The following is a 55,633-nucleotide window of genomic DNA, read 5'->3' on the forward strand; positions in this document are numbered from 1 at the left end:
CGCTGATGCATCTGGTGTTGCTGCCCTTCATGGTCTGGGCGCTGGCGGGGGGGGTGGTGCTGTCCACCGGGGCGTGGCTGGCCTTGTTCGCAGGCTTCGGGTTGTGGATAGGGCAGGTGTCCAATTCCAATGCGCACGAGCTGATCCACCGTCAGGACCGCGGGTTGCGGGCCCTGGGCGTGGCGGTCTATGCCTCGGTCGGGTATGGCCACCATGCCTCGGCGCATCGGCTGGTGCATCACCGCCATGTGGCGACCGGGGACGATCCGAACACCGCGCTGCGCGGCGAGCATGTCTATGCCTTCATGCGGCGGGCCTGGCCTGCGGAATTTGTCGCCGGGTGGCAGATGGAGACCGTGTTGCGCACGCGCGCGCGGCGGCGGGGGCTGCATCCGTATGCGGTGTATCTGGGGGCAGTGGTGCTGGCGATGGGGCTGGCGGTGGGGCTGGGCGGCGCTGCGGGCCTGTTCATCTGGGCCGGGCTGGCGATCTGGGCGCAGATGCAGCTTTTGCTGTCGGATTATGTCCAGCATTACGGGCTGTTGCGCGCGCGCCTGCCGGGAGGCAAGCCCGAACCTGTCGGGCCGCAGCACAGTTGGGATGCACCGCATTGGGCCTCTTCGGCCCTGATGCTGAATGCGCCGCGCCATGCCGATCACCATGCCCATCCGGGCCGTGCCTATCCTGCGCTGGATCTGCCGGACGGCGGATTGCGGCTGCCGTACAGCCTGCCGGTGATGGCCGCGCTGGCACTGGTGCCGCCGGTATGGTTCCGGGTGATGGATCGCCGCCTGCCGCCCGAGCCGCCGCCGTCGTTCAGGTTGTGATTGGCACGGCGGCTGTGGCTGTGGCAGGGTGGCACCGGATGGGATGGAGCCTTGCCATGATGCGTTGTCTTGTCGCCTGCCTGATCTGCGCCGCCACGCCCCTGTGGGCAGAGGAACCGCTGGACGGCGCGGCCTTTGAGGCGCGTGTGACCGGAAAGACGCTGACGTTTCAGGTGCAGGGCCAGTCCTACGGGGCAGAGCAATATCTGCCGGGGCGCCGGGTGATCTGGGCATTTGACGGTGGCCCCTGCCATGCAGGGCACTGGTTCGAGCCGGATCCGGGGCGCATCTGTTTTCGCTACGACCATGATCCGGGCGATCTGCAATGCTGGGCGTTCTTTGATGACGGCGGGCAGTTGCGGGCACGGTTCGAAGGCGCGCTGCCGCAGGACGACCTGATCGAGGCGCGACGCAGCCCGGTGCCGCTGGCCTGTCCGGGGCCGGATGTGGGGGTCTGATCCGGGTCAGCCTGTCAGATTGGCATCCTTGAGCAACCGGCCATGGCGGCGCACCTCGGCCAGAACGGCGCCATAGGTGGTCAGCCCGCGCGCCTGAAGCATGGGCAGCAGCCGCAGAAAGGCTTCGGCCGTGGCCATGGTATCGCCAATGGCGGTATGGCGCGCTTCCTCGGGGATGGTGATGCCAAGCCGATGGGTCAGCGCATCCAGCGAATGCACCTCGGACTGGCCCCAGATCACTGCCGACAGCAGCACCGTATCGAGGATCGGATTGTCAAAGCGCAGGCCAAGCTCTGTCTCGCGCCGCCGCAGAAAGGTCATGTCGAAGGGCGCGTTATGGGCCACCAGCACCGATCCGGCGGCAAAGCGGTGAAAGCGCGGCAGAACCTCGGTCACGCCGTCGGCGCTGGCGACCATGGCATCGGTGATGCCGTGCACATCGGTCGATCCTGCCGGGATGGGCCGGCCGGGGTTCACCAGCGTATCGAACACCTCGCCTTCAAGCCGTCGGCCATTCACCAGCCGCACGGCGGCGATCTGGACAATCTCGTCCCCCTGTTGGGGCAGCAGGCCGGTGGTCTCGGTATCGAAGACCACATAGGTCAGTTGCTCCAGCGGCATGTCCGCCACCGGGGCAGAGCGTTCGCGCGACAGAAGGTCAAAGTCGTAGACGACGGCGCGCGCCACCGGGGCAGGGCGCCGCCCCGCGCGCCGGGCCTGACGGATCGGCAGGCACAGGCGCGGCTGGCCGGTCGTGCCTTCGGGCCAGCATTCGGTCGCATGGGTCTGCAACACCGCGCGGCCCGACAGATCGGCAAGGCCGGGTTCCAGCGGGCCTTCCAGCCACTGGTCCAGCGTGCCGACCGGCAGCGCAGGGCCGTCCCATCCCAGCAGGATCAGCGCGCCGGGGCCGTCTTCGGCGATGTCCAGCCGCAGGGTGGTGGTTCCGGCATGGGCCGCCACGCGCCGGGCCAGTTCGGCCACCAGAACGACCATTTCAAACCCGTTGCAGCGCAACAGCAATTCGGCAGCCTGTCCGATGACGCTCAGCCCTGCGCCTTCCAGCCGGGCGCGCAGGCTGTCCAGCAGGTCAGAGGCGCGGGTCATCGACAACAGCGCCCAGTCGCTGCGGCCCTCGTCATAGCGGGCGCCCAGTTCGGTGATGGCGCGGGTCAGTTGCGCCACCTCGGCCCGCATGGCCCGGTCCAGCCGTCCGCCGGGGTCGGCGCCGCTGTCTTCGGCCAGCACACCCATCACGGTTTGCAGGTTGGCGGCGGGTCGGCGCACGCGGTCGAACACTTCGGCCAGCAGGGCCTCGCGCTTGGCATGGGCTGCAAGGTCGGCGGTCACGTCGCGCAGCGTGATCACATAGCCGGGCGCCATCTGCTCGGGGCTGTGCAGCAGGCGCATCCGCGCGGCCAGCAAACGCGGCATGGGGCCGGTGGTGGCGCACAGCAGGTCGGACGCCGCCTCGGCATCGCCGGTATCGCGCAGCCGGTCATAGGCGTGGCGCACCGGCCCGTCGCGCAGATAGTCGAACAGGCTGCGGTCCAGGCCCGGCGCGCCGGTGGCGCCCCCCAGCAGATCCTGCGCAAGCCCGTTGTAGAACACGAGCTGATGCCCCGCGGAACACAACAGCACCCCGGCAGGCACATCGGACAGCAGCGTTTCCAGCCGGGCCTTTTCCCCGGCCAGCCGGGTGGTTTCCCGCGCCACCGATTCCGCCAGTGCATTGCGGGTTTCCGACAGTTTCGTCAGGGCCGCGCCCACCGCCGGGGCCAGATCGCCCAGATAGCGCGCGGTCTGCCGGTCCAGATCGCTCCCCGCATCGGCATGAGACCGGCTGCGGATGCTGCCCGCCAGCCGTTCGATGGCGCGCGCGACATGCAGATCGAACAACAGCCAGACCCAGACCACGATCCCGACGAGCACGAATCCGGCAACAACGCCGCCCTGAACAAAGGCGTCGAGCGTGTCCGGGCTGCCAAGGCGGCGATAGCCCAGCCACAACCCCGCAACCAGCGCCGCCACCCCCCCGAATGCCAGCACGGCAAAGAACAGGAAGATGCGCAGCCGCAGGCTGAGGCGGTCAAGCATCGTCGACCCCCCCGCCTTGCGCGGCCGTCGCCCCCACCCCCGTCAGCAGGCGCCGCACCTCCTCGCGCAGTTCCTTGAGTTCGAAGGGTTTCGAGATGAAGCCATCGGCGCCCAGTGCAAGACCCTTGCGCCGTTCGATGGCCGAGCCGCGCGCGGTCATCATCAGGATCTTGACATCGGCCAGCGCCGGGTCCAGCCGCACGCCCTGACAGATCTCGTATCCCGAGACTTCCGGCAGCATCACATCCAGCAGAACCAGATCGGGCCGGGTGCCACGGATCCGGGCCATCGCCTCGCCGCCATTGGCCACGCGATCATGTTCGTAGCCTTCGCGCGTCAGCAGATAATCCAGGGCGATGGCGATGTTGTCCTCGTCCTCGACCACCAGAATGCGTTTCTTCCCTCCCTCAGCGCCCATGGCTATCCTCCGTGGCAGGCCGCTGCCAGAACCGGATCGTCGGCGGCAAGCGGCACCCAGGTGCCCCCCGCCAACACGCCGGTGTCTGAAAATGTCACCCCTTCGGTCAGATCGACCCGGCGCGCGTTGGCGCAGTCGAACATGACCAGGATTTCCCTGTCCTTTTGCCAGCGGGCAAAGCGCCAGACCGGCGCCAGCACCAGATCGGGCGCGCCGGGGTTGCGCATCGCCTTGCGGGTATCGACCAGCCAGGCCTCTGTGACCAGGGGGGCCGCATAGGTCCAGGGACGCAGGGGCGAGGTGCCCTTGCCGGTCTGTGCCAGCACCACGCCGGGCGGGATCCCGGCTTGCAGGCGCGGAAACCAGCTATATTCCGACCAGATCGAAGCGGTCAGCATTCCGACGCCGGCCAAAGCCGGCACCAGCCATTTGGGCGCGCGCCGCGCTGTCAGCTTGCGCAGCATGAGCCCGATGCCCGCGCCCGCGATCCCCGCAATCAATATGGCCAGAAATTCAAACGTCATGATCGGGGCCCCCTAGCCCGGAGCGCCCCGGCTGGATGCCGAGGATTGCATGGTGCGCACGACGACAAAGGCATCGCGCAGATGGCTGCGTTCGAAATCGGACAGATCGGCCGGGGCAAGGAAGTTGTCGGGCTTGCGCCGCATCTGCACCAGCGTCGCCTGATTGCGCAGGCGGGTATCGGCGATAAGGTCATAGGCCTCGATCAGGTCGCGCGCGCCCGAGACCGAGATCACCCCCGCCTCTTCGGCGGCCAGCAGGCGGGCGCGGGTGTTGACAGCCGTCAACTTTCCGCGCAGCGCATAGACGCGGCCCAGATCGACCACCGGGATCACGCCGTTCAGCTTCATGTCGATATGGTTGCGATGTTCGCCCGAGCGGATGGTGGCAAAACCGCGCAACAGCCCCAGCGGTGGCTGGTGTTTCAGACTGTTGGAAATCATGTGGGCCACGAAGATGGAATTCTTCGCCGCCATGTCCAGCGTTTCGGCCTGAAGGTTGGAAAACAGCGATACCTGCCCCCCGATGGGCCGCAGGTCGAACATGACAGAGGCCAGCATCTGCGCCATCGGGTCGGGTTTGGCCACCCAGCCGGCAAAGTAGTCGCGCCACACGCTCACCGGCTGGCACCAGCGCGGATTGGTCGCCATCATGTCGCCGGGGCAGTAATAATACCCTGCGGCGTTCAGCCCGTCCGATACGATGCGGGCCAGACGCTGGAAATAGGCCATGTCGCCAGGCGCCATGCCATCGTCGATCAGCAGGCAGTTGTCCTGGTCGGACACGCCGGTCTGTTCCTGCCGCCCTTGCGATCCGCAGGCCAGCCACAGATAGGGCACCGGGGGCGGGCCAAGTTCGGCCTCGGCCATGGCCAGCAGGCGGCGGGTGACGGCATCGGCAATATCGGTGATCAGCCGGGTCACGACCTCGTGCGCGTTATGGGCCCCGACCAGTTGCATCAGCAGTTGCGGAATGCGGGCGGTGGTGGCGGCCATGTCGGCCACGCTGTCGGCGGTGGCCACATCGCGCACCAGAACGGCGGCACTGACGGCCTGAAAACGTGTCAGGTCGGTCTGTGTGACCATGCCGACCAGCGTGCCGTCGCGCACCACCGGAAGATGCCCGATGCGGCGTTCCAGCATAAGATGCAGCACATCCGACCCCAGCGCCTCGGGCGGCAGCGACAGCGGCGCAGGGGTCATCACGGCATGAACCGGGGTCGCGGGATCGCGCCCTTCGGCGACCACCTTGTTGGTCATGTCGCGCGTGGTCAGCAGCCCGACGAAGCGCCCCTGATCGACGACGCCCAGGCTGGAGACATGTTCGTCGCGCATGATCCGCGCCGCGGCAAAGACCGTGGTATCGGGCGCGCAGATCACCGGCTTGCGGGCCATCAGATCGGCCACCTTGCGGGTTGCCAGATCGGGCCCGCGCGTTTCCATCGCGCGGCCGCGGTTGAAGAACCGCTCAAAGGCCGGGCGGGTGGCGATCAGGCGGCGGAAGTCATCGGTCGGCAGCATCAGCACAACCGAGGCTTCGGCTGCCTGTGCCGTGGTCAGCGCCAGCCCGTCGCGCATCAATCCGCGTTCGCCGAACGTATTGCGCGGCCCCAGCAACGACACGAGCGTGCCCGAGTCGTCCACCACCTCGATGGCCCCGGATTTCACCAGATACAGCCCCTCCAGCGGGGTGCCGGCGGTATAGACACGCTGGCCTGCGGCCAGTTCCCTGCGGCCGAAGGAACCGGCGACACGCGCCAGTTCGTCCTGCGGCAGGGTATCATAGGGGTGCACCGTTTCCAGAAAGGCGGCGATGCGGGCTTTGGCGGTCTGGTCGGTCATCGCTGCTCCTCCCTTTGGATGCGCGCCGGGTTTGCCCCGGTCTGGCTGGGGATGCGGGGGCGGTGTGAGCCGTCCCCGCACAGGATGTCAGTGGGCCTGCGCCTTGCCTGCGCCTTTCGGCACGCGGATCGATTCCACCAGATCGATCACATGGGCCGGAGGAGCCTTGGTCATCATCGAGACCACATAGGCGACCCCGAAGTTCACCATCGCGCCCACGGTCCCGATCGACAGCGGCGAGATGCCGAAGATGTGGTTGTCGGGGGTGTTGGGCAGCATGTTGGTACCGGGGATAAAGAACCAGCCCAGATAGATGAAGATGTAGACGGCAGTGAAGATCAGGCCCGCCAGCATCCCCAGGATCGCGCCTTCCTTGTTGATGCGCTTCGAGAAGATGCCCATCATCAGCGCCGGGAAGATCGTCGCGGCGGCCAGACCGAAGGCCAGTGCCACCACCTGCGCGGCAAAGCCGGGCGGGTTCAGGCCAAGCCAGGTTGCCAGCACGATCGCACCCGCCATCGAGATCCGGGCGGCCAGAAGCTCGCCTTTTTCCGAGATGTTGGGGTTGATCGAACCTTTGATCAGGTCATGCGATACGGCAGACGAGATGGCCAGCAGAAGACCTGCCGCCGTGGACAGCGCCGCCGCCAGACCGCCAGCCGCCACCAGCGCGATCACCCAGCCGGGAAGCTGCGCGATTTCCGGGTTGGCCAGCACCATCATGTCGTTGTCGATCTTGGTCAGTTCGTTGCCGACCCAGCCCCGCTCTGCCGCGATTTCCTTCATGCGCGGGCTGGCTTCGTTGTAGTACTGGATCATGCCGTCGCCGTTCTTGTCCTCGAACGCCAGCAGCCCGGTGTTTTTCCAGGTGTTGATCCAGGACAGGTTCGGATCGGTGTTGATCGCCTCCAAGCTGATCGCATCGCCATCCAGCGCGGCACCGGCAACGGCGTTCGGCCAGAAGGTGGTGGTCAGGTTCAGACGGGCCATCGCGCCCACGGCCGGGGCCACGGTGTAGAGCAGCGCGATGAACACCAGCGCCCAGCCAGCCGACGACCGGGCATCGGCCACTTTCGGCACGGTGAAGAAGCGGATGATCACATGCGGCAGACCGGCGGTGCCGATCATCAGCGACATGGTGAACAGCAGCATGTTCACCATGCTGGTCGTGTCGGCGGTATACTGGGTGAAGCCCAGTTCCATCACCACGGCATCCAGCTTGGCCAGCATCGCCACATCACCGCCCTGGGGGGCGTATCCGCCGATCAGGCCAAGCTGGGGCAGGAAGCTGCCAGTCAGGCTCAGCGAGATGAAGATCGCCGGGATGGTGTAGGCGATGATCAGCACGACATATTGCGCCACCTGGGTATAGGTGATGCCCTTCATGCCGCCGAACACGGCATAGGCGAACACGATCGCCGCGCCGATATACAGGCCCATGTCGGTCGAGACTTCGAGAAAGCGGGCAAAGGTCACGCCCACGCCGCGCATCTGGCCGATCACATAGGTGACCGAGATCACGATCAGGCAGATCACCGCCACCAGGCGCGCGCCACCGGAATAGAAGCGGTCGCCGATGAATTCCGGCACGGTGAACTTGCCGAACTTGCGCAGATAGGGGGCCAGCAGCAGCGCCAGCAGCACATAGCCGCCGGTCCAGCCCATCAGAAAGGCCGACTGGGTATAGCCGCCAGCCGGAGCCAGCGCGATGATGCCCGCCATCGAGATGAACGAGGCCGCCGACATCCAGTCGGCGCCCGTCGCCATGCCGTTCAGCACCGGGTTCACACCCTGGCCAGCGGCATAGAATTCCGCCGTAGATCCGGCACGGGCCCAGATTGCGATGCCGATATAGATGGCAAAGGTGAAGCCGACGACGATGAGGTTGAGGGTAAACTGTTCCATGTTTCCCCCCCCCTTACTCGTCTACGCCGTATTCGCGGTCGAGCTTGTTCATCTTGGCCGCATAGACAAAGATCAGAACAAGAAAGACGTAGATCGACCCGTTCTGCGCGAACCAGAAGCCCAGATCGGCGCCGCCGATATGGATCCCCTTGAGAAGTGGGCGCAAGATGATGCCAAGGCCGAAAGAGCAGACGAACCATACCACCAGCGAAATGGTGATGATGCGGACGTTCGCTGCCCAATAGGCCGAGGCGGACTTGTTGTCTGCCATGAGCGTTTCTCCCTGAATGGCTCCGCCGGGCGCCGTGCGGACGCCCAGCCCCCCGTTATTGCGCCGATACGCGCGTCACGATGGCCGCCAGCCCGCTGGCGACGGTGTCGATGCCGGACATGGCGTCGATCCGTTCCAGCACGCCGCGTGCTTCGTAATAGGCGATCAGCGGTGCCGTCTGCGCGTGATACGCGGTCAGCCGCGCCCCCGCAGTTTCGGCATTGTCGTCGGCCCGGCGCTTGAACGCCGTGCCGCCGCACCTGTCGCAAACCCCCGCCGTGGCGGGCAGTTTGAATTCGTCGTGATAGCCCTCGCCGCACCCGGCACAGGTGTAGCGACCGGCCACGCGGGCGATCATCGCCGCGTCGTCAACCTCCATCGAGATCACCGAGGTGACCGACAGCCCGGCCTGCGCCAAGAGCCCGTCCAGCGCCTCTGCCTGACCGGCGGTGCGCGGAAAGCCGTCAAGGATGACACCCTTGCCGGTGTCCGGTTCGGCCATGCGGTCGCGCAGGATGGCCAGCACGATGTCATCGCTGACCAGACCCCCGGCCTCCATGACCGCCTTGGCCTGCTGGCCCGCCTCTGTCCCGGCCGCAACGGCGGCGCGCAGCAGATCGCCGGTGGACAGTTGCACCAGGCCAAAGCTCTCTTCCAGCATCCGGGCCTGTGTGCCCTTGCCAGCACCGGGCGGGCCCAGCAGGATCAGGACTGCGGGCCGGGTGATGGTTGCGTTTTCCATGGGCTCAGCCCCGGTTCATGCGGTTGGCGACCAGATCGTCCACCACCGACGGATCGGCGAGGGTCGAGGTATCGCCCAGGCTGCCATGGTCGTTCTCGGCGATCTTGCGCAGGATGCGGCGCATGATCTTGCCCGACCGGGTTTTCGGCAGGCCCGGCGCCCACTGAATCAGATCCGGCTTGGCGATCGGGCCGATTTCGGTACGGACCCAGGCCTCCAGCTCCTTGCGCAAGCTGTCGGTCGGTTCGATCCCGTTCATCAGGGTCACATAGGCATAGATGCCCTGGCCCTTGATTTCATGCGGGTATCCGACCACCGCGGCCTCGGCCACCTTTTCATGAGCGACCAGCGCGGATTCCACCTCGGCGGTGCCCATGCGGTGGCCCGAGACGTTGATCACGTCATCCACGCGGCCAGTGATCCAGTAATCCCCGTCGGCATCGCGGCGGCAGCCGTCGCCGGTGAAGTAATAGCCCTTGTACTGGCTGAAATACGCCTCTTGAAAGCGTTCGTGATCGCCCCACAGGGTGCGCATCTGGCCTGGCCAGCTATCGGCAATGCACAGCACGCCTTCGGCGGCGGTTTCGGCCTGGATGGCGGCAGTGCTGGCATCCAGCACCACGGGCTGCACGCCAAAGAACGGTTTGGTGGCCGATCCGGGCTTGGCGTCGGTGGCGCCGGGCAGGGGGGTCAGCATGTGGCCGCCCGTCTCGGTCTGCCAGAAGGTATCGACGATGGGGCGCGTGCCCTTGCCGACATGGGTGTTGTACCAGTTCCACGCCTCTGGGTTGATCGGTTCGCCAACGGTGCCCAGCAGCTTCAGCGAGGACAGGTCATAGCGTTCGACCCAGTCGGCCCCCAGCCCCATCAGGCTGCGGATCGCGGTGGGGGCGGTGTAGAACTGGCTGACCTTGTGCTTTTCGCACACGGCCCAGAACCGGCCCGCATCGGGATAGGTCGGCACGCCTTCGAACATCAGCGTCGTGGCGCCATTGGCCAGCGGGCCATAGATGATATAGCTGTGCCCCGTGACCCAGCCCACATCGGCGGTGCACCAGAAGACATCGCCATCGTGATAGTCAAAGGTGATCTGATGCGTCATCGACGCATAGACCAGATACCCGCCCGAGGTATGCACCACCCCCTTGGGCCGACCCGTCGAGCCAGAGGTATAGAGGATGAACAGCGGATCCTCGGCCCCCATTTCGACATAGGGGCAATAGGGTTTCGCCGCCGCCATTTCCGCCAGCAGGTCGATGTCGCGGTCCTGGACCCAGCTTGTCTGATCGCCGGTATGCTTGACGACAAGGCATTTGATCTTGTCGGAACAGTCGAACAGCGCCTTGTCGGTATTGGCCTTGAGGGCGGTCTTCTTGCCGCCGCGCGGGGCGAAATCGGCGGTGATCACCGCCTTGGCCTGGCAATCGTTGATCCGGCTGGCCAGGCTGTCGGGCGAAAAGCCGGCAAAGACCACCGAATGAATGGCGCCGATCCGGGCGCAGGCCAGCATGGCATAGGCCGCCTCGGGGATCATCGGCAGATACAGCACCACCCGGTCGCCCTTGCCCACGCCATGGGCCTTGAGCACATTGGCCATGCGGCTGGTCTGTTCCAGCAGTTCGGCATAGGTGATGTGGCGGGCCGGTTTGGCCGGATCGTCGGGTTCCCAGATGATCGCGGTCTGATTGGCGCGCTGCACCATGTGGCGGTCGATGCAATTGGCCGAGACGTTCAGCGTGCCGTCCTCGAACCATTTGATCGACACATTGCCATAGTCGAAGCTGGAGTTCTTGACCTTGGTATAGTCGCGGATCCAGTCGATCCGCTTGCCATGTTCTGCCCAGAAGGCGGCCGGATCGGCCACCGACGCTGCATACATCGTCGCATAAAGCTCTGCGTTCACATGCGCATTCGCGGCGAAATCGCTGGACGGCGGGTAGATTCCGGCTGCTGCCTGATCGGACATTGGCTCCTCCATAGTGCGCTTGCGCGACCCGTGCCGCGCCTGGCCGGGAGTTCCCGGCGCTCCATCCCTTGGCGCCATTGTAAACCATTGGTGAAGTTTTACGTAACCCCTTTTTTTGAAATGGTTTTTCTGTAAAGAAATTCACGCTGCAATGCAGAATAGTGTCAATTTCTGTAAATTTCGCGCGACTTGGGCAGGAAAATCAACAGATTGGCGGATCACGGCGGCGTGAGCTCGGATGGCGCGTTTCGGATCAGCCTGTGGTTGTCCTGCGTGGCAGGGTGACGCAGGGGCACATCAATGGCGGCGCGCAAGAATATTGCGTCATAGGGGCTGACATTCTTTCGAATCAGCCTGGCGGGCCGCCAAACTCTGCCAGGGCATCCGCGACCGTGGCCCGCCAACGGACATGCGGCTCGCGCAGGCCCTGGGCCAGCAGGGTGCGGCGCACCTCGGGGCTGGCGCCGGTCAGCACCAGATGGCCGCCGGTGCGTTCCATCTTTTTGGCCAGCAGCTCGAACGACCGCGCACCGGAGCTGTCGACGAAGGGCACATCGGAAAAATCAAGCACAAAGGCGCCTGGCCGGTCAGCGATGCTGTCCAGAACCGCGCCGACCGTTGCCGCAGCGCCAAAGAAATAGGCGCCATGCAGGCGATAGACCACGGCACTGCCCGATTGCTCGACCGGCATTTCCGCCGCGCCATGCGCCGGTTCCACCCGTGCGGCCTCGGACATGCGGCGGATGAAGACGGCGCCGCCGATGGCCGCACCTGCGATGATGCCTTCGGTCAGGTCGCGGAACACCACCAGCAGGAAGGTCACCAGCACGATGGCCGCATCGGCCCGGCTGGCGCGGATCAGCGCCCAGAATTCTGCCTTTTCGGCCATGTTCCAGGCGACTATGGCCAGCACCCCCGCCAGCGCCGCCAGAGGGATATAGCCGGCAAGCGGCGCGGCGATCAGCATGAACGCCAGCAGGAATATGGCATGCAACATGCCGGAGACCGGACCCCGGCTGCCCGCCCGCACATTGGTTGCGGTGCGCGCGATGGTGCCGGTGACGCAAAATCCGCCGAACAGCGCCGAGCCGATATTGGCCACCCCTTGCGCCACCAGTTCGGCGTTCGAGCGATGGCGCCGCCCGCTCATCCCGTCGGCCACTACGGCGGACAACAGCGATTCAATCGCCCCCAGCAGCGCAAAGCTGACCGCATAGGGCAGGGCTGCCATCAGCAGGGCGGTGTCCATCACCGGCAGTTGCGGGGCAGGTGGCGTGCGCGGCAACGCGCCAAACCGCGTGCCGATGGTTTCCACCGGCAGGCCCAGCCCCACCGCCGCGACCGAGGCGACGGCAATGGCGATCAACATGCCGGGCCAGTGCGGACGCCAGCGTTTCGTGCCCTGAATGATGGCGATGGTGGCCACCGCCAGTGCCAGTGCGGCCGGTGTCACGCTGCCGCGCGCGTTCCACAGCGCCTCGATCTTGTGCAGGATTTCGGCAGGTTCCGCTCCGGGCAGCGTCAGGCCGAACAGGTCGCGCATCTGGCTGGCAAAGATGATCACCGCAATTCCGGCGGTGAATCCCACCGTGACCGGATAGGGGATGAACTTGATATAGGTGCCGAACCGCAGCGCGCCCACCGCGATCAGGATGAAGCCCGACAGGAAGGTCGCCAGAATGAGGCCGGGCAGGCCGATCTGCATCACGCAGGCCGCAACCAGCACGATGAACGCCCCCGCCGGTCCGCCGATCTGGAACCGCGACCCGCCCAGGGCAGACACCAGAAACCCGCCGATGATCGCGGTATACAATCCCCGTTCCGGCCCCACGCCGCTGGCAATGGCGATGGCCATCGACAGCGGCAGCGCAACGATGGCCACGGTCAGCCCGGCCAGCGCATCGGCGCGCAGATCCGCCGCAGTGTAGCCCTCGCGCAGCACGGTGGCTATTTTCGGAGTGAATTCATCAACTATTGCCATGATCGGTCCCCGGCCCCCTTGACCCCTCCGGTCCCCGCGGGCAGTGAGACTCCTGCGCGCACGCCCTGTCAAGTGATGCAAAGGAGGCCGACATGCCCATCGCACCTCGTTCCGACCCGTTCCTGTCTGCCGATGACGAGGCCCGCGACATGGCGCGCAGGCTGGTGGCCGGTGCCACCTATGCCGCGATCGCGGTGCTGGAGCCCGACACCGGCCTGCCGTTTTGCAGCCGGATCGGGCTTGGCACCGACGCGCAGGGCCTGCCGCTGGCGCTGGTCTCCATGCTGGCGCATCACACGCGGGCATTGCAGGCCAATCCCGCCTGCTGCCTGTTGATCGGGGAGCCGGGGCCCAAGGGCGATCCGCTGACGCATCCGCGCCTGTCGCTGCGCGCACGGGCCGAATTCCTCGACCCGGCCGGCGCCGACCATGCCGCGCTCAAGGCCGCCTGGCTGGCGCGCAACCCCAAGGCGACGGTCTATGCCAGTCTGCCCGATTTCTCCTTTGCAAGGTTCCGCCCGGTCTCTGCCTCGCTCAATGGCGGTTTCGCCAAGGCGTTCGTGATGACAGAGGCAGACCTGGCCCCGACGGCCTAGCGGGACCAGCCGCCCCGCGCCCGGATGGCGGTGGACGAGGCGGGGTTGAGCGGCAGATCCGTCAGGCACAGGGCCGGGGCCTGGGCGCGGCCCAGCAGGCGCGAATCTTCCGCAGCGATGCGATGCCCGGCCATGTAGCGCGCCGCAGGGGAAAACCGCGCGCTCAGCTGGCTGCCAGGGCGTGACAGCACCCCGATGGGCACCGTATCGGCGATGCTGCGCCAGTCTTCCCATTTGTGGAAACTGGCCAGATTGTCCGACCCCATGAGCCAGACAAACCGGACCCCCGGATAGAGACGGCGCAGCGCGGCCAGCGTGTCGGCGGTATAGCGGGTGCCCAGCAGCGCCTCGACCCCGGTGATCGTCACCTTGGGGTGCCGCATGATCCGGGCCGCCTGGTCCAACCGCCGGGCAAGCGGGGCTGGACCTTGCGTCTTGAGCGGGTTGCCGGGCGAGACCAGCCACCAGATCCGGTCCAGCCCGAACCTGCGCAGCGCCGCGCGGGTGATGTCGACATGCCCTTGATGCGCCGGATCGAAAGACCCGCCCAACAGGCCGATGACCATGCCGCGCCGTGCCCTGGGCAGATCGGCGCGCAAAAGGGCGCGGTGCGAGCTCAAGGCGCGGAGATCCGGATCCGCCAGGCGAAATGGCGCAAGATCAAGGGGGTGCAAACGGTTCGGATCATCAGGGCGCCTTCCTGGGGCAGCAAGCAGGTGCATATGGACACAGCGCCGTGACTTGCGCAACGGTCGGCGGGGCTTGCCCCCTGCGCCCTGTGGCGGTATCGGCAGGCGCCTTGCCGCATGGAAGCGTCCCGATGCCCGCCCTGACCACAATTCCGCAGCTTGTCGCCGCCGGTCTGGCCGATGCGGCCGATGCTCCGGTGCTGGAGGAGGTGGCCGGGGCGTTCCGCGTGCTTGTGTCGCCCGCGATGCAGGCCGCCATCGCGGCGCCCGGTGACGGGGTGGCCCGCCAGTTCCTGCCCGATGCGGCAGAGTTGCATGTGCGCCCCGAAGAGCTGCACGACCCCATCGGGGACCGCAGCCATCAGCCGGTTCCCGGTCTGACCCACCGCTACCCTGACCGCGCCATCCTGCACCTGACCCAGACCTGTGCCGTCTATTGCCGCTTCTGTTTTCGCCGCGAGACGGTGGGTGACAGCGGCCATCTCTCCGATGACGCGCTGGACGGGGTGTTCGCCTATCTGGCCGCCACACCCGCCATCCGCGAGGTGATCCTGACAGGCGGCGACCCGATGGTCCTGTCGCCGCGCCGTCTGGGCGCGGTGATTGCGCGGCTGGCCGGGCTTGGCACGCTGGACGCCATCCGCATCCACACCCGCGTGCCGGTGGTGGCGCCCGACCGCCTTACCCCTGCGATGCTGGCCGCGCTCCGGGGGGCTGTGCCTGTCTGGCTGGTGATCCACACCAACCACGCCGGCGAACTGACCCCGGCCGCCCGCGCCGCGCTTGGCCGTCTGGCGGATGCGGGCGTGCCGCTGTTGTCGCAGACGGTGCTGCTCAAGGGTGTGAACGATACGCCCGAGATCCTCGAAACGCTGTTCCGCGCGCTGTATCGCCTGCGCGTAAAACCCTATTACCTGCACCACTGCGATCTTGCCCGCGGGGCCGGGCATTTCCGCACCACCATCGCCGAGGGCCAGTCGATCATGGCGGCCCTGCGCGGTCGGCTGTCGGGGGCGGCGCTGCCGACCTATGTGCTCGACATCCCCGGCGGCCATGGCAAGGTGCCGCTTGGCCCGGAGTATCTGAGCCGGGACGGCGACGGCTGGCAGGTCACGGACCCGAACGGTCGCACGCACCGCTATCACGATCCCGGCTGATCCCCGACCCCCGCTCTGGACCACAAAGGCAGAACGGCCCGGTTGTCCCCCTTTTCTTTGGCGGCCCTTCCGCCTATAGGCTTCGCTTCGGACCGCCACAGGAGATGCCCCATGCAAGGCAGCGCGAACCTCAACCTGATGATCAAGGCCGCGCGCAAGGCCGGGCGCTCGCTGGTCAAGGATTTCCGCGAGGTCGAGAACCTTCAGGTCTCGACCAAGGGCCCCGGCGATTTCGTCTCCAAGGCCGACCGCGAGGCCGAGCGGATCATCAAGGAAGAACTGATGGGCGGCCGCCCGACCTATGGCTGGCTGGGCGAGGAAACCGGCGAGGACGAAGGGGCCGACCCGACCCGCCGCTGGATCGTCGATCCGCTGGACGGCACCACCAACTTCCTGCATGGCCTGCCGCATTGGGCGGTTTCCATCGCGCTTGAACACAAGGGCGAAATCATTTCCGCGGTTGTCTTCGATCCGGCCAAGGACGAGATGTTCGTCGCCGAAAAGGGCGCGGGCGCCTGGCTGAACGACACCCGCCGCCTGCGCGTGTCGGGGCGCAGGGTGATGATCGAGTCGATCTTTGCCACCGGCGTGCCGTTCGGCGGCCGTGGCACCTTGCCAGCCACGCTCAAGGATCTTGCCCGGTTGATGCCGGTCTGTGCGGGCGTGCGGCGCTGGGGATCGGCGGCGCTCGATCTGGCCTATGTGGCCGCAGGGCGGTATGACGGTTATTGGGAACGTGGCATCAATGCCTGGGACATCGCCGCCGGAACCCTGCTGGTCAAGGAGGCCGGGGGGTTCGTCGGCCCGGTGCGCGAAGGCGACGACCCGCTGGAAAAAGGCGCGGTGATCGCGGGCAACAGCGAATTGTTCACGCCCTTTGCCAACATCATCCGCAGCCGCGACTGACCGACCGCTGGCGCGGCACGTCCCGCGTCTGCGCGGTTGAGGCGCCCGGAACTGGCGATCGGCGCGCGGGCGCCGGGTCTGTAGGTGCGTGGCCTCGCTCTGTCGCCCGGTTTACTCTCCTCGATACCTGCTGTCCCGGACCGGGCAGGGGGGGGGGAACGGCCCTCTGCGCGCCCCTTGCCCAGGCCGCAACCGGGGGGCAGGGCCGGGCGCGAATACGGGTGGATCTTTCCGCAAGGTCGGGCAAATGTGACCGCACCCAGCCGGAAGCCCGCCCATGCGTATGCTCGTTTCGTTCGCCGCCCTGTTCGTGTCCGTGGTGCTGTTGCAATTGGGGTTGGGGGGCGTCGCGCCGCTGGATGCGATATCGGGCGTGCAGCTTGGCTTCACCACCGCAGAGATCGGCATCATCGGGTCGGCGCATTTCCTTGGCTTCTTCATCGGGTGCTGGTGGGCGCCAAGGCTGATGGGCGATGTCGGGCATTCCCGCGCCTTTGCCGCCTTCACGGCTGCGGGCACCATCGGCATTCTGGCGCATATGATGGTGGTGGACCCTTGGGCCTGGTCGGTGTTCCGCATCGCCTCCGGCCTGTCGGTGGCAGGCTGCTACACGATCATCGAGGCCTGGCTGCAAGGCAAGGTCACCAATGCCAACCGGGGCCGGGCGATGGGGGTGTATCGGATCGTCGATATCATCGGCAGCCTGGGCGCCCAGCTTGTGGTGGCTGTGCTGGAGCCGGCCAGCTACCTGTCGTACAACCTTCTTGCGCTGGTCTGTTGCGCTGCGCTGTTCCCGCTGGTGCTGTCCAGGGCCGAGGCGCCCGAAACCGGCCCCGCCCCCCGCCTGCGGCCGCGTCTGGCCTGGGACCGCTCTCCGCTGGCTGCGGTCGGTGTGGTGGTGTCGGGTGTGACCGGCGCCGCCTTTCGCATGGTCGGTCCGCTCTACGGTATTGCCGTCGGGCTGGAGCCGGGCACCATCGCGCTGTTTCTGGCGGCCTATGTGCTGGGCGGGGCGTTTGCGCAGTTTCCCGTCGGCTGGCTGGCCGACCGATATGATCGCCGCACGGTGCTTATCTGGCTCTCCGTTGCGTCGGTGGTGGCCTGCGGGGCAACGGTGGCCGCCTCGGGGGCGGGGGTTGTGGCCATCTTTGTGGCGGCGGCGTTCTTTGGCCTGACCACCTTGCCGATCTATTCGATCTCTGCCGCCCATGCCCATGATTTCGCGCAACCGCTGGAACGGGTGGAGTTGTCGGCGGCGCTGATGTTCCTATATGCCGTCGGGGCCATTGCCAGCCCGCTGCTTGCCTCTGTGTTGATCGACTGGTTCGGCCCGGCGGGCATGTTCGGCTTTATCGCGCTGTCGCATGTGCTGCTGGTGGTGTTCGGCATCGTGCGGATGCGTGCCCGCCCGACCCCGGATACCCGCACCCGCTATACCTATGTGCCGCGCACCTCGTTCCTGATCGGCCGCCTGCTGGGCCGCGGCAAGGACGACGGCTGAGGAACCGGGCCATTCGGGCATTGTAGCGCCGCTGATACCGCAACGGGGGAGGTGGCCCCTCCTAAGAGGCAGCTCCATGGAGGTCCAAGGGGCAAGACCCGAGGGCGGCGGGGCTGGCGCCGTCCTGGTCAGCGCACCGTGGCGATCGGTCCGTCTGCGCGGCCGTGGATGAACTGATCTACATGGGCATCGCCGCTTGAATCCAGTGCCGACACCGGCCCATGCCAGCGCACCACCCCGCCATGCAGCATCGCCACGCTGTCGGCAATCGCGCGGACAGAGGTCATGTCGTGGGTGATGGTGATCGCGGTGGCGCCCATTTCCGTGACCAGATCGCGGATCAACTCATTGATCACGCCCGACATGATCGGATCCAGCCCGGTTGTGGGTTCGTCGAAAAAGATGATCTCGGGGTCGGCGGCGATGGCGCGGGCCAGGCTGACGCGCTTTTGCATCCCGCCGGACAGTTCGGCCGGAAACAGCTCTGCCACCGCCTCTCCCAGGCCGACGCGGCGCAGCTTGTCGATGGCGATGGCGCGGGCTTCGGCCTTGGGGCGTTTTCCAGGGCCGCGCAGCAGACGAAAGGCGACGTTTTCCCAGACCCGCAGGGAATCGAACAGCGCGCCGCCCTGGAACAACATGCCGAACCGCGCCAGAAACGCATCGCGGTCGCCCAGCGTCACGTCGCGGCCATCCACCTGGATCAGGCCGCGATCCGGGCGGACAAGGCCAAGGATGCATTTCAGCAGCACCGACTTGCCGGTTCCCGATCCGCCGATGACCACAAGGCTCTGGCCGCGCGGCACCTCCAGCGTGACACCTTTCAGCACCCGGTTGGCCCCAAAGGCCTTGTGAACGTCATCCAGCCTGATCATGCGGAAAAGAACACTTCGGTCAGGACATAGTTCGCGGCCAGGATCAGCACCGAGGCGGCGACGACCGCCGCCTTGGTCGCCCGGCCCACGCCTTGCGCACCGCGACCGGAATTCATGCCATGATAGCAGCCCATCAGCGCCACGATAAAGCCGAAGGCCGCGCCCTTGAACAGGCCCGACATCACATCCCAGGTTTCCAGATATTGCGCGGTGTTGTGCAGATAGCTGCCAGAGTTGAAGTCCAGCCGGTTCACCCCCACCAGCCAGCCGCCCATGATCCCGATCACGTCGCCCACCCCCACCAGCACCGGCACCGCCAGCGTTGCAGCCACAACGCGGGGCACGGCCAGATATTTCAGCGGATCGGTGGACAGAGTGACCAGCGCGTCGATCTGTTCGGTCACTTTCATCGTGCCGACCTCGGCGGCGATGGAACTGGCAACGCGGGCGGCCACCATCAAGCCGCCCAGCACGGGGCCAAGCTCGCGGACCATACCGATGGCGACGATCGAGGGCACGGCGAATTCGGCCTGGAACCGTGCACCGCCGGAATAGATTTGCAGTGCCAGCGCACCGCCGGTGAACAGCGCGGTCATGCCGACGACCGGCAGCGACAGCCAGCCGATGGCGATCACCTGGGCAAAGAGCTCGCGCCCGTAGAACGGCGGGCGCAGGACATGCGACAGGACGGCGCCGGCAAACATCGCCACGCGCCCAAGTTCCGCCAGCGCGGACAGCACCGCGCGGCCCAGCCGTGCCAGCCCGGCCTGTGGCAGGGCCGCAAGGCTCATGCCGTGGCTCCGGTGCTGTAGCGCCGGGCGTAGCGCGGCCCGAGCGAGGTCAGCACCTCGTAGCCGATGGTGCCCGCGATGGCGGCAAGGTCGTCCACACCCTGATGCGGGCCAAGAATGTCCAGCGCATCGGGAAGTTCGGCCAGATGGGTGATATCGGCGGCGATCATGTCCATCGACACGCGGCCCAGAACCGGGCAGGGCGTATCCCCGGCCCAGACGGTCGCCTTGCCCGACAGCGCACGCGACAGACCATCGGCATAGCCTGCGGCCAACGTGGCGACATGGGTGGGTGCAGTGGCCTGCCATCCCATTGCATAGCCGACATATTCGCCCGGCTCGACCATGCGGGTCTGGATCACCGGCAGCGACAGCGTGACCACCTTGCGCGCATTGGCAAAGGGCTGCCCGCCATAGACCCCGATTCCCGGACGGGTCAGGTCGAAATGATAGTCGGACCCCAGCAGGATGCCGCCGGTGGCCGACAGCGAACGCGGAATGCCTAGCCCATCCGTCAGCGCGCGGAAGGTGTCCAGCTGTTGCGTGTTCAGCGCGGCGTCAGGCATGTCGGAGCAGGCCAGATGGCTCATCAGCAGATGCGGCCGCGCTTCCAGCACGATACCGGCGACCGCGGCCCAGTCATCCGGTTCCATCCCCAGACGGTTCATCCCGGTATCGAGCTGGATCCCGAAGGGCTTGCCGGGCAGCGTCTCCAGATGGCGGGTGATCTGGTCCAGCGAATTCAGCATGGGCACCAGATCCAGATCGCCGATCATGTCGGTATCGCCTGGCATATGGCCCGACAGCACGCTGATGTCGGGGCCCGGCCCAAGGATCTGGCGCAGGGCGGCGCCTTCCTCGGCGGCGGCGACAAAGAAATTCCGTGCGCCGGCCTGGGCCAGCGCCTTGGCCACGCGCGGGGCGCCAAGGCCGTAGGCATCAGCCTTGACCACGGCAGCGGTCTGTACCGAAGTGGCAGAAGCGCGATCCAGGGCCCGCCAGTTGGCGCAGATCGCATCGAGGTCGATTGTCAGGGTTCCTGTAGCCATGACAGGGTTTTGACAGTCAGGCGCGCGGCGTCAAGGGGAAAGCGCGCGCCCCGGCCCGGCAGAGCGACCCGCCGCCCCCGTGGCGGCAAGCGGCTGCCGATGGACTGGCCATGCGCGGGCGCATCTCTGACAGCGCAGGAATTTCGGGGACCGGCGCAGCCAGGCGTTGCGGCAGGATGCGCCGATCCGGTTCTGTGTGTCTAGAAATGTGAGTTTCCATACTATTATTCAGACCATTACATGTGTTTCTTAAGGTAATACCCGAGCTTTGCCCGGTCATGTGCGGCGCCCCGTGCCTGCGGGGCGCCGCAATGGGTGTCAGCCCTGCCAGTCGGGCACCACCGATTGCGCGATGCTTGCATCCAGCGCCTCGAAGGCATTGAGGCCGATCACGTCATACAACTCTGCCCTGGTCTGCATCTCGGGGATCATGGCGGTGGTCGCGCCATCGCGGGCCAATGCGGCGTATAGGTTCGCCTGCGCCTTGTTGGCGACGCGCAGCGAGGAGACGGGCCAGATCACCATGTCATAGCCCAGATCCTGGAACTCTTGCGCGGTCAGGGCGGGCGTGCGGCCGAACTCGGTCATATTGGCCAGCAGTTTGACGTCCGGCAGCGCCGCACGCACCGCTTTGAACATCTCCACCGATGTCAGCGCCTCGGGGAAGATCGCATCGGCCCCAGCCTCGACATAGAGCTTCGCGCGGGCAACGGCCCCCTCGATCCCTTCCGAGGCTGCCGCATCGGTGCGGGCGATGATCACCAGATCGCGCCGGGCGCGGGCGGCGGCGGCAACCTTGGCCGCCATGTCGTGCGGGCTGGCCAGTTTCTTGTCGTTCAGATGGCCGCATTTCTTGGGCAAGAGCTGGTCTTCCAGATGCACCGCGCCCGCGCCCGCCTCTTCAAACACCCGCACCATATGCATGACGTTCAACGCCTCGCCATAGCCGGTATCGCCATCGACCAGCAGGGGCAGGCCGCTGGCCCGGACGATCTGGCGGATGAAGAACGCGACCTCGTCCACAGTGATGATACCCAGATCGGGCAGGCCCATGCTGGCGGTCATCGCGGCGCCCGACAGATACAGCGCGTCGAACCCGGCCGCCCTGGCCTGCAAGGCCGCCTGTCCGTTGTGGGCGCCCGGCAGGCGCAGGATGCCGGGACGCGAGAGGGCCGCGCGCATACGCGCCCCGGCCGATGCAGTCGGCAGATGGTCGGCGATCAGATAGGGCATGTCACGCCTCCGGCTGGGGCGGGGCCAGCAGGCCGCGCCGTTCGATCGGGGCAAAGGCCCGGTTGTCCGGGCCGATGTAGTTGGCCGAAGGGCGGATGATCTTGTTGTCCTGCCGCTGTTCGACCACATGCGCGCCCCAGCCGGACGTGCGCGAGATCACGAAGATCGGCGTGAACATCGCCGTCGGCACGCCCAGCAGATGGTAGGACACCGCCGAATACCAGTCGAGGTTGGGGAACATCCGTTTCTCGTCCATCATCACCGTCTCGATCCGCTCGGCAATATCGAACATGCGGGTCGATCCGGCGGCCTGCGAGAGATGCCGCGCCACCCGCTTGATGACGATGTTGCGAGGGTCGGCGATGGTATAGACCGGATGGCCAAAGCCGATCACCACCTCCTTGCGCGCCATCCGGGCGCGGATGTCGGCTTCGGCCTCGTCCGGGGTCGCATAGCGCTTTTGAATTTCGAAGGCGACTTCGTTGGCGCCGCCGTGTTTCGGCCCGCGCAGCGCGCCAATGGCCCCGGCGATGGCGGAATAGACGTCCGATCCGGTGCCCGCGATGGTGCGCGCGGTGAAGGTCGAGGCATTGAACTCATGCTCGGCATAGAGGTTCAGCGTCGTCTGCATCGCCCGCACCTCGGCGGCGCCGGGCGCGACCCCGTGCAGCAGATGCAGGAAATGGCCCGCGATGGTATCGTCCCCGGTCTCGACCTCGATCCGCCGACCATTTTGCGCGAAGTGATGCCAGTACAGCAGCATCGACCCCTGAGAGGCGATCAGCCGGTCCACGATATCGCGCGCGCCGGGCAGGTTGTGATCAGCCGCCTCGGGCAACACGCAGCCCATGGCGCTGACCCCCGAGCGCAGCACATCCATCGGATGCGCGGCCGCAGGGATCGCCTCCAGCGTCTCGCGCACTGCACGGGGCAGGCCGCGCAGGGCCGTCAGCCTGGCCTTGTAGGCGCGCAGTTCCGCCGTGGTGGGCAGGGCGCCGTGGATCAGCAGATGCGCCACTTCCTCGAATTCGCAGGCTTCTGCGATGTCCAGGATGTCAAAACCGCGATAATGCAGATCATTGCCCGACTGGCCCACGCTGCACAGGGCGGTGTTGCCCGCCACCACGCCCGACAAGGCGACGGATTTCTTGGGTCTGACGATGGAGCCGCTCATGCGCGCACCCGGTCGAAAATGCCTTGCGGGCGAGGCGCGCCCATCCGGTCTGCACCGACCGCGAAGTTCAGGGCCGCAAGATCCCCCCGCTTCAGATCGGCCAGCGCCTCCGCTGCATCGAGAAACCGCTGCTGTTCGGCGGTTGCAACGATGCCATCCGAGAGGGTGAGGAATTTGCGGATGTAGTTTTCGCGCGTGAAGGGGCGGGCACCATCGGGATGTGCATCGGCCAGCGCGAGGCTGTCCTCGATCACCCGGCCATCTTTCAGCGTGACCACCACCCGGCCGCCGAACGCCTTTTCCCTGGGGTCGCGGGCGTGGTAGCGGCGCGTCCAGTCCTGGTCCTCGACCGTGCTGATCTTGTGCCACAGCGCCACGGTCTCGGGGCGCCCGGCGCGCTCGGGGGCGTAGCTGCGTTCGTGATGCCAGCCGCCGTCCTCCAATGCGACCGCGAAGATATACATGATCGAATGGTCCAGCGTTTCGCGGCTGGCCTTGGGGTCCATCTTTTGCGGGTCGTTGGCGCCGGTGCCGATCACGTAATGGGTGTGGTGACTTGTGTGGATCTCGATGCGGTCGATCCGGGACAGATCCCCGATGTGCGGCCCCATCCGGCGGGCAAGGTCGATCAGCGCCTGACTTTGGTATTCTGCCGAATGCTCCTTGGTATAGGTGTCAAGGATTGCGCGCTTGGCCTCGCCCTTGCCGGGCAGCGGCACCTGATAGCGGGCGTTCGGACCGGACAGCAGATAGGCGACAAAGCCGTCCTCGCCCTCCCATGCCGGGGAAGGTGCGCCTTCGCCGCGCATTGCGCGGTCCACCGCCTCGATGGCCATCTTGCCGGCAAAGGCCGGGGCAAACGCCTTCCACGACGAAATCTCGCCCTTGCGGCTCTGGCGGGTGGTGGTGGTGACATGCAGCGCCTGTTGCACGGCCTGATAGATCACGTCGGTGGGCAAACCCAGAAGCGTGCCGATCCCTGCGGCGGCCGACGGGCCAAGGTGGGCGATATGGTCGATCTTGTGTTCGTGCAGGCAGATGCCGCGCACCAGGTTGACCTGGATTTCATAGCCGGTTGCCAGACCCCGGATCAGATCTGCCCCCGATGCGCCCGTATGCTGCGCCACGGCAAGGACAGGCGGAATATTGTCGCCGGGATGCGAATAGTCGGCAGCGAGGAACGTGTCGTGAAAGTCAAGCTCGCGCACCGCAGTGCCGTTGGCCCAGGCCGCCCATTCCGGCGAAACGCGATCATTGGCAAGGCCGAACACCGTGGCGCCGGGCGTCATCGGGTGGCACAGCGCCTGTGCCCTGGCCGACGCCACGGGACGCCGCGCAACCGAGGCGGCGGCGACGGCGGCATTGTCGATGATCCGGTTGATGATCATCGCCGTCACCTCCGGCAGAACCGCCACCGGATCGGCGGCGACTTCGGCGATTTTCCATGCAAGCTGGTCCTCGCGCGGCAGATGTTCGGCGGATTTGTAGGTCCGCACGTCATGCGTGATCATCGGATGTCCCTTCGTCTCGTGTCTGTTGTGCAATGGCCTGCGGTCGCCCTGCGGCATCGACGGAGACCATTTCGAACCGTCCCGACAGGGCGGTCCGTGCGGGGGCGCCGCCGGTCGTCTGCGCCATCGCCTCGACCTGAACCGTCATGGAACTGCGCCCGGTGCGGGTGACGCGGGCGACAAGTTCCATCGTTTCGCCCAGCCGGACCGGCGAGGCGAAATCGACCCGTTCGGACCGCGCCATCACCACAGAGGTGCCGGCATGGCGGCTGGCCGCAACGAAAGCGGCCTTGGCCATCAGGGCCAGGGCATGGCCGCCGAACAGCGTGCCATAGTGGTTGGTCTGATCGGGAAAGATCATCTCGATCATCCGGGTTGCGCAGTTGGCTGACATGGCAAGTGCCTTTGCAGGATTGGCACCTTGATCTTTTCACAACGCAGGAATGAATATAAACTACTGAAAATGAATGAAATTGCGAACGGTATCGCTGCGAATTGCGAAGGTTGCAAAGATGAGCAAGACCTATATGGGCGTCCGCCTGCGCCGCTTGCGCGAGGATCGCGGCATGACACAGGCGGCGCTGGCCCGCGCGCTGGAGATCAGCCCGAGCTATCTGAACCAGATTGAACAGAATGCCCGGCCGCTGACCGTGCCGGTCCTGCTGAAACTGAACGCTGCCTTCGGACTGGATGTGCAGATGTTTTCCGATGCCGACGAGGCGCGGCTGATCATCGACCTTCGGGCGGCGCTGGCCGATCAAGGGGCGGGGATCTCTGTGGCCGAGGTGCGCGAACTGGCGACCAACATGCCCGAGGTGGCGCGCAGCATCATTGCCATGCAGCGCCGGCTGCGGGAAACGGCAGAGCGGGCCGATCAGCTTGCAGGGCATATCACGGCGCCCCCCGGCCATTCCCCCGCCGCGTTCGAGGCGGTGCGCGACTGGTTCTACGAGCGCCGCAACCATGTGGCCGAACTTGACCTTGCGGCCGAGGCGATCGGCGACGCCTTGCCGCCGGGGCGCATGACTGCGGGACTTACCGACCGGCTGGCGGGGCGGCATGGCATCCGCATCGCGCAGGGCGGGGCCGCGCTGCGCCGCTACGACCCGGCCGAGCGTATCCTGCATCTGGCCGCGCATCTGTCGCCGGGGCAGATGGCGTTTCAGATCGCCACGCAACTGGCGTTTCTGGAACAGGGCGAGACCATCGCCCGGTTGTCACAGGATCCGACGTTGTCGGTTGATGCCTGCACGCTTTTGCGGATCGGATTGGCGAATTACTTCGCCGGCGCGCTGATCCTGCCGTATCGCGCCTTTCTGGCCGCCGCTGAAGCCACGCACTATGACATCGACCTGCTGGCCCGGCGGTTCGGGGTGGGATTCGAGACGACCTGCCACCGGCTGTCCACCCTGCAACGGCCCGAGGCGCGCGGCGTGCCGTTCTTTTTCATCCGGGTGGACCGGGCGGGCAATATCTCGAAACGCCAGTCGGCGACGGACTTTCACTTCAGCCGGATCGGCGGCTCTTGCCCGTTGTGGAACATCTACGAGGCATTCGCCCGCCCCGGCGAGGTGCTGCGACAGGTGGCGCAGATGCCCGATGGCCGCAGCTATCTTTGGATCGCGCGGCAGGTGCAGACCGGGCAGGGCGGCTTTGGTGCGCCGGTCAAGACCTTTGCCGTGGCGCTGGGCTGTGATCTGACCCATGCCGAACGGCTGGTCTATGCGCGGGGGCTGGAGCTGAGAAACCCCGAGACGGCAACCCGCATCGGCCCCGGCTGCAAGGTTTGCGAACGCCCGGCCTGTCCGCAACGTGCCTTTCCGATGGTGGGCCGCCCGCTGGCCGCCCATCCCGGCGAAGCGCAGTTCGCGCCCTATTCCGGGGCAGGCTGATCCGCGGGCCGCTTGGGCGCGCGCAGGGTGTCTGGCGCTATTGCGCGCGGGGCATTTGCCGTCCGGCGACATAGGTGGCGGCAATCGCCCGGTCATCGCCCAGCATGATCGTGGGGAACAGCGCCTGCCACAGATCCTCGGCCCGGCGGGTCGCCTGTTCGATGGCCGGGGTCGAGGCCAGGTCGATCACCACCAGATCGGCCTCCATTCCGGGGGCGATATTGCCGATGCGGTCGTCCATCCGCAGCGATTGTGCCGACCCTTGGGTCGCCAGCCACCACAATTCGGCCGGATGCAGGGCACGGCCTTTCAACTGGCCCACCTCATAGGCGGCGGCCATCGTGCGCAGCATGGAGAACGACGAGCCGCCCCCCGTATCGGTCGCAAGACCGATGCGGTGCCCCGCCGCCTTCAGCCCGCCCATGTCGAACAGCCCCGAGCCGATGAAGGTGTTCGAGGTGGGGCAGTGGATCAGGCTGCAATCCATATCCAGCAGCTTGGCGCGTTCGCGGTCTTCCAGCCAGATCGCGTGCCCGAACACGGCGCCGGGGCCGACAAGGCCAAAGCGTTCATATGTGTCCAGATAATCCCGTGCCGTCGGATACAGGCTGCGGACCCAGGCAATCTCGTCCGTCTGTTCCGACAGATGCGTCTGCATCAGGCACGACGGGTTGGCGGCCCACAGCGCCCCCAGCGCCTCTAGCTGCTCTGGCGTCGATGTAGGGGAAAAGCGCGGCGTGATCACATAGGACAGGCGGTCCAGTTCATGCCACTTTGCGATCAGGCGGGCCGAGTCGTCATGCGCCGACCGGGCCGTATCGCGCAGCGCTTCGGGGGCGGTGTCGCGGTCCATGCAGGTCTTGCCGGCCAGGGCGCGCAGCCCGCGCGCCTGCGCCTGGTCAAAGAACGCATCCACGCTGGCCGGGTGGATGGTGCAATAGCTGCATACGGTCGTGGTGCCGTTGGCCAGCGTCAGATCGAAATAGCGGCTGGCAATCTCTGTGGCATAGGCGGGATCGGCAAAGCGCATTTCCTCGGGGAAGGTGTACAGGTTCAGCCAGTCGATCAGCCGCTTGCCCCAACTGGCGATGATGGCGGTCTGCGGATAATGCACATGCGCGTCGATGAACCCCGCCGAAATCAGGTTGCGCCCGTGGCTGGTGACGGGCACCTGCGGATGGTCGGCGCGCAACCGCGCCGCAGGGCCGATGGCGCGGATCACCCCGCCCTCGATCAGCACGGCGCCCTCGGGCTCGATCCGCGCGGCGCCGATCCCGTCTGCAAAGGGATCGCCGGCAAAGCTCAGTACCTGTCCGGTCAGAAGTTCGGCCACGGGATCACGCTCCATGTTTGCGACACAAGAGCGTAACCCTATTTTGCGCGTGGGTAAATTTCCCCATTGCCTCTGTTTTCCCGAAACTGCTTCGGCTAAGGTCTTCGCAATTCCGGCCACAAGGAGGCGCGACATGACGGATGATCCCGAAAGCCCGCGCCCCGCCCCCCCGCAAGAAGTGGTCGATGCCGTCCGCGAGGCGGTCGAGGCGGGGGATTCCGCCCGTCTGGTGGATTTGCTGGAACCACTGCACGCCGCCGATGTGGCCGATATCCTGGAACAGATCCGCGCAGGCGAACGCGCCGCGCTGCTGCGCCTGTGGGGCCGCGAGATCGACGGCGACATCCTGTCGGAAATCGACGAATCGATCCGCGAGGAGGTGATCGAAAGCCTAGCGCCCGATGTGCTGGCCGATGCGGTGCGCGAACTCGATTCCGACGACGTGGTCGATATTCTCGAAGATCTGGAAGAACCGGCCCAGGCCCGCATTCTGGGCGCGCTGGACCGCGAGGATCGCGCGGCGGTCGAACAATCGCTGTCCTACCCGGAATATTCCGCCGGGCGCCTGATGCAGCGCGAGGTGGTGTCCGCCCCGCTGCACTGGACCGTGGGCGAGACAATCGACTTCCTGCGTTCCGAAGAATGGCTGCCGGATCAGTTCTACCATGTGATCCTGGTCGATCCGCGCATGAAGCCCATTGGCTATGTCACGCTAGGCCGCATCCTTTCGGCCCGGCGCGACGTGCGGCTGTCAGACCTGGCCGAGGAGAGTTTCCGCGTCATTGCCGCGACCGAGGCAGAGGCCGATGTGGCCTATATCTTTACGCAGTATCACCTGATCTCGTTGCCGGTGACGGATCAGGCGGGGCGGCTGGTCGGTGTGATCACGATTGACGATGCCATGTCGGTGCTGGACGAGGAGCACGAGGAAGACATGCTGCGCATGGCCGGTGTCGGCGAGGAAAGTTCGCTGTCCGATGGCGTCTGGGATACGGTGCGGCAGCGGTTTCCCTGGCTTGCGGTCAACCTGGTGACGGCGAATATCTCTGCGCTCGTGATCGGGATGTTCGAGAATACCATTGCCGTGATCGTCGCCCTGGCGGCCCTGATGCCGATTGTCGCCTCGATGGGCGGTAACGCGGGAACCCAATCCCTGACGGTGGCGGTGCGGGCGCTTGCGACGCGGGATCTGACCGCATCGAATGCCAAGCGTGTGGTGTGGCGTGAACTGGTGGTGGGCCTGTTGAACGGTGTCGGCTTTGCCGTGGTCATGGGTCTGGTCGCCTGGGCGTTCTATGGCCGTGACGTCTGGCTGGGGGCCGTCATTGGGGCCGCAATCGTCGTCAACCTTGTGGTGGCGGCGTTGTCGGGCGTGCTGATCCCGCTGGTTCTGCATCGGCTCAAGCTTGACCCGGCCCTTGCCTCGGGCACGTTCGTGATGACGCTGACCGATGTGGTGGGCTTTTTTGCCTTCCTCGGACTGGCGACGATGGTGCTGTTGTGAACGCTGGGGCCGCTGCCAAGGCTGTGGTGCGCGATGTCGCACTGGCGGCGCGTGCGGTCGCCCATGCCGCAGGGCAGGGCGCTGCGTCCGATCATCTGCGCGCCGCGCTGGCGCCCTGGCATGGCAAGGTGCTGGCGGGCTACATGCCCATGCGGTCGGAAATCGACCCGCTGCCCGCGATGGCGGACTGGGCCGGGCCGGTCTGCGTGCCGGTTGTGGTGGAACGCGCGGCGCCGCTGCGCTTTCGCCGCTGGACACCCGAGGCGCGCATGGTGCCCGGCAATTTTGGCGCGCTGATCCCCGAGTCCGGGGACTGGCTGGTCCCCGAGGTGCTGATCGTGCCGCTGGTCGCCTTTGACCGGCGCGGCGGGCGTCTGGGATATGGCGGCGGGTTCTATGACCGGACGTTGCAGGCGTTGCGGGCTCATGGGCCGGTGGCGGCCATCGGCTTTGCCTTCGCGGCGCAGGAAGTGCCCGATGTCCCGACCGAGCCGACGGACCAGCCGCTGGACCTGATCGTGACAGAGGCGGGGCGGATTGCGTTCCCGTGATCCCCTGCCGTTCTTGACAGACGGGGGGGCGGGGCGCATATCCGCAGCAACCCCGGAGATTGTGCCATGTTCATCCAGACCGAAACCACACCGAACCCCGCCACGCTGAAATTCCTGCCCGGTCAGGATGTGATGGCGGTGGGAACTGCGGATTTCCCGTCGGTCGAGACGGCGGAAAAATCACCGCTTGCGCGCCGCATCTTTGCCGTCGGCGGTGTCAGCGGCGTGTTTCTGGGCAATGATTTCGTCACCGTGACGAAAGAGGCCGAGACCGCCTGGGACCATGTGAAGCCCGCCATTCTGGGTGCCATCATGGAGCATTTCCAATCCGGCGCCCCCGCCATCGAGGGCGAGGCAGAGGCGGCCCATGCCACCCATACCGGCGAGGATGGCGAGATTGTGCGCCAGATCAAGGAACTGCTGGACACCCGCGTGCGTCCGGCCGTGGCACAGGATGGTGGCGATATCACCTTTCACGGCTTTGACCGCGGCGTCGTCTATCTGCACATGAAAGGCGCCTGCGCGGGCTGTCCGTCCTCGACCCTGACGCTGAAGATGGGAATCGAGAACCTGCTGCGCCATTACATCCCGGAAGTGACCGAGGTCCGCCCGGTCGCTGCCTGATCCATGGCGCAGGGACCATACCTGGCCTTTGATACATCGGCCGCGCATTGCGCGGCCGCTTTCGTCGTAGAGGGCCACGTGGCGATTGCCCGGCTGGAGCCGATGCAGCGCGGGCAGGCCGAACGTCTTGTGCCGCTGCTGCAAGAGGTGCTGGCCGAGGCGGGGGCGGAATGGCGCGATCTGGCTGGGCTTGCGGTCGGGATCGGGCCGGGGAATTTCACCGGGGTGCGGATCGCGGTTGCCGCAGCGCGCGGACTGGGGCTGGCGCTGGATGTTCCGGTGATCGGAATTTCGGGGTTCGAACTGCTGCTGGCCCCCGAGGATCGCGGGCCGATGCTGCTGTCGCTGCCCGCCCCGCGCGATCTGGTCTATGTGCAGGCGTTCCGCGAGGGGCGGCCAGATGCGGCGCCCCGGCTGATCGACCCTGCCGCCGTGCCGCAGGATCTGGAGGTGCCTGCGGGCCTGACAGTGCGCGGGCATCGCGCGGCAGAGATCGCGGCAGCGGTCCATGCCCGCGCGCAGGTGGCCGATACGGCCGATGTCGCGCCTTTGCTGGGCAGGCGGGCGGCCTGGCGGTTCGGCCAGCCGCTGGATGGTCTCCGGCCTGCGCCGCTTTATGTGCGCCCGCCCGATGCCGCGCCGCCATCGGATCCGCCCCCGGTGATCCTCGATGCCTGATCCGGTGCGCCTGGCGGAGATCCACGCCGCCAGCTTCACCAATCCGCGCCCCTGGTCCGCGGCAGAGATCGCGGGCCTGCTGGACATGCCGGGCAGTTTCCTGTGCGAGGCGGACGATGGCTTTGTTCTGGGGCGTGTCGTGCTGGACGAGGCCGAGTTGCTGACCCTGGCCGTGGCCCCGGACGCCCGCCGGAACGGGGTGGGTGCCGCGCTGCTGGATGCCTTCGAGGCGCGGGTCAAGGCCAGCGGCGCCACCTGTGCCTTTCTGGAAGTGGCCGCCGACAATGCCGCGGCGATTGCGCTGTACACGCGGGCCGGATGGCGGCCCTGCGGACGGCGCCGGAACTATTACCGCGACGGGACGCAAGGGCCGGTGGATGCCATGGTGATGGAGCGCACATTCGCGCAACCAATGGCTTAGCCCGGCGCCTTGTTGCGTCCGGCGCGTCCCGGCCGGGCGAGATTCCTGTTGACCGCCGCCAGCGCCTGCGGCTTGATGAGGGCAGATCCGCAAGAGATCGGACAGCCGACCGGGCCGCTATGCCCGCGGCATAACCGGGAGACTCCGAATGACCCTGATGAAAAAATTCCTTGGCGCCACCGCCATGCTGGCGCTGTCGGCAGGCGTTGCTGCTGCTGAACCTGCGCTGATCTTCGATCTTGGCGGCAAATTCGACAAATCCTTCAATGAAGCGGCCTATAACGGCGCTCAGGCCTGGGCCAAGGAAACCGGCGGCACCTACAAGGAACTGGAAATGCAATCTGCGGCGCAACGGGTGCAATTCGCCCGTCGCATGGCAGAATCGGGCGCCAATCCGATTGTCGTGATGGGGTTCCAGAACGAAGAAACGCTCAAGGAAGTTGCGCCCGACTATCCGGATACCTCCTTTGTGCTGATCGACGCGGTGGTCGATCTGCCGAATGTGCGCTCGGTCATTTTCGCGGAACATGAGGGCAGCTATCTGGTCGGGATGCTGGGCGCCATGGCGTCGAAAACCGGCACGGTCAGCTTTGTCGGCGGCATGGACATTCCGCTGATTTCGGCCTTTGCCTGCGGCTATGCCCAAGGCGCCAAGGCTGTGAACCCCGATATCAAGGTGATCGTCAACTATACCGGCGATACGCCTGCCGCATGGAACGATCCGGTCAAGGGCGGCGAAATCGCCAAGGCACAGATGAGCCAGGGCTCGGACGTGATCTTTGCGGCCGCGGGCGGAACCGGGCTGGGCGTGTTGCAGGCCGCCAGCGATGCCGGCGTGCTGTCGATCGGGGTTGATTCGAACCAGAACCACCTGCATCCGGGCAAAGTGCTGACCTCGATGCTCAAGCTGGTCGACAATGCCGTCTATCAGGCGTTCAAGGATGGCCCCGGCCTGGAGGTCGGCGTCGTCAAGATGGACCTGGCCGCCGGGGGCGTCGGCTATGCGCTGGACGAGCACAACAAGGATCTGATCACCGAGGAGATGCAGGCCAAGGCCGAAGCGGCCAAGGCCGATATCGTGGCCGGCAAGATCGCGGTGCACGATTATCGCACCGACAGCACCTGCCCGGCGTTCTGATCCGGCGATGGTCACTGGCATTCATACGGGGCGGCAGGCAACTGCCGCCCCGGTTTCGCCCTATGCGATCGAATTGCGTGGCGTTTCCAAGGCGTTCGGTCCGGTTCAGGCCAACAAGGACATCTCGATCCGCGTGCGGCGCGGAACGATTCATGGCATCATCGGCGAGAACGGCGCAGGCAAGTCGACCCTGATGTCGATCCTGTACGGGTTCTACAAGGCCGATGCCGGGGAAATCCTGATCGGCGGCCAGCCGACCGCCATTCCCGACAGTCAGGCGGCGATCCGCGCGGGGATCGGAATGGTCTTCCAGCATTTCAAGCTGGTCCCGAATTTCACCGTGCTGGAAAACATCATCCTGGGCGTCGAAGAGGGGCGCCTGTTGCGTCCGTCGCTGTCCAAGGCCCGCGGGGCGTTGAAGCAGCTTGCGGCGGATTATGAACTGGACGTCGATCCCGATGCCGTGGTCGAAGAATTGTCGGTCGGCCATCAGCAGCGCGTGGAAATCCTCAAGGCGTTGTACCGACAGGCGGATATCCTGATCCTGGACGAGCCGACAGGCGTTCTGACCCCGGCCGAGGCGGACCATCTGTTCCGCATCCTGCGCGGCCTGCGCGATCAGGGCAAGACGGTGATCCTGATCACCCACAAGCTGCGCGAGATCATGGAGATCACCGACGAGGTCAGCGTGATGCGTCGTGGCACCATGGTGGCCACCGTCGATACCGCTACCACAAGTCCCGAACATCTGGCCGAACTGATGGTCGGCCGCAAGGTGTTGCTGCGGGTGGACAAGGTGCCCGCGACACCCGGCAAGCCGGTGCTGGAGGTCGAGAACCTGTGCGTCACCGATGCCTCGGGGGTGCAGCGGCTCAAGAACGTTTCGCTTCAGGTACGGGCGGGGGAAATTCTGGGCATTGCCGGGGTTGCCGGAAATGGCCAGACGGAATTGCTCCAGGTGCTGGGGGGCACCCAGCGGGCCACCGGCACGCTGCGCCTGAACGGGGCGGATCTGCCGCTGTCGGGGTCGGCCTGCAATGGTCAGGCCCGCCGCGCCGCCGGGGTGGCCCATGTGCCCGAAGACCGGCACGAAGAAGGGCTCATTCTGGACTTTACCGCCTGGGAGAATGTGGCCTTCGGCTATCATCATGCCCCGGAATACCAGAAGAACGCCCTGATGATGGACAACGACGCGCTGCGGCGGGATACCGAGGCCAAGATCGCCCGGTTCGATGTGCGCCCGGCGAATTGCTGGCTGCCGGCCAAGTCCTTTTCGGGCGGCAATCAGCAAAAGATCGTCGTCGCGCGCGAGATCGAGCGCAATCCCGACCTGCTGCTGGTCGGCCAGCCCACGCGCGGAGTCGATATCGGGGCCATCGAATTCATTCACCAGCAGATCGTCGCCTTGCGCGACGCGGGCAAGGCCGTGTTGCTGGTCTCGGTTGAACTGGACGAGATTCTGGGGCTGTCCGACCGCGTGATCGTCATGTTTGACGGACGGATCATGGGGGAACGGGTGGCGGCAGACACCAACGAACGCGAGCTGGGCCTGATGATGGCCGGAATGGGGGGCACGCCATGACCCGGATGCCACCTTGGGCCGATGCGGTCATCGTGCCGCTGGTTTCGTTGATCATTGCGTTTCTGGTGTCCGGGCTGGTGATCCTGGCCATCGGCGAAGATCCGGTCCGCGCCATGACGGTGATGGTCAAGGGCGCGCTCGGCTCGACCTATGGTTGGGGGCATACGCTGTATTATGCGACCAACTTCGTCTTTACCGGGCTTGCGGTGGCGATCGCGTTCCATGCCGGGTTCTTCAACATCGGGGGCGAGGGGCAGGCGTTGCTGGGGGGGCTTGGCGTGGCGCTGGTCTGCCTGTTCATTCCCTGGCCGCACTGGTCGCTGGCGCTGATCGGGGCAACTGTCGGGGCGGCGCTGTTCGGCGCGGCCTGGGCGGCCATTCCGGCCTGGTTGCGCGCGACACGGGGCAGCCATGAAGTGATCACCACGATCATGTTCAACTTCATCGCCTCGTCGCTGCTGGTCTATATCCTGGTTCACGTCCTGCGCCCGCAAGGCTCGCAGGATCCCGCCTCGCCCCGCTTTCCGACCGAGACCCGCCTGCCGCGCCTGGGCCATATGATGGAGAGCGTCGGGATTCCGTTTTCCAAAAGCGCCCCGGCCAATGTGACGCTGTTTCTGGCGATTGCGGCCTGTGTGCTGGTGTGGTTCATCATCTGGCACACGCGATTGGGCTATCAGATCCGCGCGCTGGGAAAAAAGGAAAAGGCCGCCGTCTATGCCGGGATCAGCCCGGTCCGGGTGACGATGTATGCCATGCTGATTTCGGGCGCGCTGGCCGGGTTGATGGCGGTGAATTCGACCATGGGCGAGGCGAACCGCCTGATCAACGGCGCTGCCGAAGGGGCCGGGTTCATCGGGATTGCCGTGGCGCTGATGGGGCGCAGCCACCCGTTCGGGGTGGCGCTGGCGGCCCTGCTGTTCGGGTTCCTGTATCAGGGCGGCGGCGAGCTGAGCCTTGAAACCTCGATCCCGCGCGATCTGATCGTGGTGATCCAGGCGCTTGTGATCCTGTTCACCGGGGCGCTTGACAATATGGTGCGCTGGCCGGTGCAGCGGATGTTCGCGGCGGCGAAGGGGGGCAAGTGATGGATTTCCTGACGGTCCTGCAACTGCTCGATTCCACGTTGCGCCTTGCCACTCCGTTGTTGTTGGCCTGTCTGGCGGGGTTGTTCTCCGAACGTGCGGGGGTGTTCGACATCGGGCTCGAAGGCAAGATGCTGGCGGCCGCCTTTCTGTCGGGGGCCATCGCGGCGGTCACGCTCAACCCATGGCTGGGGCTGATGGCGGGCATCCTGGCCAGCCTTGGCATGGCGGCGATCCATGGCGTCGCCTCGATCACCTTCCGCGGCAACCAGCTGATTTCGGGCGTGGCAATCAACTTTCTTGCGGCGGGCCTGACGGTGCTGATCGGACAGCATTGGTTCGAGTTGGGGGGGCGCACGCCCGCCCTGCTGAGCGGTGGAAGATTCGCGCCGATCACCCTGCCGGGGGTCGAACTGCTGTCCGGGGTGCCGATCCTGGGCCCGATCTATGCCGAGCTGATTTCCGGACACACGATCCTTGTCTATGTCGCGCTGGCCTGTGTGCCGCTTTCCTGGTGGCTGCTCTATCGCACCCGCTTTGGCCTGCGGCTCCGGGCGGTCGGCGAAAACCCGGCGGCGGTGGATACGGCGGGCGTGTCTGTCGTTGGCCTGCGCTTTGCCGCCGTGATGATCTGCGGCCTGTTGTGCGGCATTGCGGGGGCCTATCTGGCCACCGGACTGTCCGCCGGCTTTGTGCGCGACATGACGGCAGGACGCGGGTTCATCGCGCTGGCGGCGCTGATCTTTGCCAAATGGCGCCCGTGGCAGGCATTGGGGGCAACCTTGCTGTTCGGCCTGCTGGAGGCGCTGTCGAACCGCTACCAGAACATAGATCTTGGCGGCGTGGTGCTTCCGGTCCAGGTGATGCAGGCCTTGCCCTATGTGCTGACGGTGATCATTCTGGCCGGCTTTGTCGGCAAGGCGATCCCGCCCCGCGCAGGAGGGGAGCCCTACGTCAAGGAGAGGTGAGCCGCCGCGCATCACCTTGATGTCAATCTGTCGTCCGGGGGCGGGCAACGCCCCCGCGCCCTTTGACATCCAGCGGTCCCGATGCCACTGTTTCCTTGCGCGCCAACGGGTTCCAATTTCGCAGGGTTACGAATGCAGCTTTACCTGCCGATCGCCGAAGTTTCGGTGAATGCCTTCACACTTCTGGGGCTTGGCGGGCTGGTGGGCATTCTGTCGGGTATGTTCGGCGTGGGGGGCGGCTTTCTGATCACGCCGCTTCTGATGTTCATCGGCATTCCCCCCGGTGTTGCCGTGGCAACCGGCGCGAACCAGGTTGTCGCCTCGTCCGTGTCGGGTGTGCTGGCGCATGTGAAACGGCGCACGGTGGATTTCCGCATGGGGCTGGTGCTGCTGGCGGGCGGGATGGTCGGCTCGGGGCTGGGGATCTGGGTGTTCTCGATCCTGCGCGGCATGGGGCAGGTCGAACTGCTGGTGCAACTGAGCTATGTGGTTTTCCTTGGCCTGATCGGGTTGATGATGGCGCAGGAATCCATCCGTGCCTTGCGCCGTTCGGCCCGGCCTGGCCCGCCGCGCCGGGCGCATCAGCATTTTCTGGTGCACCGCTTGCCGCTGAAGATGAAGTTCCGCGCCTCGGGCCTGTATATCAGCGCGATACCGCCGCTGGTGGTGGGGGCTGCGGTCGGGTTTCTGGCGGCCATCATGGGGGTGGGCGGCGGGTTCATCATGGTGCCGGCCATGATCTATCTGCTTGGGATGCCGACCAAGGTGGTGATCGGAACCTCGTTGTTCCAGATCATCTTTGTCACCGGCTTTACCACCCTGATGCACGCCGTCACCGCCTATTCGGTCGATATCATGCTGGCGGTGGTGCTGATCCTGGGGGGCGTGATCGGGGCCCAGATCGGAACCCAGATCGGCCTGAGGCTGAAGGCCGAACGGCTGCGCCTGTTGCTCGCGCTGCTGGTGCTGTCGGTGTCGGTCAAGATCGGCTTCGATCTTGTGCTGCAACCTGCCGAACTCTACTCGGTCATGCCGGGGCGTCTGCCATGATCCGCCTGGTGCTCGCGCTGCTGGTGCTTGTGGCATGGCCGGTACGGGCCGAGCAGGTCGTCGCGGGGCTGAGCCAGAATCGCGTTGCGATCACCGCGAATTATGACGGATCGGAGATTGTGGTCTTTGCCGCCGTCTCGCGCGATGCCCCCCCGCCCGAGGGACGGCTTGATGTCATCGTGACCATCGAGGGGCCGGTCGAGCCGGTGGTCGTCTGGCGCAAGGCGCGCCGGTTCGGGATCTGGGTGAATACCGAAGCGGTCGAGATCGGCAGCGCCCCGGCCTTTTACGCCATCGCCACCACCGGCCCTTTGCCGGAGATTGTCGATGACAGCTACAATCAGGCCTATCGGATCGGGGTGGGGCAGGTGTTGCGCGGCCTGGACGTGGCCGAACGGATGCCCGACAGCGATCAGTTTGCCGAGGCGCTGGTCCGCCTGCGCCGCGAGAGTGGTGATTATCAGGTCGATGCCGGATCGGTGCGGCTGGACCACCAGACGCTGATCCGCACCGATGTGCGGTTGCCTGCGAACCTGACCGAAGGCCGGTTCCGCGCCCGCATCTTTCTGCTGCGCGAAGGCAGGGTCATCGCGCTGGAGGAAACCGCGATCTATGTCCAGAAGGAGGGGATAGAGCGTTTCCTGCACCGGCTGGCGCTGGATCAGCCGCTGATCTATGGCATCCTGTCGTTGGCCATTGCCATTCTGGCGGGCTGGTTGGCATCGGCGGCGTTCCAGTGGATCCGGCGCTAGGCCGCTGCGTGCAGGGAACCGTGCGCCGGTTCAGGTGATGGATTCCAGCCGCTCCTTGGAGATCTCGCCCGGCACGATGGTGATGGGGCAGGGCAGGCTGGCCGAGTGCCGCGACAGATGCGTCACCAAAGGCCCCGGCCCGGATTTGTCGCTGCCGGCGCCCAGAACAAGGATGCCGATGGTCGGATCCTCCTTCAGTTGTGCCAGCACTTCGGCCGCAGCTTCGCCTTCGCGGATCACCAGTTCGGGATGCACATTGTGCTTGGTGCGCATCCATTTGGCAAAGACCTCGAAATGCGCCTCGATCCGTTCGCGCGCTTCGGCACGCATCAGATCAGCCACCCCGATCCAGTGCTGGAATTCCTCGGGCGGAATCACCGACAGGATGACCACCCCCGCGCCGGTATGTGCCGCGCGCAGCGTGGCATAGCGCATCGCATTAAGGCATTCGCGGCTGTCGTCCAGCACGACCATGAACTTGCGCATCGTCTCTCTCCCGGCTGCGGGCGGATGATGCCGCGCCCGGCGCGGGCTGTCCAGCCACCTGTCCCGGTCAGACTGACCGGGATATTGACGCTATCGCCCGGCCCTGCGCGCGATCAGCTTGTCACGCATCAGCCGCAACCGCCGAAAGATGGTGCCCGGATCGGCATTCAGCCGGTCCAGCAGCGCCATGGCCAGCGGTCCAAGCACAGGCTCGTCGCGCGCCTCGACCACCAGCGGGGCCAGCAGGTTGATGTCCAGCCCACCATCGCGCAGGGCAAAGGGTTCGATCTCCATCGGCAGCGGCGCCTTGGCCTTGTGTCCCAGCCGGAACGGGGTCGCGGGATCCAGCCCGGAATACAGCCGTTCGAATTCGGTCAGCTTCAGCAGGCTGAACAGCACCTTCAGCGATTGCCCCAGCCGCCGTTCGCCCTCTGTCGCGCCATGGTCGGCAAAGGTGATGGCAGCCGAGATCAGCCAGCGCGTGGACAGGCAGCCGATCAGCGCAGCCCCCTGTTCGGCCCAGAGCCGGCGGAACAAGGCCGGGGCCTGGGGCGGCCAATCGCGTTTACGCAAGGAGGCAATCAGCAGGCCATGCAACAGGGCGATTTCCGGCTTGCCGTGCAGTTCCTCGGCCAGTGCATGGCGCTTGCGGGCATACATCGTCGGGCGGGCAGGCAACGGGGCAGGCGGCGCGATGACCCGCGTCAACAGGGGCTGCAACGCCACGTCCAGCGGTGGAAATGCCTCGTCAGGGCCAAAGTCCAGCGGTGCGCGGCGGGCTTCGTAGCGGGCAATCGCGGCATCCCAGCCGTCGGGATAGGTGAGCATCGGGCCTCCGTCGATGATGGCGCGGCCGGGGGCAGGGCGCCTGTGTCCTGACGGCTGGGCATGTCCCCACCTCATCCCGCCCAGGGAGGCGCCCCTGCCGGATATGCCGCAGGGGTAAGCGCACAGTGCCGCGCCCAAGCCCCGACCCGCAAGCGAAAAGGGCGCCCCGCGGGGCGCCCTGTCCGGCCAGATCGCTCTGCGATCAGCAGCTATAGTACATCAGGTATTCGACCGGGTGGGGTGTATGCTCGTAGGCATAGACCTCTTCCCATTTCAGCGCCATGTAGCCTTCAAGCTGGTCACGGGTGAACACGTCGCCTGCCAGCAGGAAGTCCATGTCCTTGGCCAGTTCTTCCAGCGCCTCGCGCAAGGAACCGCAGACGGTCGGGATTTCGGCCAGTTCTTCGGGCGGCAGATCGTACAGGTCCTTGTCCGAGGCAGGGCCGGGGTCGATCTTGTTCTTGATCCCGTCCAGACCGGCCATCAGCAGCGCGGCAAAGCACAGATAGGGGTTTGCCGACGGATCGGGGAAACGGGCCTCGACGCGCTTGGCTTTCGGCGATTCGGTCCACGGAATACGCACGCAGCCCGAGCGGTTGCGCGCCGAATAGGCCCGCAGAACCGGCGCCTCGAAACCGGGGATCAGGCGCTTGTAGCTGTTGGTGCCGGGGTTCGTCAGCGCGTTCAGCGCCTTGGCGTGCTTGAGGATGCCACCGATGAACCACAGAGCCTCTTGCGACAGGTCAGCATATTTGTCGCCAGCGAACAGCGGCTTGCCGTCCTTCCAGATCGACATGTTGACGTGCATCCCCGAGCCGTTGTCGCCCTTCATGGGCTTGGGCATGAAGGTCACGGTCTTGCCATAGGCATGGGCGACGTTGTGGATGACGTACTTGTACTTCAGGATGTTGTCGGCCTGTTCGGTCAGACCACCGAAGATCAGCCCCAGCTCGTGCTGACAGGTCGCCACCTCGTGGTGGTGCTTGTCGACCTTCATGCCCATGCGCTTCATGGTGCTCAGCATCTCGCCGCGCAGATCCTGGGCTTCGTCGATGGGGTTGACCGGGAAATAGCCGCCCTTGTGCGCCGCACGATGGGCCAGGTTGCCGGTCTCGTATTCGGTATCGGTGTTCCACGAGGCCGCATCGGCGTCGATCTGGTAGGCCACCTTGGCCGGCGTGACCGAATAGCGCACATCGTCAAAGATGAAGAATTCGGCTTCGGGACCGAAATAGGCCACATCGCCGATGCCGCTGGATTTCAGATAGGCCTCGGCCTTGAGCGCGGTGCCGCGCGGGTCACGGCTGTAGGGCTCGCCGGTATCGGGCTCGACCACGTTGCAATGGATGCACAGCGTCTTTTCCGCATAGAACGGGTCGATATAGGCCGACGACGGATCGGGGATCAGCTTCATGTCGGACTGGTCGATCGACTTCCAGCCAGCAATCGACGAGCCGTCGAACATGAAGCCTTCGTCGAACCAGTCTTCATCGACCAGATCGACCACCAGCGTCACGTGCTGCAATTTGCCCTTGGGGTCGGTGAAGCGGACGTCGACATATTCGACTTCCTCGTCCTTCATCAGCTTCAGGACGTCCTGAACCTTGCTCATGTGTAATTCCTCAGGTTGGCGGTTGCGGGCGCTGGCCTGCGATGGGCAGGCCGCGAAACTCAGACGGCATCCTCGCCGGTTTCCCCGGTACGGATGCGGATGACCTGTTCGACAGGGCTGACAAAGATCTTGCCATCGCCGATCTTGTCGGTGCGCGCGGCGGAAATGATCGCATCGATGGCCGCTTCGACCATGTCATCGGTCAGCACCACCTCGATCTTCACCTTGGGCAGGAAATCGACGACATATTCCGCGCCGCGATAGAGCTCGGTGTGGCCCTTCTGGCGGCCAAAGCCCTTGACCTCGATCACGGACAGCCCCTGGATGCCAACATCCTGAAGCGCCTCTTTGACCTCGTCGAGCTTGAAGGGCTTGATGATCGCCTCGATCTTCTTCACGGCCGCGACTCCCTTGCTTCCTCTTCCTAGCCGACTGACCACTTTCGCGGCGAAGGAACAATCTGTTAGGGTTCACGGTGGCATCGGTGATGGGTCTAAACCGGGAAATTGCCGGTATTTTGTGCATCTGGCCTGTTTTGTGGGCTGTCATATGATCGTGGTGGCGCGGAAGTGACCGAAGTTCTGACATCTGCCCAAATGCGCGCCATCGAGCAGGCGGCCATCGACTCTGGCGCCGTGACCGGGCTTGACCTGATGGAGCGCGCCGGCCAGGGCGTGGTCGCCGCCATCCTGGCCGAATGGCCCGAACTGGCCACCGGCACTCCGCGCGCCGTGGTGCTGTGCGGTCCGGGCAACAACGGCGGCGACGGGTTCGTCGTGGCGCGGCTGTTGCGGGAGCGCGGGTGGGAGGTTGAGGTGTTCCTCTATGGCGATGCCGCAAAGTTGCCGCCGGATGCGCGGGTGAATTATGAACGGTGGTGCGGGATGGGAGAAAGCGTGACCGCGCTCGATCAGGTCCGGCCGAGACCGGACTATCAACTGGTTGTCGATGCAGTATTCGGGACCGGGTTGGCTCGACCGCTTCCCGCCGAACTGGCGATCCTCGCAGAAGTGGCGGCGGAGTGTTCGGTCCGCGGGCGTGGTGGCCGTGTTGTGGCGGTGGATGCCCCCAGCGGGATTTGTATGGACAGTGGAAAGGTGCTGGACGGCGGCCTCATTCCCCGCGTCGAGCCGGCATATGCCGATCTGACGGTCAGCTTTCACGCACCGAAAATTGGCCATTTCCTGAATGACGGCCCGCTTTTCAGCGGTAAGATTTGCACTGTGGATATCGGCCTGGTGACCTGTCCTGACGAGCCGCTCTCTGAATACTGGCCGAGCGGAGTCGCGCGATCTGTCGGTGTGTACGGGCCGGATTCGTTGGTCCGAGCGAAGCGCGATTTGCGTAAATGGCGACCTGGAGAACACAAGTTCGATCATGGTCACGTCCTCGTTCTCGCCGGGCCGCCCTGCCATGGCGGCGCGGGCCGCCTTGCCGCCCGAGGCGCGCTGCGGATCGGTGCCGGGTTGGTGACACTGGCCGCACTGCCGGAAGCCATCCCCGAAAACGCCGCGCGGCTTGACGCGATCATGCTGCGGCCGGTCAATGATGCTCCGGCTTTGGCCGGGTTGCTCGCGGATCCCCGGATCACCGCGCTCTGCCTTGGTCCGGGGCTGGGAACCGATCTTGCGCAGCGCGACCTGCTGGCGGTGTCTCTCGGGCAAGGGGGGCGGAAACCCCGCACCACGGTGCTGGATGCCGATGCCCTGACCCTTTTGGCGCAGCATCCCGACCTGTTCGCCGCCTTGCACGCGCGCTGCGTGCTCACGCCCCACGGTGGCGAATTCGCCCGGCTGTTCCCCGACATTGCCGAACGGCTGGCCGCCCCGGCGATCATGAGCCCGGCCTATAGCAAGGTCGACGCCGCCCGAGAGGCTGCGGCGCGCGCGGGCTGCGTGGTGCTGTTCAAGGGGCCGGATACGGTGATCGCCACCCCGGATGGCCGCGCGGCGATCCATGCGGCCGCCTATGATCGCGCCGCCCCCTGGCTGGCCACCGCCGGTTCCGGTGATGTGCTGGCCGGGTTTATCGCCGGCCTTCTGGCGCGCGGCCTTGCCCCTTTCGACGCGGCCTGCACTGCCGCCTGGCTGCATGTCGAATGCGCCCGCAGCTTTGGCCCCGGCCTGATCGCCGAAGATCTGCCCGAGGAACTGCCAAAGGTCTTCCGTGCGCTTGGCTGCTGACCTTTCCGCAGCCAGTTTCATCTTGCACCAAATACCCTGGGGGGTGAATTGGCCGTCAGGCCAAGAGGGGGGCAAGGCCCCCCGTCTGCCGCCCGCCTAGATCCCGTCGCCGACAAAGGCCTTTTCGACCACGAATTCGGCCGGTTCGGAATTGGCGCCCTCGCGCAGGCCCCAGCCTTCGAGGATCGCCTTGAGATCCACGTTGAACGCCAGGCTGCCGCAGATCATCGCGCGGTCGGTGGCCGGATCCATCGGGCCGGGGATGCCCAGATCGGCGAACACCTTGCCCGAGGACAGGTTGTCGGTGACGCGGCCCATGTGGTGGAACGCCTCGCGCGTGGTTGTGGGGTAATAGAGCAGCTTGCCCTCGACCATCTCGCCGATCAGCTCGTCCGTTTTCAGCCCCTCGACCAACTGGCGGCCATATTCCAGCTCTGCCACCTCGCGGCAGGTATGCATCATGATGACCTGATCGTATTTCTCATAGGTTTCGGGGTCGCGCATCAGGCTGGCAAAGGGCGCAAGGCCGGTGCCCGTGGCCAGCAGCCACAGCCGCTTGCCCGGCAACAGCGCGTCATGCACCAGCGTGCCCACGGGCTTGGGCCGCAGGATGATCTCGTCTCCGGGCTGGATATGCTGGAGCCGCGAGGTCAGCGGGCCATCCGGCACCTTGATCGAGTAGAATTCCAGCTCCTCATCCCAGTTCGGCGAGGCGATGGAATAGGCGCGCAGCAAGGGTTTCCCGGTGTCGCCCATCAGCCCGATCATCACGAATTCACCCGAGCGGAACCGCAGCGATTGCGGGCGCGTCACGCGGAACGAGAACAGCCGGTCGGTCCAGTGGGTGACGCTGGTCACGGTCTGTGCATCGGGCAGTACAAGCGTTTTCGTGGCGGTGGCGGTCTGGGTCATCGAACTGTCCTTGCCGGTGGTCCGGCGGTGGGCGAGGCTTGGGGGGTGCACCCCCGGACCTCCGCAGGATATCTGGGTAAGAGTGCAGGGCATCGCGTGACGCCCCGAATGCCTTGGGATGATTTAGTCCCGAAACGCGCCTCCGGGAACCACCAATTCAGGCAAACAGCCGCGACCTATGGTCATGGGTCTGCCAGTCAGCGCGAAAGCGCCATTGATCTTCCGGCTGACGGGCCGCGAGGTCGTCAGAGATTTCCACCTCGTCAAAGCCGGTGCGGCGGGCCATGGCATATTGATCGGCCAGCAGGTGGCCATGCGCGCGCAGGCGCCCGGCATAGCCCATGCGGCGCAAATCCTGCGCGAGGGTAAAGCCGCGCCCATCGCTGAAGGCGGGAAAGGCGATGCGGATCAGGTCCAGCCGGTGCAGTTGGCCGGTCAGGGCCGTGGCGCGGTCGCCCGGCGCCAGATCGACGGCGCGGGCCTGCGGGTGCTGGTCCAGATCGGCCAGCGGCACGCTGGCCAGGGGGCCGGGTTCGGGGGCAAAGCCCGCGTCGGTGACGAGGATGGTCATGCTGCCGTGTCCTTGAGGGGGCCGCGCACCATGCGGCCGTCGATGAAATGGATGCCGCATTCAACCTTGTCCGAGCCGCGCCAGCGTCCGGCGCGTTCGTCCTCGCCGGGTTTTACCTTTGACGTGCAGGGGGCACAGCCGATGCTGGGATAGCCCTGGGCCACCAGCGGATGACGCGGCAGGCGGTTGTTGAGCATATAGTCGGCCACATCCTCCTTGCCCCAATGGGCGAGGGGGTTGACCTTGATGCGGCCGGTGCCGGCCTCGGCCTCGAAAAAGTCCAGCGCGGCACGGCTGGTGCCTTGATAGCGTTTGCGGCCCGTGATCCAGGCGTCGAAACCGGCCAGCGCGCGGTCCAGCGGCAGGGTCTTGCGCAGATCGCAGCAGGCATCGGTGTTGCGCTGGTGCAGCGTCCCGTCCGGATCGGCGGCGGTCAGGTCGGTCAGACCGGCACGGATCACCCGGATGTCGCGCAGGTCGAGCCGTTCGGCGATCTCGCGCTGATAGGCGAGGGTTTCGGGAAACAGCAGGCGGGTGTCGATGAACAGCACCGGCGTCTGTGGGGCCACCACCGACACCAGATGCAGCAGCACCACCGATTCCGCGCCAAAGGACGATACCAGCGCCACGCGGCCCAGGTCGGGGTCGTTCAGCGCATGTTCCAGCACGGCAACCGCGCCGTGATGGCGGTACCGGGTGTTGAGCGCGGCCACACGGTCGGCCACCGGGGCAAGCCCGGCGCCCGATCCGTGCAGGTCACGCGGCATGTTACGCGGCAGTGCGTTCGGCGGCGCCATAGAGGGCCTCCTTGAACGGGGCGGGGCCAAGGCGGGCAAAGGCTTCGGAAAAGCTTTCCTGCGGGGCGCTGCGATGGCTCAGATAGGCGCGCAGCAGGCGTTCGATGGCGGGCACGATCTGGTCATAGGCAAAGCCCGGACCGGCGCGTTCGCCGATGGCGGCGTTTTCGGTCGCATCGCCGCCCAGGGTGATCTGGTAGTTTTCCACCCCCGCACGGTCCAGCCCCAGAATGCCGATATGGCCGACATGGTGATGCCCGCAGGCATTGATGCAGCCCGAGATCTTGATCTTGAGCTGGCCGATTTCCCGCTCCAGCCCGATGTCGCGGAAATGGGTCGCCAGTTCCTGCGCCACTGGAATGCTGCGGGCGGTGGCCAATGCGCAGTAATCCATGCCGGGGCAGGCGATGATGTCGGACAGCAGGCCGACATTGGCCGTGGCCAGCCCGGCATCGGTCAGCGCGGCCCAGACGGCTGGCAGGTCGCCCCGATGGACATGCGGCAGGATGACGTTCTGTTCATGGCTGATGCGCAATTCGTCATGGCCATAGGTTTCGGCCAGATCCGCCAGCACCCGCATCTGCGCGCTGGTCGCATCGCCGGGGGTTTGCCCATGCGCCTTGAGACTGACGGTGACGATGGCATACTGCGCGTTGCGGTGCTCGGTCAGGTTGGTTTGTGCCCAATCCGCATAGGCCGCATTCCCCAGCGCCAGCAGATGCGCGTCGATGGGCGCGTTGCGGAAGGCGGGGGGCGCAAAGGCCGCCTCGATCTCTGCCAGGAACGCGCGGTTGAGGGTAAAGCGCGGGCGGAGTTCGGCAAAGCGCCGGTCCACCTCGACGCGGAAGGCATCAAGGCCGTTCTCGAACACGGTGATCTTGATGCGCGCCTTGTATTTGTTGTCGCGGCGGCCAGCCTCATTATAGGTGGCAAGGATCGCCTCCAGGTAGGGCAGCAGGTCGTCGACGGTGACAAAGGGGTTGATCACCTGACCGATCATCGGCGTGCGGCCAAGGCCCCCGCCCACGATCACCTCGAACCCGCCGTCGCCCTTGTCGTTGCGCACCATGCGCAAGCCGATGTCATGCGCCTTGGTGACGGCGCGGTCATTGGGCGATCCGGTGATGGCGATCTTGAACTTGCGCGGCAGGAACTGGAATTCCGGGTGGTCGGTGGACCATTGGCGCAAGAGTTCCGCGATGGGGCGTGGATCGGCGATTTCATCCGCCGCCGCCCCGGCGAAATGATCCGCCGTCACGTTGCGGATGGTGTTGCCGCTGGTCTGGATGGCATGCATTTCCACATCGGCCAGCGCCGACAGGATGGCGGGCACATCGGCCAGTTTCGGCCAGTTGAACTGGATGTTCTGGCGCGTGGTGAAATGGCCATAGCCCTTGTCGTAAGCGTCGGCGATATGGGCGAGCTGCCGCATCTGGCGGCTGTTGAGCGTGCCATAGGGGATCGCTACCCGCAGCATATAGGCGTGCAGTTGCAGGTAGAGCCCGTTCATCAGGCGAAAGGGCTTGAATTCATCCTCGGTCAGGCTGCCGTCGATGCGGCGTTGCACCTGTTGGGAAAACTGAGCCACGCGGGCGCGGGTGAAGGCTTCGTCGAAGTCGGTATAGCGGTACATCGGGCTTCCCCTTGGGCGGCGGCGCGGGCTGTCGGCGTCGCATGGGTATTTGTGGCAAGATGAAGGGGGTCAGGCGCGCTCTGCCTGTTTTCCGTGGTCGTAGTTCGATGGGCCGCGGGTGCGGAAGATCTCGCGGAAATGCACAGGTTCCGGGCCATGCGGGCCGGGGGTCGCATCGGCCAGATAGGCGCCGACCACGACCGCGCCCTGACGCTGGGCAAACAGCAGGCGCAACTGGGCGTGGGCCTCGTCCTCGATCAGTTCGGCCTCGTGATGGTCGCGGCTCCAGCGGTCGTCCGGGGTCAGCCAGACAGAATCGCCTTGCAGCAGATCATTGGCGGTGACGGTTTTGGGCGTAAAGCGGGCCATGGTCAGGCTTCCAGTGCGGCAGGCAGGGCGGAGAGGGCGGCGCGCGGGGCAAGGCCCCACAGGATGACGGCAGGGCCGGAACAGAGCTGGGCCGTGGCGGGAAGGGTGGCCAGCGTGGCGGCATGAATGCGCTGATCGGGGCGCGAGGCGTTTTCCACCAGCGTTACCGGCGTGTCGGGGGGGGCGCCGTGCATCATCAGGCGCCCTTGCAGATAGCGCGATGCGGCCTTGCCCATGTAGATTGCGGCGACCGCGCCGGGGCGGGCAAGCCCGCGCCAGTCCTGATCGGCAAAGCCTTGGACGTCATGGCCGGTCAGGATGGTCAGCGCGCCGTTGCGGCCCCGCGCGGTCAGGGGCTGGCCCAGCGTGGCGGCGGCGGCCGAGGCGGCGGTGAGGCCCGGCACGATCTGCCAGGCGATGCCGGCGGCGTCCAGCGCATCGAGCTCTTCTTCCAGCCGCCCGAAAATGCCGGGATCGCCGGATTTCAGCCGCACGACGCGGGCGCCATCGCGGGCGGCGCCGATCATGGCGGCGTGAATCTGCGCCTGAGGGGTCGAGGGGCCGAACCCCTCTTTTCCGGCGTCGATGCGTTGCGCGGTGTCGGGGATCAGGTCCAGGATGCCCTGGCCGATCAGCCGGTCCAGTACGATCACATCGGCCGACCGGATCGCACGCAGGGCGCGGAGTGTCAGCAGGTCGGGGTCGCCGGGGCCTGCGCCGACAAGGGCGATGGTTCCGGGGGCAAAGCTGGTGGTCATGGCGGGCATCCCGAGGCTGCGTTCCTGCTGCAATATAGGACATTTTCCCGTAAATACGCCATATTCCGCTTGCGAATAAGGACGTTTGTTCTGATATTGTGGCAAAGTGAAACATGTGTTCGCGTTCTGGGAGGATTGGGGAATGGCGGTCCGGCTTGACGACATGGACAGGAAAATCCTTGCTGCGTTGCAGGAGGATGCCAGCCAGTCGCTGGATGAAATCGCCCGGCAGGTGGGCAGTTCCAAGACGCCGGTCTGGAATCGCATCCGCCGCATGAAGGAGGCGGGGGTGATCTTGCGCACCACCGCGCTGCTGGATGCCGAGGCGCTGGGGCTGGAGGCGTGCTTTTTCGTTCTGGTCCGCACGAGCGAGCACGAGGCCGACTGGCAGCGCCGGTTCCTGGATGTGCTGCGCAAGCGCCCCGAGGTGATGGAGGCGCACCGGCTGGCCGGGGATATCGACTATATCCTCAAGGTGCGGGTCCGGAATGCGCGGGCCTATGACACCTTTTATCAGGCGCTGATCTCGGAGGTGCGCATCTACAACGTGACCGCGTTGCTGAGCATGGAGGAGATCAAGTCCACCACCATGCTGCCGCTGGGCTGAGGGGCGGTTGCGCCGGGGGGCGCGGGTTGCCATATGGGAGGCCAGAACAATGGAGGCACCCGATGGCGGATGAGCGGTTTCCCGGCTGGCATGGCACCACGATCCTTGCGGTGCGCCGCGGCGGCGGGGTGGTGGTGGCAGGCGATGGGCAGGTCAGCCTGGGCCAGACCGTCATCAAGGGCACGGCGCGCAAGGTGCGCCGCCTGAACCCCGGCGGGCGCGAGGTGGTGGTGGGCTTTGCCGGATCGACCGCCGATGCCTTTACGCTGTTGGAACGGCTGGAACGCAAGCTGGAGGCCGCGCCGGGGCAGTTGCTGCGCGCCTGTGTCGATCTGGCAAAGGATTGGCGCATGGACAAGTATCTGCGCAATCTGGAGGCGATGCTGATCGTGACCGATGGGGCAGGCCTTTATGTCATCACCGGCGCGGGCGATGTGCTGGAGCCGGAACATGATGTGGCCGCCATCGGATCGGGCGGCAATTTCGCGCTGGCCGCCGCGCGCGGGCTGATGGAAACCGATCTGGACGCCGAGGCGGTGGCCCGCAAGGCGATGGCGATTGCTGCCGACATCTGCGTCTACACCAACGGCAGGCTGACGGTCGAGGCGATCCGGGGCTAGAAGGGGCCGTTCAGGCCCCTTCCTTGTCTGCCAGACCGTGCAGCAGCGCCATCCGGTCGGCCGAGAAATCGCCCGGCCGGCGGCCCAGATTCTGCATGGCACGCACGAAGAACTGCCGGAAATCTTCGGCCTTTTCGCACCAGGCCAGCAGTTTGACCCCCTGCGGCGGATGCACCAGGATCAGCGGAAGGACGGTGCGTTCGGATCTCTGGTCCGACAGGTCGGTATAGCCGAAATGCACCGGCTGGCAGGCGGCGATGGCCGCGTGCAGGCGCGTCAGATCCCCGGTCTCGGCCGCGATGGCGTCGCCGTGCCACCAGGTGGCGGGGCGCACGTCGAGCTTGCGATAGAGACGGCAGATCAGCGCGCCTTCGGGGTCGGTTTCGGCCAGTTGGTCAATCGCCGCGCGGGCGGCACGGGCTGCGACCGGATCGCCGCGATGGTCTGCCAGGGCCAGGCCGCGCAGGGCCGCATCGCGCAGCACGGGATCGACTGGCGCAGGCTGCGGGGCCGCCGAGATCGCCGGCCGCGCCAGACCCATCGTGGCCGCGCTGGCGGCCAGCCAGCCGGCAAGCGCGCGGCGGGTCAGGGAGAGAGGCGAAGCGGGAGTCTGGCGGGGGCGCATGGCCGTGGTCCTTTGCTGATGTGAAACGCTGTGCGTGACGCGCAGACCGCCTCTGGTCAAGCGGAGCGGTTGAAACAGGATCCCGCGGTCTTTAAGTGATGCGCAACGACCACAGGAGCCGCCATGACCGACCTGACCCCGCGCGAGATCGTCTCGGAACTCGACCGTTTCATCATCGGACAGAAAGAGGCCAAGCGCGCCGTGGCGGTGGCCCTGCGCAACCGCTGGCGGCGCCAGCAGCTTGCACCGGGCCTGCGCGAGGAGGTGCAGCCCAAGAACATCCTGATGATCGGCCCGACCGGCGTCGGCAAGACCGAGATCAGCCGCCGCCTGGCCAAGCTGGCCCATGCGCCATTCCTGAAGGTCGAGGCGACGAAGTTCACCGAGGTTGGCTATGTCGGGCGCGATGTGGACAGCATCATCCGGGATCTGGCCGATGTGGCGTTGCATGAAACCCGCGCCCGGATGCGCGAGGCGGTGAAGGCGCGCGCCCACAAGGCGGCAGAGGATCGGGTGATTGCCGCGCTCGCCGGGGCAGAGGCGCGCGAGCAGACGCGCGAGATGTTCCGCGGGCGGCTCAAGCGGGGCGAGCTTGATGATACCGTGATCGAGGTTGAGGTGGCAGAGACCGCGCCCAGCCTGCAGATGTTTCCGGGGATGCCGGGGCAGGGGATGGAAACCCAGATGCAGGGCTTGCAGGATCTGTTCGGCAAGGCCTTCGGCGGGCGGCGCAGCCGCAAGCGCATGACAGTGGCCGAAAGCCACGATGTGCTGATCGCCGAAGAAGCCGACAAGCTGCTGGATGACGAGGCGGTCAAGGCCGCTGCACTGACGGCGGTGCAGGAAACCGGCATCGTGTTCATCGACGAGATCGACAAGGTGGCCGCACGCGCCGAAACGCGCGGCGCCGATGTCAGCCGCGAGGGCGTGCAGCGGGATCTGTTGCCGCTGATCGAGGGCACGACCGTTTCCACCAAGCTGGGGCCGGTCAAGACCGACCATATCCTGTTCATCGCCTCGGGTGCGTTCCATGTGGCCAAGCCATCGGATCTGTTGCCGGAGTTGCAGGGGCGGTTGCCGATCCGGGTGGAATTGCGCGCCCTGACGGAAGAGGATTTCCGCCGCATCCTGACCGAGACCGATAATGCGCTGACCCGGCAATATGCCGCGCTGATGGGCACCGAACAGGTGGAGGTGAGTTTTACCGAAGATGGTATCGCCGCGCTGGCCCGCATCGCCGCAGAGGTGAACCGCACGGTGGAAAACATCGGGGCGCGGCGGCTTTATACGGTGATGGAGCGCGTGTTCGAGGAGTTGTCGTTCCATGCCCCGGACCGTGGCGGCGAGGCGGTGGTGGTCGATGCTGCATTCGTCGAGTCGCAGTTGGGGGAATTGTCGCGGTCGGCGGATCTGGGGCGCTACGTGCTCTAGCCTCGCGGGGGGCAATTGTGGCCCTGTGCGGTGGGGCGGTGGCAGACGCGCGGACTTTGGCGGGGGGGGCAGGGCCCCCCCGTGCGCCGGACCCGCAGCCCCCCGCGCCGCTGTGTCAGCGATGCGCGCCCCAGCTTGCCGCCACGTCCAGCATCCGGCAGGAAAACCCCCATTCATTGTCATACCAGCCAAAGACCCGCACCAGCCCGCCGCCGGTGACGGCGGTTTCCCGCGTCGCCATGATCACGCTTTCGGCGCGCGCGCGCAGGTCCGAGGACACCAGCGGGCGGTCGGTCCAGCCGATGACGCCACCCGCACCTTGCAGCACGGCATTCACCTCGGGGGTCGTCACGGCGCGCAGGGGCTGGAACGTCAGGTCGATGGCCGACACGCTGGCAACAGGCACCCGCACCGCCGCGCAGGAGATGCGTCCCGCCAGATCGGGCAGAACCCGGTCCATCAGCCGCCCGGCGCTGGTGGTGGTCGGCACCATGGACAAGGCCGCCGCGCGCGAGCGCGCGGGATCGCCGCGCGGTGCATCCACCGTGGGCTGGCTGCCGGTATAGCAATGGATCGTGGTCATCCAGCCCGTGCCGATCCCGATGGACTCGTGCAGCGCCTTGACCAGTGGCGCCAGCGCATTGGTGGTGCAGGAGGCATTCGACACCACGCGCATATGCGCGTCCAGCGCCGCATCATTGGCCCCCAGCACCACGGTGAACTCTGCCGCTTCGGACGGGCCCGAGATCAGCACGCGGCGCGCGCCTGCGGCCAGCCCGCGCCCCGAAACCTCGACCGTATCGGCGCGTCCGGTACATTCCATCACGACGTCGATGTCGGACAGATCCAGCCGCGACAGATCCGCCTCGCGCGTCAGGCGCAGACGATGGGGGCCTGCGACCATCGCGCCCGGCTCCAGCCGTACAGCGCCGGGAAAGCGGCCGAAAACGCTGTCATATTCCAGCAGATAGGCGCAGTCTTCGGCGCTGGCGATATCGTTGATGGCCACGATCTCCACCCCCGGCCAGGCGCCGCCGGCCCAGGCGCGCAGCACCGTGCGCCCGATCCGCCCGAACCCGTTGAGTGCCACCCGAACCCGTTCCGCCATTGCCTGCCCTCCGACTCGCGGCGCCAATCTGCGCGCCGTTTGCGGCAGATGCCAGAGCCGAATGCACTGTGCGGCAACCGGGACTGGCCCCGCACGGCCGCGCCTGCTAACCGGGGCAGACACCCGAGCAGGAGAGCAGGATGACCAAACGCGGCACGGTTCTGATCACCGGATGTTCCACCGGCATCGGCCATGATGCTGCCCACGGGCTGGCACGGCGGGGCTGGCGCGTGCTGGCCACCTGCCGCACCGCCGAGGACTGTGCCCGGCTGGAGGCGGAGGGGCTGGAGAGTTTCGTTCTGGACTATGCCAGCGAGGACAGTCTGGCCGCGGCGATGGAGGAGGTGATGGCGCGGACCGGCGGGCGGCTGGAGGCGCTGTACAACAATGGCGCCTTTGCGATTCCCGGCGCGGTCGAGGATCTGCCCCGTGCGGCGCTGCGCGAGATCTTCGAGACCAATCTGTTCGGCGTCCATGATCTGACGCGGCGGATCATTCCGCTGATGCGCGCGCAAGGCCATGGCCGGATCGTCAACTGTTCGTCCGTGCTGGGACTGGTGCCGATGAAATGGCGCGGCGCCTATGTCGCCAGCAAATTCGCGCTGGAGGGGCTGACCGATACCCTGCGGCTGGAAATGCGCGATACGCCGATCAAGGTGATCCTGCTGGAGCCGGGGCCGATCACCAGCGAGTTCCGCCGCAATGCCCGCAAGGGGTTCGAACGCTGGATCGACTGGGAAAATTCCGCGCGGGCCGAGCAATACCGCACCACCCTGCGCAAGCGGCTGTATGCGGCCCAAACCGGCAAGGACAGGTTCGAGTTGCCGGCCGCTGCGGTGACGGCCAAGCTGGCCCACGCGCTGGAAAGCCCCCGGCCCAGACCAAGGTATTATGTCACCACGCCGACCTATCTGATGGGCGGTCTGCGCCGTCTGTTGCCGACGCGGGCGCTGGATTGGCTGGTGGCCAAGGGGTAGCGCCCCCGCAGGCCCCACAGACCCCGCGTGCCTTGGCGGGCGCCCGTTTCCGTTGGGCGGGGGGCAGGATATTGGCACAGCGCCAGGATGCGCCTGGATCGCGCCACTGTCCGGTTTCGCGGCGGGCATGGATTTCGGTTCAGACCGGGCTTGACTTACATGAGTGATTCAGTCAGGAATTAAGCATCCCAGCCCGGTCAGATGGCCCAGCCCCGGACGCCGCAACCCGCAGGAGTTCCCATGAGCTGGCATGACCGCACCATTCCCGCCGCCACCACCGTTGCCCCCGCGCCCGCGCTGCCGGTCCATTCGGCGGTCCATCTGACCAAGGGGGGCAATCTTGCCCATATCCTGCTGGAAGGGCAGACCTACACGTTGCGGATCACCCGGCAAGGCAAGCTGATCCTGACGAAATAGGCTGGCTGCCCCGGACGCCGGGGTCAGCCGATGGAGCGGCGCAGAAGGTCAATCCAGTTCTGCCAGCAGATCCGCTGGATCAAGGGCGCCCCGAATCCGGCCTGCTGCATCGCCTCGACCAGGGCGGGCAGGCCCGCAGCCGTGCCGATGGCCCGTGGCATCAGGGCGCCATCGAAATCGGATCCCAGCGCCACGCCGGTTTCGCCCAGACGCTCGACCAGATAGGCCAGATGCCGCACCATGACCGACAGGTCGGTGTCATCGCGGCGCTGGCCGTCTTCGCGCAGGAACTGGCAGCCAAAGTTCAGCCCGACCAGCCCGTCGGATTCGGCGATGGCCGAAAGCTGGCGGTCTGTCAGATTCCGGCTTTGCGCCGACAGGGCGTGGACACAGGAATGCGTTGCCACCAGTGGGCGCGATGACAGGCGGGCAACGTCCCAGAACCCGGCCTCGTTCAGGTGGCTGAGATCAATCAGGATGCCCAGCCGTTCACATTCGGCCACAAGGCGCAGCCCGGCCTCTGTCAGCCCCGGCCCGATATCGGGCGAAGCAGGCCAGGCGAAGGGCACGCCATGGCCAAAGATGTTGGGCCGCGACCAGACCGGGCCCAGACTGCGCAGACCGGCGGCGTGCAGCACCTCCAGCTCTCCGAGCTCCGGGCCGATTCCCTCTGCACCCTCGATGTGCATCAGGGCGGCAATCGCGCCGTCTTTCCGGGCGGTTTCGATCTGGTCGGCGGTGGTGCACAGGCGGATCGCGTCGGGATGCGCGCGGGTCAGGCGCAGCAGGATGCCTGCCATTTCCAACGTGACCTTGCGGGCGCGATCGGTGGAAACGGGTGCGGTCCGGGCGCTGCCGCTGTGATCCTCGGGCGGGACATATATGGCGAAGAACCCGCCGGCAAAGCCGCCGGCACGGCATTTTTCCAGATCCAGGTGCCCCTCGCGGCCCGACACGAAGCTGTCGCCGCCCCTGTCGCCTGACGCATGAAGATGCAGGAGCAGATCATTGTGACCGTCAAAGATCGGAAATGCCTGTGTCATTGCGCGGGGCCTCCTGCCGATGCTGCTGCGCTGTCCAAGTGACGCGCCGGCGCGACATTCTGCCGAACGACACCGCTTGACAACCCCCGCGTTCCATCGCCCCCTAGACTGATCCGAACGCCCCGCTCTGACGGGGCGATGGAACCGAATGCAACGAAAAAACAACTAGGGAGCTTTTCATGACCTTCGAACCGACCTTCCGCACGGCGGGCCTGGCGCTGGCCGCTGCGCTGATGCTGGGCGCCTCGCCCACCGTTCTGGCCGCAGCCACGCCTGCCGACACGCTGGTGCTGGCCGACGGGATCGACGATATCGTTTCGCTGGATCCGGCCGAAGCCTTCGAGTTTTCGGGCATCGACCTGCTGAACAACACCTACGATTCGCTGATCGAGTTGGATCCGCTGAAGCCGGGCGAACTGATTCCCGGTCTGGCCGAAAGCTGGGACGTGTCGGAAGACGGCATGACCTTCACCTTCAAGATGAAGTCGGGCATCACCTTTGCGTCGGGCAACCCGGTCCGGGCCGAAGATGCCGCCTGGTCGTTGCAGCGCGTGGTCAAGCTGGACAA

General features: G+C 66.1%; 56 protein-coding genes (2 of these 56 only partly in view). 25 read left to right on the forward strand and 31 right to left on the reverse strand.

Going from position 1 to position 55,633, the window contains the following annotated elements; translation table 11 throughout:
• Window positions 1-827, forward strand: the 3' portion of a protein-coding gene (locus BW970_RS00260; RefSeq protein ID WP_229740416.1) for an alkane 1-monooxygenase. The gene continues 271 nt to the left of window position 1, outside the view; the window shows 827 of its 1,098 coding nt (coding positions 272-1,098); its start codon lies off the left edge, out of view; the stop codon is at window positions 825-827.
• A 56-nt stretch (window positions 828-883) separates the two neighbouring features.
• Window positions 884-1,285, forward strand: coding sequence for a hypothetical protein (locus BW970_RS00265; RefSeq protein ID WP_076529075.1), 402 nt, complete (start codon window positions 884-886; stop codon window positions 1,283-1,285).
• 6 nt (window positions 1,286-1,291) lie between these two features.
• Here the strand turns inward: BW970_RS00265 and BW970_RS00270 are convergent, their stop codons facing one another.
• From BW970_RS00270 to BW970_RS00310, 9 genes are all read right to left on the reverse strand, one after another.
• Entirely contained in the window at window positions 1,292-3,382 is a 2,091-nt protein-coding gene (locus BW970_RS00270; RefSeq protein ID WP_076527571.1) for an exonuclease domain-containing protein, read from the reverse strand.
• Complete coding sequence (locus tag BW970_RS00275) at window positions 3,375-3,800, reverse strand: response regulator transcription factor (protein WP_371870121.1); 426 nt, start codon at window positions 3,798-3,800, stop codon at window positions 3,375-3,377. Before BW970_RS00275 ends, BW970_RS00270 begins: the two co-directional genes overlap by 8 nt.
• Window positions 3,801-3,802: 2 nt before the next feature.
• Entirely contained in the window at window positions 3,803-4,324 is a 522-nt protein-coding gene (locus BW970_RS00280) for a hypothetical protein (protein WP_076527575.1), read from the reverse strand.
• Between the two features lie 12 nt (window positions 4,325-4,336).
• Window positions 4,337-6,163: a DUF294 nucleotidyltransferase-like domain-containing protein gene (locus tag BW970_RS00285; RefSeq protein WP_076527577.1), complete on the reverse strand. Its 1,827-nt coding sequence runs from the start codon at window positions 6,161-6,163 to the stop codon at window positions 4,337-4,339.
• Window positions 6,164-6,250: 87 nt separating this feature from the next.
• Window positions 6,251-8,068: a sodium:solute symporter family protein gene (locus BW970_RS00290; RefSeq protein WP_076527580.1), complete on the reverse strand. Its 1,818-nt coding sequence runs from the start codon at window positions 8,066-8,068 to the stop codon at window positions 6,251-6,253.
• Between the two features lie 13 nt (window positions 8,069-8,081).
• Complete coding sequence (locus tag BW970_RS00295) at window positions 8,082-8,339, reverse strand: DUF4212 domain-containing protein (RefSeq protein ID WP_076527582.1); 258 nt, start codon at window positions 8,337-8,339, stop codon at window positions 8,082-8,084.
• 55 nt (window positions 8,340-8,394) lie between these two features.
• Window positions 8,395-9,081: an adenylate kinase gene (locus BW970_RS00300; protein ID WP_076527584.1), complete on the reverse strand. Its 687-nt coding sequence runs from the start codon at window positions 9,079-9,081 to the stop codon at window positions 8,395-8,397.
• A gap of 4 nt (window positions 9,082-9,085) precedes the next feature.
• Window positions 9,086-11,047, reverse strand: coding sequence for an acetate--CoA ligase (acs, locus tag BW970_RS00305; RefSeq protein ID WP_076527586.1), 1,962 nt, complete (start codon window positions 11,045-11,047; stop codon window positions 9,086-9,088).
• Window positions 11,048-11,396: 349 nt separating this feature from the next.
• Window positions 11,397-13,028 (reverse strand): SulP family inorganic anion transporter, encoded by a 1,632-nt coding sequence (locus tag BW970_RS00310; RefSeq protein ID WP_076527588.1) that lies wholly within the window; start codon window positions 13,026-13,028, stop codon window positions 11,397-11,399.
• 92 nt (window positions 13,029-13,120) lie between these two features.
• Between BW970_RS00310 and BW970_RS00315 the strand changes: the two genes are divergently transcribed.
• Entirely contained in the window at window positions 13,121-13,624 is a 504-nt protein-coding gene (locus tag BW970_RS00315) for a HugZ family pyridoxamine 5'-phosphate oxidase (RefSeq protein ID WP_076527590.1), read from the forward strand.
• Here the strand turns inward: BW970_RS00315 and BW970_RS00320 are convergent.
• Window positions 13,621-14,223: a nicotinate-nucleotide adenylyltransferase gene (locus BW970_RS00320; RefSeq protein ID WP_076529077.1), complete on the reverse strand. Its 603-nt coding sequence runs from the start codon at window positions 14,221-14,223 to the stop codon at window positions 13,621-13,623. The two genes, BW970_RS00315 and BW970_RS00320, sit on opposite strands and share 4 nt — an antisense overlap.
• Window positions 14,224-14,444: 221 nt before the next feature.
• Between BW970_RS00320 and BW970_RS00325 the strand changes: the two genes are divergently transcribed.
• The 3 genes from BW970_RS00325 (at window position 14,445) to BW970_RS00335 (ending at window position 17,877) form a co-directional block, all read left to right on the forward strand.
• On the forward strand, window positions 14,445-15,470 hold the full coding sequence (locus BW970_RS00325; protein WP_076527592.1) for a lysine-2,3-aminomutase-like protein: 1,026 nt from the start codon (window positions 14,445-14,447) through the stop codon (window positions 15,468-15,470).
• Window positions 15,471-15,581: 111 nt separating this feature from the next.
• The gene (locus BW970_RS00330; RefSeq protein WP_076527594.1) at window positions 15,582-16,376 is read left to right on the forward strand and encodes an inositol monophosphatase family protein; all 795 of its coding nucleotides are present in this window, start codon (window positions 15,582-15,584) and stop codon (window positions 16,374-16,376) included.
• Window positions 16,377-16,653: 277 nt separating this feature from the next.
• A complete protein-coding gene (locus BW970_RS00335; protein WP_076527596.1) occupies window positions 16,654-17,877 on the forward strand; it encodes an MFS transporter in 1,224 nt (407 codons plus the stop codon).
• A 128-nt stretch (window positions 17,878-18,005) separates the two neighbouring features.
• On the opposite strand, the gene BW970_RS00340 is transcribed toward BW970_RS00335, so the two are convergent.
• From BW970_RS00340 to BW970_RS00370, 7 genes are all read right to left on the reverse strand, one after another.
• The gene (locus BW970_RS00340; RefSeq protein WP_076527599.1) at window positions 18,006-18,752 is read right to left on the reverse strand and encodes an ABC transporter ATP-binding protein; all 747 of its coding nucleotides are present in this window, start codon (window positions 18,750-18,752) and stop codon (window positions 18,006-18,008) included.
• Window positions 18,749-19,543, reverse strand: a complete 795-nt coding sequence (locus BW970_RS00345; RefSeq protein WP_076527601.1) for an MlaE family ABC transporter permease — start codon at window positions 19,541-19,543, stop codon at window positions 18,749-18,751. Before BW970_RS00345 ends, BW970_RS00340 begins: the two co-directional genes overlap by 4 nt.
• Window positions 19,540-20,592 (reverse strand): alanine racemase, encoded by a 1,053-nt coding sequence (gene alr / locus BW970_RS00350; protein ID WP_076527603.1) that lies wholly within the window; start codon window positions 20,590-20,592, stop codon window positions 19,540-19,542. Before alr ends, BW970_RS00345 begins: the two co-directional genes overlap by 4 nt.
• Before the next feature lie 318 nt (window positions 20,593-20,910).
• Window positions 20,911-21,825: a methylisocitrate lyase gene (gene prpB, locus BW970_RS00355; protein ID WP_076527605.1), complete on the reverse strand. Its 915-nt coding sequence runs from the start codon at window positions 21,823-21,825 to the stop codon at window positions 20,911-20,913.
• A gap of 1 nt (window position 21,826) precedes the next feature.
• Window positions 21,827-22,999, reverse strand: a complete 1,173-nt coding sequence (prpC, locus tag BW970_RS00360; RefSeq protein ID WP_076527608.1) for a bifunctional 2-methylcitrate synthase/citrate synthase — start codon at window positions 22,997-22,999, stop codon at window positions 21,827-21,829.
• Window positions 22,996-24,510, reverse strand: coding sequence for an MmgE/PrpD family protein (locus BW970_RS00365; RefSeq protein ID WP_076527610.1), 1,515 nt, complete (start codon window positions 24,508-24,510; stop codon window positions 22,996-22,998). The genes prpC and BW970_RS00365 overlap by 4 nt, the downstream gene beginning before the upstream one ends.
• Entirely contained in the window at window positions 24,497-24,904 is a 408-nt protein-coding gene (locus BW970_RS00370) for an acyl-CoA thioesterase (RefSeq protein WP_076527612.1), read from the reverse strand. Before BW970_RS00370 ends, BW970_RS00365 begins: the two co-directional genes overlap by 14 nt.
• Window positions 24,905-25,022: 118 nt before the next feature.
• Here BW970_RS00370 and BW970_RS00375 point away from each other — a divergent pair, with 118 nt between their 5' ends.
• A complete protein-coding gene (locus tag BW970_RS00375; protein WP_076529079.1) occupies window positions 25,023-26,402 on the forward strand; it encodes a short-chain fatty acyl-CoA regulator family protein in 1,380 nt (459 codons plus the stop codon).
• A 37-nt stretch (window positions 26,403-26,439) separates the two neighbouring features.
• On the opposite strand, the gene guaD is transcribed toward BW970_RS00375, so the two are convergent.
• Window positions 26,440-27,735 (reverse strand): guanine deaminase, encoded by a 1,296-nt coding sequence (gene guaD / locus BW970_RS00380; protein WP_076529082.1) that lies wholly within the window; start codon window positions 27,733-27,735, stop codon window positions 26,440-26,442.
• A gap of 133 nt (window positions 27,736-27,868) precedes the next feature.
• Here guaD and mgtE point away from each other — a divergent pair, with 133 nt between their 5' ends.
• The 11 genes from mgtE (at window position 27,869) to BW970_RS00435 (ending at window position 38,088) form a co-directional block, all read left to right on the forward strand.
• A complete protein-coding gene (mgtE, locus tag BW970_RS00385; protein WP_076527614.1) occupies window positions 27,869-29,239 on the forward strand; it encodes a magnesium transporter in 1,371 nt (456 codons plus the stop codon).
• On the forward strand, window positions 29,236-29,790 hold the full coding sequence (locus BW970_RS00390; RefSeq protein ID WP_076527616.1) for a 5-formyltetrahydrofolate cyclo-ligase: 555 nt from the start codon (window positions 29,236-29,238) through the stop codon (window positions 29,788-29,790). Before mgtE ends, BW970_RS00390 begins: the two co-directional genes overlap by 4 nt.
• A gap of 66 nt (window positions 29,791-29,856) precedes the next feature.
• Window positions 29,857-30,414 carry a NifU family protein gene (locus BW970_RS00395; protein WP_076527618.1) on the forward strand — a complete coding sequence of 186 codons (558 nt, stop codon included), beginning with the start codon at window positions 29,857-29,859 and terminating at the stop codon, window positions 30,412-30,414.
• Between the two features lie 3 nt (window positions 30,415-30,417).
• Window positions 30,418-31,092, forward strand: a complete 675-nt coding sequence (gene tsaB / locus BW970_RS00400; RefSeq protein ID WP_076527620.1) for a tRNA (adenosine(37)-N6)-threonylcarbamoyltransferase complex dimerization subunit type 1 TsaB — start codon at window positions 30,418-30,420, stop codon at window positions 31,090-31,092.
• Window positions 31,085-31,513: a ribosomal protein S18-alanine N-acetyltransferase gene (gene rimI / locus BW970_RS00405; protein WP_076527622.1), complete on the forward strand. Its 429-nt coding sequence runs from the start codon at window positions 31,085-31,087 to the stop codon at window positions 31,511-31,513. The genes tsaB and rimI overlap by 8 nt, the downstream gene beginning before the upstream one ends.
• Window positions 31,514-31,661: 148 nt before the next feature.
• Window positions 31,662-32,651, forward strand: a complete 990-nt coding sequence (locus BW970_RS00410) for a BMP family lipoprotein (RefSeq protein WP_076527624.1) — start codon at window positions 31,662-31,664, stop codon at window positions 32,649-32,651.
• Window positions 32,652-32,658: 7 nt separating this feature from the next.
• Entirely contained in the window at window positions 32,659-34,233 is a 1,575-nt protein-coding gene (locus BW970_RS00415; RefSeq protein ID WP_076527626.1) for an ABC transporter ATP-binding protein, read from the forward strand.
• A complete protein-coding gene (locus BW970_RS00420; RefSeq protein WP_076527628.1) occupies window positions 34,230-35,321 on the forward strand; it encodes an ABC transporter permease in 1,092 nt (363 codons plus the stop codon). The genes BW970_RS00415 and BW970_RS00420 overlap by 4 nt, the downstream gene beginning before the upstream one ends.
• The gene (locus tag BW970_RS00425) at window positions 35,321-36,286 is read left to right on the forward strand and encodes an ABC transporter permease (RefSeq protein WP_076527631.1); all 966 of its coding nucleotides are present in this window, start codon (window positions 35,321-35,323) and stop codon (window positions 36,284-36,286) included. Before BW970_RS00420 ends, BW970_RS00425 begins: the two co-directional genes overlap by 1 nt.
• A 132-nt stretch (window positions 36,287-36,418) precedes the next feature.
• Window positions 36,419-37,336 (forward strand): sulfite exporter TauE/SafE family protein, encoded by a 918-nt coding sequence (locus tag BW970_RS00430; RefSeq protein ID WP_076527633.1) that lies wholly within the window; start codon window positions 36,419-36,421, stop codon window positions 37,334-37,336.
• Window positions 37,333-38,088 (forward strand): TIGR02186 family protein, encoded by a 756-nt coding sequence (locus BW970_RS00435; RefSeq protein WP_076527636.1) that lies wholly within the window; start codon window positions 37,333-37,335, stop codon window positions 38,086-38,088. Before BW970_RS00430 ends, BW970_RS00435 begins: the two co-directional genes overlap by 4 nt.
• A 30-nt stretch (window positions 38,089-38,118) precedes the next feature.
• On the opposite strand, the gene BW970_RS00440 is transcribed toward BW970_RS00435, so the two are convergent.
• From BW970_RS00440 to BW970_RS00455, 4 genes are all read right to left on the reverse strand, one after another.
• The gene (locus BW970_RS00440; protein WP_076527638.1) at window positions 38,119-38,574 is read right to left on the reverse strand and encodes a universal stress protein; all 456 of its coding nucleotides are present in this window, start codon (window positions 38,572-38,574) and stop codon (window positions 38,119-38,121) included.
• A gap of 90 nt (window positions 38,575-38,664) precedes the next feature.
• Window positions 38,665-39,402, reverse strand: a complete 738-nt coding sequence (locus tag BW970_RS00445; protein ID WP_076527640.1) for a hypothetical protein — start codon at window positions 39,400-39,402, stop codon at window positions 38,665-38,667.
• 202 nt (window positions 39,403-39,604) lie between these two features.
• The gene (gene glnA, locus BW970_RS00450) at window positions 39,605-41,014 is read right to left on the reverse strand and encodes a type I glutamate--ammonia ligase (protein ID WP_076527642.1); all 1,410 of its coding nucleotides are present in this window, start codon (window positions 41,012-41,014) and stop codon (window positions 39,605-39,607) included.
• Between the two features lie 59 nt (window positions 41,015-41,073).
• On the reverse strand, window positions 41,074-41,412 hold the full coding sequence (locus BW970_RS00455; protein WP_076527644.1) for a P-II family nitrogen regulator: 339 nt from the start codon (window positions 41,410-41,412) through the stop codon (window positions 41,074-41,076).
• Between the two features lie 171 nt (window positions 41,413-41,583).
• On the opposite strand from BW970_RS00455, the gene BW970_RS00460 reads away from it, so the two are divergent.
• Window positions 41,584-43,197, forward strand: coding sequence for a bifunctional ADP-dependent NAD(P)H-hydrate dehydratase/NAD(P)H-hydrate epimerase (locus BW970_RS00460; protein ID WP_076527646.1), 1,614 nt, complete (start codon window positions 41,584-41,586; stop codon window positions 43,195-43,197).
• A gap of 96 nt (window positions 43,198-43,293) precedes the next feature.
• Here BW970_RS00460 and BW970_RS00465 read toward each other — a convergent pair whose 3' ends face one another.
• The 6 genes from BW970_RS00465 to cobA all read right to left on the reverse strand — a co-directional run bounded on the left by BW970_RS00465 (window position 43,294) and on the right by cobA (window position 48,237).
• Window positions 43,294-44,109 (reverse strand): ferredoxin--NADP reductase, encoded by an 816-nt coding sequence (locus BW970_RS00465; protein WP_076527648.1) that lies wholly within the window; start codon window positions 44,107-44,109, stop codon window positions 43,294-43,296.
• Window positions 44,110-44,266: 157 nt separating this feature from the next.
• Window positions 44,267-44,680: a DUF934 domain-containing protein gene (locus tag BW970_RS00470; protein WP_076527650.1), complete on the reverse strand. Its 414-nt coding sequence runs from the start codon at window positions 44,678-44,680 to the stop codon at window positions 44,267-44,269.
• Window positions 44,677-45,447 carry a phosphoadenylyl-sulfate reductase gene (locus BW970_RS00475; RefSeq protein ID WP_076529084.1) on the reverse strand — a complete coding sequence of 257 codons (771 nt, stop codon included), beginning with the start codon at window positions 45,445-45,447 and terminating at the stop codon, window positions 44,677-44,679. Before BW970_RS00475 ends, BW970_RS00470 begins: the two co-directional genes overlap by 4 nt.
• A 1-nt stretch (window position 45,448) precedes the next feature.
• A complete protein-coding gene (locus BW970_RS00480; RefSeq protein ID WP_076527652.1) occupies window positions 45,449-47,110 on the reverse strand; it encodes a nitrite/sulfite reductase in 1,662 nt (553 codons plus the stop codon).
• A gap of 69 nt (window positions 47,111-47,179) precedes the next feature.
• Window positions 47,180-47,479 (reverse strand): DUF2849 domain-containing protein, encoded by a 300-nt coding sequence (locus BW970_RS00485; RefSeq protein WP_076527654.1) that lies wholly within the window; start codon window positions 47,477-47,479, stop codon window positions 47,180-47,182.
• Window positions 47,480-47,481: 2 nt separating this feature from the next.
• Window positions 47,482-48,237, reverse strand: coding sequence for a uroporphyrinogen-III C-methyltransferase (gene cobA / locus BW970_RS00490; protein ID WP_144038837.1), 756 nt, complete (start codon window positions 48,235-48,237; stop codon window positions 47,482-47,484).
• Between the two features lie 142 nt (window positions 48,238-48,379).
• Here cobA and BW970_RS00495 point away from each other — a divergent pair, with 142 nt between their 5' ends.
• Together BW970_RS00495 and hslV are read left to right on the forward strand one after the other, a co-directional pair.
• Window positions 48,380-48,844 carry an Lrp/AsnC family transcriptional regulator gene (locus BW970_RS00495; protein ID WP_076527658.1) on the forward strand — a complete coding sequence of 155 codons (465 nt, stop codon included), beginning with the start codon at window positions 48,380-48,382 and terminating at the stop codon, window positions 48,842-48,844.
• Window positions 48,845-48,906: 62 nt separating this feature from the next.
• The gene (hslV, locus tag BW970_RS00500; protein WP_076527659.1) at window positions 48,907-49,464 is read left to right on the forward strand and encodes an ATP-dependent protease subunit HslV; all 558 of its coding nucleotides are present in this window, start codon (window positions 48,907-48,909) and stop codon (window positions 49,462-49,464) included.
• Between the two features lie 10 nt (window positions 49,465-49,474).
• Here hslV and BW970_RS00505 read toward each other — a convergent pair whose 3' ends face one another.
• Entirely contained in the window at window positions 49,475-50,089 is a 615-nt protein-coding gene (locus BW970_RS00505; RefSeq protein ID WP_076527661.1) for a WYL domain-containing protein, read from the reverse strand.
• Between the two features lie 123 nt (window positions 50,090-50,212).
• Between BW970_RS00505 and hslU the strand changes: the two genes are divergently transcribed.
• Window positions 50,213-51,520, forward strand: a complete 1,308-nt coding sequence (gene hslU, locus BW970_RS00510; RefSeq protein ID WP_076527663.1) for an ATP-dependent protease ATPase subunit HslU — start codon at window positions 50,213-50,215, stop codon at window positions 51,518-51,520.
• Between the two features lie 115 nt (window positions 51,521-51,635).
• Here hslU and BW970_RS00515 read toward each other — a convergent pair whose 3' ends face one another.
• Complete coding sequence (locus BW970_RS00515; RefSeq protein ID WP_076527665.1) at window positions 51,636-52,628, reverse strand: type I glyceraldehyde-3-phosphate dehydrogenase; 993 nt, start codon at window positions 52,626-52,628, stop codon at window positions 51,636-51,638.
• Between the two features lie 140 nt (window positions 52,629-52,768).
• Between BW970_RS00515 and BW970_RS00520 the strand changes: the two genes are divergently transcribed.
• Window positions 52,769-53,605 carry an SDR family NAD(P)-dependent oxidoreductase gene (locus tag BW970_RS00520; RefSeq protein ID WP_076527666.1) on the forward strand — a complete coding sequence of 279 codons (837 nt, stop codon included), beginning with the start codon at window positions 52,769-52,771 and terminating at the stop codon, window positions 53,603-53,605.
• A gap of 240 nt (window positions 53,606-53,845) precedes the next feature.
• Window positions 53,846-54,022 carry a hemin uptake protein HemP gene (gene hemP / locus BW970_RS00525; protein WP_076527668.1) on the forward strand — a complete coding sequence of 59 codons (177 nt, stop codon included), beginning with the start codon at window positions 53,846-53,848 and terminating at the stop codon, window positions 54,020-54,022.
• A gap of 23 nt (window positions 54,023-54,045) precedes the next feature.
• Here the strand turns inward: hemP and BW970_RS00530 are convergent, their stop codons facing one another.
• On the reverse strand, window positions 54,046-55,065 hold the full coding sequence (locus BW970_RS00530; RefSeq protein ID WP_076527670.1) for a dipeptidase: 1,020 nt from the start codon (window positions 55,063-55,065) through the stop codon (window positions 54,046-54,048).
• 179 nt (window positions 55,066-55,244) lie between these two features.
• Between BW970_RS00530 and BW970_RS00535 the strand changes: the two genes are divergently transcribed.
• On the forward strand, window positions 55,245-55,633 hold the 5' end (the start) of the coding sequence (locus BW970_RS00535) for an ABC transporter substrate-binding protein (RefSeq protein ID WP_076527671.1). Its footprint extends 1,216 nt past the window's final position; 389 of the gene's 1,605 nt are visible here — the first part of the coding sequence; its start codon is at window positions 55,245-55,247; its stop codon lies beyond the right edge, outside the window.

This window comes from Gemmobacter megaterium, from assembly GCF_900156815.1.
Lineage (GTDB): Bacteria > Pseudomonadota > Alphaproteobacteria > Rhodobacterales > Rhodobacteraceae > Wagnerdoeblera > Wagnerdoeblera megaterium.

Excerpts from the sequence above, each read along its gene's own strand:
- mgtE (WP_076527614.1), top strand. The coding sequence starts at position 27,869 with ATGACGGATGATCCCGAAAGCCCGCGCCCCGCCCCCCCGCAAGAAGTG.
- BW970_RS00495 (WP_076527658.1), top strand. The coding sequence starts at position 48,380 with ATGGCGGTCCGGCTTGACGACATGGACAGGAAAATCCTTGCTGCGTTG.
- BW970_RS00445 (WP_076527640.1), bottom strand. The coding sequence starts at position 39,402 with ATGCTCACCTATCCCGACGGCTGGGATGCCGCGATTGCCCGCTACGAA.
- tsaB (WP_076527620.1), top strand. The coding sequence starts at position 30,418 with ATGGCGCAGGGACCATACCTGGCCTTTGATACATCGGCCGCGCATTGC.
- rimI (WP_076527622.1), top strand. The coding sequence starts at position 31,085 with ATGCCTGATCCGGTGCGCCTGGCGGAGATCCACGCCGCCAGCTTCACC.
- hslU (WP_076527663.1), top strand. The coding sequence starts at position 50,213 with ATGACCGACCTGACCCCGCGCGAGATCGTCTCGGAACTCGACCGTTTC.
- cobA (WP_144038837.1), bottom strand. The coding sequence starts at position 48,237 with ATGACCACCAGCTTTGCCCCCGGAACCATCGCCCTTGTCGGCGCAGGC.
- BW970_RS00410 (WP_076527624.1), top strand. The coding sequence starts at position 31,662 with ATGACCCTGATGAAAAAATTCCTTGGCGCCACCGCCATGCTGGCGCTG.
- BW970_RS00300 (WP_076527584.1), bottom strand. The coding sequence starts at position 9,081 with ATGGAAAACGCAACCATCACCCGGCCCGCAGTCCTGATCCTGCTGGGC.
- prpC (WP_076527608.1), bottom strand. The coding sequence starts at position 22,999 with ATGAGCGGCTCCATCGTCAGACCCAAGAAATCCGTCGCCTTGTCGGGC.
- BW970_RS00505 (WP_076527661.1), bottom strand. The coding sequence starts at position 50,089 with ATGCGCCCCCGCCAGACTCCCGCTTCGCCTCTCTCCCTGACCCGCCGC.
- BW970_RS00285 (WP_076527577.1), bottom strand. The coding sequence starts at position 6,163 with ATGACCGACCAGACCGCCAAAGCCCGCATCGCCGCCTTTCTGGAAACG.
- BW970_RS00310 (WP_076527588.1), bottom strand. The coding sequence starts at position 13,028 with ATGGCAATAGTTGATGAATTCACTCCGAAAATAGCCACCGTGCTGCGC.
- BW970_RS00440 (WP_076527638.1), bottom strand. The coding sequence starts at position 38,574 with ATGCGCAAGTTCATGGTCGTGCTGGACGACAGCCGCGAATGCCTTAAT.
- BW970_RS00425 (WP_076527631.1), top strand. The coding sequence starts at position 35,321 with ATGGATTTCCTGACGGTCCTGCAACTGCTCGATTCCACGTTGCGCCTT.
- BW970_RS00520 (WP_076527666.1), top strand. The coding sequence starts at position 52,769 with ATGACCAAACGCGGCACGGTTCTGATCACCGGATGTTCCACCGGCATC.
- hemP (WP_076527668.1), top strand. The coding sequence starts at position 53,846 with ATGAGCTGGCATGACCGCACCATTCCCGCCGCCACCACCGTTGCCCCC.
- BW970_RS00395 (WP_076527618.1), top strand. The coding sequence starts at position 29,857 with ATGTTCATCCAGACCGAAACCACACCGAACCCCGCCACGCTGAAATTC.
- BW970_RS00280 (WP_076527575.1), bottom strand. The coding sequence starts at position 4,324 with ATGACGTTTGAATTTCTGGCCATATTGATTGCGGGGATCGCGGGCGCG.
- BW970_RS00315 (WP_076527590.1), top strand. The coding sequence starts at position 13,121 with ATGCCCATCGCACCTCGTTCCGACCCGTTCCTGTCTGCCGATGACGAG.
- BW970_RS00330 (WP_076527594.1), top strand. The coding sequence starts at position 15,582 with ATGCAAGGCAGCGCGAACCTCAACCTGATGATCAAGGCCGCGCGCAAG.
- BW970_RS00375 (WP_076529079.1), top strand. The coding sequence starts at position 25,023 with ATGAGCAAGACCTATATGGGCGTCCGCCTGCGCCGCTTGCGCGAGGAT.
- glnA (WP_076527642.1), bottom strand. The coding sequence starts at position 41,014 with ATGAGCAAGGTTCAGGACGTCCTGAAGCTGATGAAGGACGAGGAAGTC.
- BW970_RS00465 (WP_076527648.1), bottom strand. The coding sequence starts at position 44,109 with ATGACCCAGACCGCCACCGCCACGAAAACGCTTGTACTGCCCGATGCA.
- hslV (WP_076527659.1), top strand. The coding sequence starts at position 48,907 with ATGGCGGATGAGCGGTTTCCCGGCTGGCATGGCACCACGATCCTTGCG.
- BW970_RS00475 (WP_076529084.1), bottom strand. The coding sequence starts at position 45,447 with ATGCCGCGTGACCTGCACGGATCGGGCGCCGGGCTTGCCCCGGTGGCC.
- BW970_RS00335 (WP_076527596.1), top strand. The coding sequence starts at position 16,654 with ATGCGTATGCTCGTTTCGTTCGCCGCCCTGTTCGTGTCCGTGGTGCTG.
- BW970_RS00325 (WP_076527592.1), top strand. The coding sequence starts at position 14,445 with ATGCCCGCCCTGACCACAATTCCGCAGCTTGTCGCCGCCGGTCTGGCC.
- alr (WP_076527603.1), bottom strand. The coding sequence starts at position 20,592 with ATGGCTACAGGAACCCTGACAATCGACCTCGATGCGATCTGCGCCAAC.
- BW970_RS00270 (WP_076527571.1), bottom strand. The coding sequence starts at position 3,382 with ATGCTTGACCGCCTCAGCCTGCGGCTGCGCATCTTCCTGTTCTTTGCC.
- BW970_RS00275 (WP_371870121.1), bottom strand. The coding sequence starts at position 3,800 with ATGGGCGCTGAGGGAGGGAAGAAACGCATTCTGGTGGTCGAGGACGAG.
- BW970_RS00435 (WP_076527636.1), top strand. The coding sequence starts at position 37,333 with ATGATCCGCCTGGTGCTCGCGCTGCTGGTGCTTGTGGCATGGCCGGTA.
- BW970_RS00480 (WP_076527652.1), bottom strand. The coding sequence starts at position 47,110 with ATGTACCGCTATACCGACTTCGACGAAGCCTTCACCCGCGCCCGCGTG.
- BW970_RS00515 (WP_076527665.1), bottom strand. The coding sequence starts at position 52,628 with ATGGCGGAACGGGTTCGGGTGGCACTCAACGGGTTCGGGCGGATCGGG.
- BW970_RS00365 (WP_076527610.1), bottom strand. The coding sequence starts at position 24,510 with ATGATCACGCATGACGTGCGGACCTACAAATCCGCCGAACATCTGCCG.
- BW970_RS00295 (WP_076527582.1), bottom strand. The coding sequence starts at position 8,339 with ATGGCAGACAACAAGTCCGCCTCGGCCTATTGGGCAGCGAACGTCCGC.
- prpB (WP_076527605.1), bottom strand. The coding sequence starts at position 21,825 with ATGCCCTATCTGATCGCCGACCATCTGCCGACTGCATCGGCCGGGGCG.
- BW970_RS00485 (WP_076527654.1), bottom strand. The coding sequence starts at position 47,479 with ATGGCCCGCTTTACGCCCAAAACCGTCACCGCCAATGATCTGCTGCAA.
- BW970_RS00470 (WP_076527650.1), bottom strand. The coding sequence starts at position 44,680 with ATGACCATCCTCGTCACCGACGCGGGCTTTGCCCCCGAACCCGGCCCC.
- BW970_RS00420 (WP_076527628.1), top strand. The coding sequence starts at position 34,230 with ATGACCCGGATGCCACCTTGGGCCGATGCGGTCATCGTGCCGCTGGTT.
- BW970_RS00370 (WP_076527612.1), bottom strand. The coding sequence starts at position 24,904 with ATGTCAGCCAACTGCGCAACCCGGATGATCGAGATGATCTTTCCCGAT.
- BW970_RS00290 (WP_076527580.1), bottom strand. The coding sequence starts at position 8,068 with ATGGAACAGTTTACCCTCAACCTCATCGTCGTCGGCTTCACCTTTGCC.
- BW970_RS00265 (WP_076529075.1), top strand. The coding sequence starts at position 884 with ATGATGCGTTGTCTTGTCGCCTGCCTGATCTGCGCCGCCACGCCCCTG.
- BW970_RS00530 (WP_076527670.1), bottom strand. The coding sequence starts at position 55,065 with ATGACACAGGCATTTCCGATCTTTGACGGTCACAATGATCTGCTCCTG.
- BW970_RS00430 (WP_076527633.1), top strand. The coding sequence starts at position 36,419 with ATGCAGCTTTACCTGCCGATCGCCGAAGTTTCGGTGAATGCCTTCACA.
- acs (WP_076527586.1), bottom strand. The coding sequence starts at position 11,047 with ATGTCCGATCAGGCAGCAGCCGGAATCTACCCGCCGTCCAGCGATTTC.
- BW970_RS00340 (WP_076527599.1), bottom strand. The coding sequence starts at position 18,752 with ATGATCAGGCTGGATGACGTTCACAAGGCCTTTGGGGCCAACCGGGTG.
- BW970_RS00345 (WP_076527601.1), bottom strand. The coding sequence starts at position 19,543 with ATGAGCCTTGCGGCCCTGCCACAGGCCGGGCTGGCACGGCTGGGCCGC.
- BW970_RS00415 (WP_076527626.1), top strand. The coding sequence starts at position 32,659 with ATGGTCACTGGCATTCATACGGGGCGGCAGGCAACTGCCGCCCCGGTT.